We start from the raw sequence: 42,125 nt of genomic DNA on the forward strand, positions 1-42,125 counted from the left end.
CTCGGCCCAGCCCTCGTCGCGCAGCGCCGCCAGCACCCGCTCGGCGGGCGCCCCGATCGCGCCGAAGGCCAGACCCGGCACGGTCACCGCGTCCGGGTCGAAGTCCGCCATGAACGCGTCGACCTCGTCCCCGGAGTACAGCCCGCCCGCCGCCATGGCCGTCCACTCGCCCACGCTGTGCCCGGCCACCGCGTCGGGCACGATCCCCGTCCGGCGCAGCGCGGTGTCGAGGAGGCGTCCCACGGCGACGACACCGAGACCGTGCCGGCCGACGTCGCCCACCCGGTCGTCGGCGGCCGGCAGCGGGGTGAGCCCGAAGTGGGCGGCGACGTCGTCGACCCGCGGGGTGAACTCGCCCTCCAGCCCGGGGAAGAGGAACGCCAGCTTTCCGTGGCCGTCGCCGAGCAGGGGGCCCGGCCGGAACCAGACGTCGCTGCGACCGTGCCAGGGGCGCCGTTTGCCGACCGCGCGCCGGGCCAGGGCGAGCCGCTTGGCGGTCGGGTCGACGATGCCCAGCCGGGCGCCGCCGGCGTCCGGATGCGGGCGGGCGGGGTCGAGCCCGGCGGCGCGTACCGCGGCGTCGTCGGCGTCCAGCAGGGCGGCGAGGCCGTCGGGTGAGCCGGCGGCGAGGAGGAGGACCGGCTCGGGCTCGGCGACCCGGGCGGACGCGCGGGGCGGGGCCGTCGCGCGGCGGGGACCTCCGCGTCCCCCGGCGGATCCGCCGGCGCGGACCCCGGGTGCCTCCTCCAGCACCACGTGGGCGTTGATCCCGCCGAACCCGAACGCGTTGACCGCCGCCCGCCGCACCGGCTGGTCGGGGGTGGTCTCCCAGCAGGCCGCCTTCTCCAGTGCGCGGAAGCGGGTGCGGGCCAGCGCGGGGTGCGGGTCGTCGCAGTGCAGGGTCGGCAGCAGCGTCCCGTGGTGGACGGCGAGCGCGGCCTTGACCAGGCCGGCCACCCCGGCGGCGGGCATGGTGTGCCCGATCATCGACTTGACCGAGCCCAGCACGGCCTCGCCGTCCCCCGGACCGAACACCTCGGTCAGCGTGGCCAGTTCGGCGCCGTCACCGGCCGGGGTCGCCGTCCCGTGGGCCTCCAGCAGGCCGATGGAGCCGGGCGCGGCCGGGTCGAGCCCGGCGGCCCGCCAGGCCTGCCGTACGGCCTGTGCCTGGCCGCCCGGGTCGGGGTTGACCAGGCCGGCCGCACGCCCGTCGCTCGCCACGCCGGTGCCCCGGATGACGGCGTAGACGCGGTCGCCGTCGCGTTCGGCGTCGGCGAGCCGCTTGAGGACGACGACGCCCGTGCCCTCGCCGATCAGGATCCCGTCGGCGTCCCGGTGGAAGGGGCGGATGCGCTGGCTGGGGGAGAGGGCGCGCAGCTGGGAGAAGACGCTCCACAGGGTGATGTCGTGGCAGTGGTGGACACCCCCGGCGAGCATCAGGTCGCAGCGGCCGGTGGCCAGTTCGCCCACCGCCTGGTCGACGGCGACGAGGGAGGAGGCGCAGGCGGCGTCCACGGTGTACGCGGGGCCGCGCAGGTCGAGCCGGTTGGCGACCCGGGAGGCGGCGAGGTTGGGCACCAGGCCGATGGCCGACTCGGGGCGGTCCGGCCCGAGCCGCTCGGTGAACGCCTCCCGCACCCGGTCGAGTTGGCCCGTGGTCAGGTCCGGCAGCAGCTCGCCCAGGGTGTGCACGAGCTGGGCCGCCGTCCGCACCCGCTGGTCGAGCCGGACCAGACCGGGGGTGAGGTAGCCGCCCCGGCCGAGGACCACGCCGACCCGCCCTCGGTCGGGGAGGCGGCCGGCGCCGCCCGCGTCGTCGAGGGCGGCGGCGGCCACGTGCAGGGCGATGAGCTGGTCGGGCTCGGTCCCGGCCACCGAGTTCGGCATGATCCCGAACCGGGTCGGCTCGACCTGCGCCAGCCCGTCCACGAACCCGCCCCGCCGCGCGTACACCCGGTCCGCGACGGCCGGGTCGGAGGCGGTGCCGGGACGGTAGTAGGCGGCGTCCCACCGTCCGTCCGGCACCTCGCCGATCGCGTCCACACCGTCCCGCAGGTTCCGCCAGTACGCGTCCAGGCCGGCGGCGCCCGGCAGCAGCACCGCCATCCCCACGACGGCGACCGGGACCTGACGAGCGGTCACCGTGGTGGACACCGCGGCCGTCACCAGCCCGAGGCGGTGTAGACGACGGCGGTCGCGGACGTCTCGCCCCAGGCGAGCTCCCGCAGCAGGGCGGCGGTTCCCTCCTCCGGGTCGATCAGCCGGACGCCGCGCCGGGCGTACTCACGGGCCAGTTCCACCCCGACCATGCCGGCGTGACCGGCCGCGGGCGCCCACGGGCCCCAGTGCACGGTCAGCGCACGGTGCCCGGTGCGGGCGGCGAAGGCCGCGCCCAGGGTCTCCAGGGCGTCGTTGGCGGCCGCGTAGTCCACCTGGCCGCGGTTGCCCAGGACCGCGGCGATGCTGCCGAACAGCACCGTGAAGGCGGGCGCGGCGGGCAGCTCCTCCAGCGCCGTGAGCAGGGCGTGGGCACCGGTCGCCTTCGTGCCGTAGACACGCTGGAAGGACTCGGCGGTCTTCTCGCCGACGAGCCGGTCCTCGATCACGCCGGCCGCGTGGACCACGCCGTCGAGCCGCCCGTGCTCGGCGTGGATCTCCTTCACCGCCTGGCGCACCGCCTCCGGTTCGCGGAAGTCGACGCAGCGGTAGCGGACCCGGCTGCCGAGCGCGGTGAGCTCCGCCAGCGTCGCCCTGATCTCCCGCTGGGCCAGCAGGAGCCCGGTGGCGCGGTTGATCTCGGCCGGCGTCAGCCCGCCCCGGGCGGCGAGGACCGCGCGCAACTCGGCCGGGGTGCGCGCGGCGGCGGTGTCCGCGTCCTCGGGGCCGTCCGGCGCCGGGGTGCGGCCGAGCAGTTCCAGCCGGCAGCGGGCGGCACCGGCGAGCGCGGCGGCGAACTGCGCGGTGATGCCGCGTGCCCCGCCCGCCAGCACCACCACCGCGTCCCGGTCCAGGCCCAGAGCGGCGGCCTCGGCGGCGCCGTCCCCGGCCGGTCCGGCCCCCGTGCTGCCCAGTGTGCCGAGCGGCTCCTCCACCAGCTCGAACCCGTGCCGTCCGGCCGCCGTCCGCAGCACGACCGGCGTACGGTCCGGCGCGACGGCCTCCGCGACCACCGCGTCCGCGACGGCGGAGGGGGAGACGTCGGCGAGGCAGACCACCCGCGCCACCGTCTCGGGGTACTCCCGCGCCACCGTGCGGAACAGCCCGTGCAGCCCCGCCGAGCGGGGGTCCGGTGCCGGCCCGTCGGCGGGCCGCACGGCCAGCAGCCACCGCGGGGAGCGGGCCAGGGCCGCCTTCAGGACGGGGAACGCGTCCGGCAGCACCGGGTCGTCACCCTCCGCGAGCGCCCCCAGGTACAACACGCCGTCCACCGGCCCGTCGGCGTCGGCCGGCTCGTGGTCCCGGCCGCGCACGACGACGTGGGCGCCCGACTCCCGCAGTCGCGCGACGACGTCGGGACCCTCGCCGAGGACGGTCCAGTGGGTGCCGGCGAGGAGGGAGGACGCGTCGGCGGGGAGGTCCTGCGGGCCGTCGAGGGGAACGGGGCGCAGGACGTGGCGTCGGGGTGGTTCGCCGGTGACGTCCTCGAGAGCCGGGGCCTGGGCCGGGGCGTCGGGCCGGGGTGGGGTCAGGGCCGGTGCCGTGACGAGGGCCGGTGCGACCGGGGAGGCCGCTCCGGCCGGCCGCTCGGGTCCGGCGAGCCCGTCCGGCCCGGCCGTCCCCTCCCGTGCGGCCGGCTCGCCGAGCCGTGCCGTCAGCCAGTCGGTCACCGCGGCGGCCGTGCGCGCCTTCGCGAGGTCCTCCAGCTCGGCGTCGTCCATGGCGGCCAGGTCCGTGCCCTCCCCGGCCCCCAGCCGCCTGGCCAGCTCACCGGCGATCTCGGCGCGCTTGATGGAGTCGATGCTGAGGTCGGCCTCCAGGTCGAGGTCGGGCTCGATCATGTCGACGGGATAGCCGGTGCGCTCGCTGATGATGTCCAGCACCATCCGCCCGACGTCGACGGGGCCGGCCGGAGCGCTCACGGGCGCGGGCGCGGGCTGCAACTCCCTTTCCGGCGGGACCGGTCGACTCGTCACCGCCACCGGAGACACCTGCACCGCGGGCACTTCCGCGGGGACGGGCGGCAGGGCCGTCGCCCCGGGCGCCGCCCCGAAGTAGGTCAGCAGTACGTCCCGCTGGGCGGCGATCATCTCCCGGCTGGTGCGCAGGAACTCGGAGATGAGCGCGTCCCGGTCGGAGGGGACGCCGTGCGGGGGGTTGGTCGTCACAGTCGTCACAGTCCTTTCGCCGGGGTCCACGACTCGTCGGGCCGGTGCGAGCGCACCGGGCAGAAGGGCGCCGGAGGCGGTGCGGACGAGCTGTCCGTCCACCGTCCAGCCGGGCCGCCTCGGCGCGGGCGTGCGCACCGCGTCGACGGCGTCCCGTCCGCGCAGCAGCCGGCCGGTGCGCACCGCGAGCCCCGCGACGGCGAGCCGGGCCAGGGCGTCGAGCCAGCCGCGCAGGCCGCCGCCGGGGCGGGACTCGCAGGCCACCGCGGTGTGCGGGCGGTCCCCGAGGATCTGCCCGACCAGCCGGGTCAGCACGGACCCCGGGCCGGCCTCGACGAAGACGCGCGCACCCGCCTCGTACATCGCCTCGATCTGCTCGGCGAAGGCGACCGGGGCGCCGATCTGGGCGGCGAGCTCGGCCCGTACCGCCTCCGCGTCGGGGGCGTACGGGGCGGCCTTGCGGTTGGCCCACACCGGGAACTCGGGTGCGTGGACCGGGCGGTCCGCGAGCGCCCGCGCGAACCGGTCGCCGGCGGCGGCGACCAGCGGGCTGTGGAAGGCGCAGGCCACGGGGATGCGCTTGGCGCCGAGACCCGCCTCGCGCAGCAGCCGTACGGCCTCGACGACCGCCTCGGTCGGTCCCGAGATCACCGTCTGGGCGGGCGCGTTGCGGTTGGCGACGACGACGGAGTCCGGCGCGCCCGCCTCCTCGAGTGCCCGTACGACGTCCTCGGCGCCGGCCGCGACCGCCGCCATGGTCCCCGGGTCCTCCCCGGCGGCTTCGAGGACCGCCGCCGCCCGCTCGGAACTCAGCTCCAGCAGCGTCTCGGGGGCGAGGGCGCCGGCCGCGCAGAGGGCGACCAGCTCGCCGTAGCTGTGCCCGGCGGCCATGTCGGGCCGGACCCCGGCGGCGGTCAGCACGGCGTGCGCGGCGAGCCCGGCGATCCCGAGGGCCGGCTGCGCCACCCGGGTGTCGGTCAGCGCGGCCTGCTGCCGGTCACGCACGGCGTCGTCGAAGGCGGCCGGCGGATACAACGCGCCGGCGTGGGCCCGCCCGAGTTCCAGATAGCCCCGCAGCTCGGGCAGGGCGACGAACAGCTCGGCGAGCATCCCGGTGCGCTGACTGCCCTGCCCGGGGAAGAGGAAGGCGACCTTGCCGGGGGCCGCGCCACCGGGCGCACCCGGGCCGAAGTCCGTGGCCACCGGCGTGTCCCGGCCCGCCAGGTGGATCCCGCGGGCCGGATCGTGCGCGTCCGGGCCCGCGAGGACCCGCCGCAGCTTCTCCACCAGGTCGTCCACATCGCTCGCCACGATCGCGACCCGCGCCGGATCCGCACTCGCGTCGGACCGGTGGGCCGCGCCCAGGGCGAGGTCACGCAGGCGCCACGGCCGTCCCTCCGCCTCGGCGGTCCTCAGCAGTTCCTCCACCGCGCGGTGGGCCGCCTTCTCGTCCCGTCCGCGGAAGACGAACAGCTCGGCCGGCCAGGCGTCCAGGCCGTGCACGGGCGGCACGCCGCCGGCGTACGCGCCCAGCACGACGTGGAAGTTGGTGCCGCCGAAGCCGAACGCGCTGACCCCGGCGAGGCGTTCCCCGGCGGGCGCCGCCCACGGCCTGGCCTCGGTGTGGAAGGCGAACGGGCTGCTGTCCGCGTCCCAGGCCGGGTTGGGCGCCTCGACGTGCAGCGTCGGCGGGCGCACCCCCGTGTACAGGGCGAGGACCGCCTTGATCAGGCCCGCCAGACCGGCGGCGCACTTGGTGTGGCCGATCTGCGACTTCACCGAACCGATCACACAGCCGCCCGCCTCGGCGCCGGCGGCGCCGAACACCTCGCTGAGGACCCGCAGTTCGGTGCGGTCGCCCACCACGGTGCCGGTGCCGTGCGCCTCGACGAGCCCGACGCCGGCCGGGGAGACGCCCGCGTTGCGGTAGGCCCGTTCCAGGGCCGCCCGCTGCCCTTCGGGGCGGGGCGCGGTCAGACCCAGGGAGCGGCCGTCGCTGGAGGAGCCGAGGCCCTTGATGACGCCGTAGATCCGGTCGCCGTCGCGTTCGGCGTCCGCCAGCCGTTTGAGGACGACGCAGGCCACGCCCTCACCGAGGGCGATGCCGTCGGCCGAGCCGTCGAAGGCGCGGGAGCGGCCGGTGGGGGAGAGGGCGTGCACGGAGGAGAACAGGACGTAGTCGTTGATGCCGTTGTGCAGGTCGGCGCCGCCGCACAGCACCACGTCGCTGGTGCCGCCGACGAGCTCCTTGCAGGCGACGTCGACCGCGGCGAGCGAGGAGGCGCAGGCGGCGTCGACGGTGTAGTTGGCGCCGCCGAGGTCGAGCCGGTTGGCGATCCGGCCGGAGATCACGTTGGCGAGCATGCCGGGGAAGGAGTCCTCGGTGAGCCGCGGGAGCTGGTCGTCCAGGCCGCTCGGGACCCTGCCGTAGTACGAGGGCAGCACGGCCCGCAGCGTGGCCGCGTTGGACAGGTCGCTGCCCGCCTCCGCGCCGAACACCACGGAGGTGCGGGAACGGTCGAACTCCCGTCCCCCGTCGCCGTATCCGGCGTCCTCCAGGGCGCGCCGGGCGGCCTCCAGGGACAGCAGCTGGACCGGCTCGACGGAGCCGAGGGACGCGGGCGGGATGCCGTAGCGCAGCGGGTCGAACGGGATGGGCGGCAGGAAGCCGCCCCACTTCGACGGGGTGGACTCGCCGTGGTGGACGGCCGGGTCCCAGCGCTCCGGCGGCACCTCGGTGACGGCGTCGTGGCCGCCGACGACGTTCGCCCAGAAGGTGGCCAGGTCGGGGGCGTGCGGGAACATGCAGGCCATGCCGACGACGGCGATGTCGAGCGGCGCGGGCGCCTGCGGCGTCGTGGCCGGCGTCTCCTCGCCGAGTTCGGCCGCGCGCCGGGCCAGGAACGCGGCCGCTCCCGTCGTCACCGAGGTGTGCAGCGCGGCGACCGTCGTGGTCGCCGAGCGCAGCACGGCCACCTCCCCGGCCATGAACATCCCCTCGGCGAGCTGGCGCCGCTCGTCGACGGGAGTGAGCGTCCCGTCGGCCCCGCGGGTCACGCCCTTGCTGGCGATGCGCAGCCGGCCGACGTTGAGCCGCTCCAGTTCCTCCCAGATCCGCCGGTCGGGCACGCCCCGCGCGCGCAGCCGGGCCTCCTCCTCGCGGTACCCGGCGGCGAACGGACTGGGCACGCAACGCGTGGCGTGCCCCGGCGCCGACTCCAGCAGGGTGGTGCGCTCCGCGGCCAGCACCTGCCGCTGGAAGAGGGGCTGGATCGCGCCCCGCGCCACCGCCTCCTCGGTGAACAGGTAGGCGGTGCCCATCAGGACGCCGACGGCCGCCCCGCGCGCGGTGAGCGGCGCGGCGAGGGCGGCGACCATCGCCGCCGACCGCTCGTCGTGCACCCCGCCCGCGAAGAACACCTCCAGGTCACCCGCGTCGGCATCACCCAGGCAGTCCTCCAGCACGGCGAGTTGGGCCTCCCACAGCGGGAAGCTGCCGCGCGGTCCGACGTGCCCGCCGCACTCGCTGCCCTCGAACACGAACCGGCGCGCCCCGGTCTCGAGGAACTGCCGCAGCAGCCCCGGTGAGGGCACGTGCAGGAAGGTCCGGATGCCGTCCCGCTCCAGCGCCTGCGCCTGGGAGGGGCGCCCGCCCGCGATGATCGCGTGCGTGGGCCGCAGCTCCCGTACGGCCTCCAGCTGGGCGGCCCGTACGTCCTCCGGCGCGAAACCGAGCACGCCCACGCCCCAGGGCCGGCCGGCCACCGCGTCCCGGGTCTCCGCCAGCATCGTCCGCGTCCGCGCGCCGTCCGCCAGCGCCAGCGCGAGGAACGGCAGCGCCCCGTCCTCGGCGACCGCCGCCGCGAAGGCGGCCCCGTCGCTGACCCGCGTCATCGGCCCCTGCGCCACGGGCAGCCGTGTCCCGAGCGCCCGGCTCATCGGCGAGCCGGCCACCAGCGCCCGCCCGGGCCCGTCCTCCCCGTGCTCGGCGTCCTCCCGTACGGCGTCCCGCACCGCGTCCCGCAGGGCCCGCACCGTCCGCCGTACGTCGCCCCAGCGGTCGGCGAACCGGGCGGCGAGGAAGCCGTCCTGGCCCACCGGCAGGAGCTGGGCGCGTGGATCCTGCGCGCCCAGCAGCGCCGCGACCGCCTCCGGTCCGGCGTCGTCGGGGAGCCGCGGCGCGTCCGGGCCGCGGCGCAGCAGGACCCGGTGACCGGCCAGGACGACGGTCTCCGAGCCGTCCAGGGTGCGCAGCGCGGCGGCCGCCGGCTCGGGCAGCGCGGACTCCGCCAGCAGGGCGAGCTGGGTGTCGAGGACGACGCCGGCCGCCCCGCCGGCCACCGCGGCGGCGGCCGTGCGCGGACCGATGCCGCCGCAGGCCCACACCGGCAGCTCCAGGCCGGGCGCCGCCAGGAGCCGCTGGAGCAGTACGAAGGTGCTCAGTTCGCCGATCCGGCCGCCGCACTCGCCGCCCCGGGCGACCAACCCGTGCGCGCCGGCCCGGGCGGCCTCCCGGGCCCCCGCCGGATCGGTGACCTCCACCAGCACCCGGTGGCGCGCGGCGAGCTCGGCCATCGGCCAGGGCGCGTCCGCGGCCAGCACCACCGTGTGCGGGCCGTCGGCGGCGAGGTCGGCGGGGGACAGCCGGCAGCGGGGGCCGACTCTGACCCCGAACGCGCCCGGGGACTCCCGGCGCAGCCGGGACAGCGCCTCGCGCGCTCTTCGGTCGCCGTCACCCAGATCGAGCACGCCCAGCCCGCCGGCCCGGCCGACCGCCAGGGCGAGCCCGGCGTCGGGCTCGCCGAAAGGAGTGATGCCGATGATCATGTCCTCGGAACGCACAGTGAACGTCATGATTCTCCGAATCAAGGGTGAAACTGCACGGTGGGGGGTTCGGGACAGCAAAGGCGGCACAGTGGATTCCGGCGGGCAGGGATCACCGCGGAACACCGGTCTGAGCGCGTGCTCGAAACGCGCTTGAAAGGTAGTGCTGTGGTTACTCGCTGGTCAACGTTTGAACGGACGGCTGGTATGCGGCCGTATCGATCCGGTCAGTCGGCGGCCGACGGCCAGGTCGGAGGAAAGCGGATCAAATACTTCCCGCGAATGATCGAATTCACCGCCGGCTCATTTTGTTGAAACATGCATGACCGCTGGAAATGGGTTTTTTCGAACCGCATGTCCGTAACGGAGGTTCGCATTCCAGGCGCCGCGTGGCCTCGGGGAAAATTCTGCGTGTCGGACCCGGAGTGACCGGAAGGGGCGCGAGGGCGTGCGGGCCGTGGGGTCTTGACGTGGCCGGATCAGCCCCCAAGACTGGCCTGACTACGTAGTCAGGCCTGGTCCTCGGGAGGTCGTCGACCGGCTTGACTGCGTGGTCCGGAGGCGGCACGCACCGCCGGACACCTGGGCGGAGTGCTCGGACGGGGCCCGCCGGCGCGGCCCACGACCGACGGGAGCGCCTCATGGCGACGGCCGGACCCCGGCGTGGTCCGGGGATGACGGAGGTCGCCCGCGCCGCCGGCGTCTCGCAGAAGACGGTGTCGCGCGTCGTCAACGGCGAGCCGCACGTCAGCCCCGAGGTGCGCGAGCGCGTGCTGCGGGCCATCCGGGACCTGGACTACCGCCCCAACACCGCCGCCCGCGCCCTGCTCCTCGGCCGCTACCGCAGGATCGGCGTCGTCGCCCTCGGTTCCCCGCTGTACGGCCCGACCTCCCTGCTGTTCGGCCTGGAGCAGGCCGTGCGGCGGGCGGGTTACACCTTCGCCCTGGCGAGCACCGCGCGGAGCCGGCGCGTGACCGTCGCCGTGGAGTCGCTCCTGGAACACGGTGTCGACGGCCTGGCCCTCGTCGAACCGGTCGACGAGGGCGCCCCCCTGCGTCTGCACACCGACCTGCCGGTCGTCAGTCTCTGCGCCCCGGTGGACACGGCCGGCGGCCGCAGCGCCGTCGTCCGGGCCGACGGCGTCACCGCCGCCCGGCTCGCCACCGAGCACCTGCTCGCCCTGGGCCACCGCACCGTCTGGCACGTCCCCGGCCCGCAGGACTGGTTCAGCGCCCGCGAACGCGTCCAGGGCTGGCGCGAGGCGCTCGCCGCCGCCGGCGCACCGGAGCCGCCGCTGCCCGCCGGGGGCGACTGGACCCCGGCCTCGGGCTACGCGGCCGGCCGTCACCTGGCCCGGCTGCCCGACGTCACCGCCGTGTTCGCCGCCAACGACGACATGGCGATCGGCCTGGTCCGCGCCTTCGCCGAGGTCGGCCTGACCGTGCCGCACGACGTGAGCGTGGTCGGCTTCGACGACGTCCCCGTCGCCCCCTACCTCTCCCCGCCCCTGACCACCCTCCGCCAGGACTTCACCGCCGTCGCCGACCGGGCCGTCGGCGCCCTCACCGCGGCCATCGAGGGCCGCCCCCTGCCGACCGAACCCACCGACGTGGCCGTGGAGTTGCAGATCCGCAACTCCACGGCACCCGTGCGCGCCCGAGGGCCCAGACCCGGCTGACGATCCGTCATCCCCCGGGTAGCCGTCGGGCCTTGTCTCCCTGACCGATCCCTGCCCGGCGACCTCGACGGGCCCCCGGACGAGCACGGCACCCGCAACCGCCCCGGGCCACCGCCGCCCGCGCCGCTGCGGCTCCGCCCGGGTCACCCATGGCGGGACATCACCTGACGTGCCCTCTCCAGGGCGCCCTTTCGGACGGGTCGTGCCCGTCGATCCCGGCGGCCCCCCCTCCGGGCGTCACTGTCACCCCGGCCGACGGATGCGGTTCCCGCACCACTGGTCGTGGAAGCCGGTACGGCTCCCGGCCCCCGCGCCCGTCCTGCCCGGGGCCGTCGACGCGGAGGGCCTGTGACTCGGCACCGTCGACACGGAGGGCACGCGACGCGGTCCACGAACGGGCGGGGCGCGGACCCCACCCGGGGCGCGGACCCCACCGGCGACCGCGCGCGGGCCGAGGGTGCCGTCGGGGCCGACCCCGAGGCCCTGGCGGCGCGGGCTGAAGGGGCCGATGGGACCGACCCCGCGGCCCCGTCGGGCGCGACCGCCGCACCCGCACCCGTACGGTAGGGTTTACCTGCGCGTTCCCACGGTTCACCCGGCGCGGAGCGCGGCGGGACGTGGCGCAGCTTGGTAGCGCACTTGACTGGGGGTCAAGGGGTCGCAGGTTCAAATCCTGTCGTCCCGACCAGCTTCACGCGGTCGGAGGCCGCCTTCTCGAACGAGGAGGCGGCCTTGTTCGTACCGGTCGCGCGACCTTCGGCGCCGAGCGGGAGTCTGAGCGCGGGCGGCACCGAGGACGGAGGCGGTGAAGCCGACTCCGGTGTGGCGGCCGGCAGTTCGGCGGGCCCGCCGTCCCTCTGCACCTCGGCGGCCCCGAGCCGACCGGCGCCGACGAGTTCGGGGCGAGCGGGAAGCCCCGCACGTGAGACGAGGCGGCGCCTGCGGACGCCGCCGCCTGCGGGCCCACGCAAGGTCCTCGGGCGGTTCCGCCGTCTTCGGGTCCGCCCCCGAGGACCTCGCCCGGGCCGGCCAGGACATCTCCCCGCGCTCCACTCCGTGGACGCCCCCTTGACGGCGCCCGGTGGCCGATCGACACTCGGAGCGGGAATCCTAGTGAACAGGTAGGGAAACATGGGGCGCCTTGAGCCGGTCACCAGCCGAGCGAGCCGCACGGCGTGGTCGTCGCCCCTTCTCACCTCCCGCCGTCACATCGATCTGCTGCGCGTCTGCAGCGCGATCGACGTCCAGGGCTGAACCGGCCCGTTCCCGCGCCGAGCCGCACCGAAGGTGCCCCGCGCACCGTCCCTTCCGGCGCGCGGACCAGGGCCGCGCCCTCCCGTCAGACGCCGCATCCGCCGCGCGTCCCTCCGCGCGACCGCCCCCGGGGAGAGTCATGTCCGCCACACCGCCGGCCACCCACCCGTCCGTCCGTTCCGCCCCCGCCTTCCGCGGCCGCATCGGCCGTGACGCGCGCAGCGGCCACTACGCCGTCCCGCGCCGCTACCGCCTCCACCTGTCACCCGCCGACCCCGACGGCCTGCGCATCGCCGTCACCCACACGCTGCTCGGCCTGGACCGGGCCTGTCCGGTGACCTTCCTGCCCGCCGTCCCCGACTGTCCCGACGGCGGCCACTCGGCGCTGCGCCCGCTCTACGACGCCAGCGCCCACCGCTACACCGGCCCCGCCCTCGCGCCGGTGCTCAGCGACGACTGGTCGGGGCGCATCGTCTCCACCCACGGCCCCGACATCGCCCGGGACCTCGCCCGCCGTTTCGGCGGCGGCCGGATCGCGCTCCACCCGCGCGGCGCCGAGTCGGAGATCGAGGCCGTCGAGCGGATGTGCGCGCAGGGCATCGAGGAGGCCGCGCAGCGCGCCGGGGCGGCCGGGGCCGGGGAGGCGGAGCGCACCGCCGCCCTCGACGCCCTGCTCGCCACGCTCGGCGTGCTGGAGCGGGGACTCGCGGTCCAGCCGTACCTGATCGGCGGTCAGCTCACCGCCGCCGACGTGGAGTTGTGGGTGACGCTCGTCCAGCTCGACACCGTGCACCGGCACCACCTCGACGCCGCCGCCGTGCACCGCGTCGCCGGTCATCCGGCCCTGTGGGCCTACGCCCGCCGCCTGGCCGGGCACCCGGCCTTCGGCGGCCACCTCGACCTCGACGGCATCAACCGCCGCCACCACGCCCGCTGTCAGGGCCTGGAGGCCGCCGGGGCCGCCGTCCAGATCCTGGACTGGGAGGCCCACGCGACCCCCGGCACGGGCACGCGACCGCAGGTCAACCGGCCCTGACCCGGTCCACGCACTGGACGCACGTTGACATCCGTTCGGGTGAATGGCTTAACTTACGGCCCAGAACGGTCATGAGCGTCAGCGACAAGCCCTGGCTTGCTGACCGGCAACCCTCGCACCGCGGTGGGGTGCCCCAGGTGACGACCGGACCGGATGACGTTCGGTAAGCGCGAGGGCCCCACCGGGGCCGGACAGTGACGGTGACGGACATGTACGCAGCTCTCAGGACGGCGCCCCGCCGCCCCCGGGGCCGCGTACGCCCGTCACACGATCCGCTCGTCGCCGACCGCGCCGTCGATCTGCTCCGCGTGAACAGCGCACTGTGTACCGCACCGGGCCGTGCCCGCTGTCGGGGCTGAACCCCTCACACCCTTCGCCCCGCATCCGCGTTCCTGACGAACACCGCCCGAGCGGTGTGCCGTTGTCCGCCCCACCCCGGTTTCCGTACGCATCCGTGCGCCCCGCCGGCGCCGTGCGCCGCAGAGCGGTCCCCACCCCTCTGCCGCCGCACCGCCGCCGCCCGCGGCCGCCGTGACCCGGGGTGTCCGACTCCCGCCGGAGCCCCTCATGAGTGAACCCCCAGGCGCCGTGTCCCTCGCCGAGGCACCCGCCGCCGACACCCCGCCGACGAGGCTCACCGCACAGCGGGTTCAGCCGCTGCGCCGGCCCGGCCGCTGGATCGCCACCGCCGTCGTGCTGGTCCTGGTCGCCCAGTTCGTCCACGGCCTGGTGGCGAACCCCTTCTACCAGTGGGACCGCTTCGGCTACTGGTTCCTTCGGCCGACGATCCTCGACGGACTGCTCATCACCCTCGAAGTCACCGTCTACAGCGCGGTGCTGGGCCTCATCGGCGGCATCCTGCTCGCCCTCGCCCGGCTGTCGAGGAGTCCGGTGCTGCGCGCGGTCAGCTGGACCTACGTCTGGGCGCTGCGCTCCATCCCGCTCATCGTCGTCCTGCTCTTCCTCTACAACTTCAGCGCCCTGTACGAGACGCTGAGCCTGGGCGTCCCCTTCGGACCCGCGTTCGTCACCTTCGACGAGTCCCGGCTCGCCACCGACATGGCGGTCGCCGTCATCGGCCTCAGCCTCAACGAGGCCGCCTACGCCGCCGAAGTGGTCCGCGGCGGCATCCTCTCCGTCGACCAGGGCCAGCACGAGGCGGCCTCCGCCCTGGGGCTGCCGAAGGGCTACCAGTTCCGCCGGATCGTCTTCCCGCAGGCCCTGCGCTCGATCACCCCCAACTACGTCAACCAGCTGATCGGCCTGGTCAAGAGCACCTCGCTGGTCTTCTACGTGTCACTGCTCGACCTGTTCGGCACCGCCCAGGCCATGGGCTCCACCTACCCCGGCGACATCGTCCCGCTGCTGCTGGTCGTCACCGTCTGGTACCTGATCCTCACCAGCCTCGTGTCCGTGATCCAGTTCTACGTCGAGCGGCACTACGCCCGGGGCGCCACGCGCTCCCTGCCGCCGACCCCGCTGCAGAAGCTGCGCACCGGCCTGCGGGACCTCAGGGAACGCGCGCGCAGGGAGGCCGCCGTATGACCAGCGCCGAGATCACCCCGGTCGCGCTCGAAGTGCACGGAGTCCACAAGTGGTACGGCGCCCACCGCGTCCTGGACGGCGTCGACCTGACCGTACGGCCCGGCGAGGTCACGGTCGTCATCGGCCCGTCGGGATCCGGCAAGTCGACGCTGCTGCGGGTCATCAACCACCTGGAGAAGCCAGAGGTCGGTTACGTCAGTGTCGGCGGCGAGCCGATCGGTGTGCAGCGGAACGGGGAGCGGCTGAAGGAGCTCAGCGAGCGCGCCATCCTCGCCCAGCGCAGCCGGATCGGCTTCGTCTTCCAGAACTTCAACCTCTTCCCGCACCTGACCGTGCTGGACAACGTGGCCGCCGCCCCGGTGGCGACCGGAAAGCTCGGCAGGGCCGAGGCCCGGGAACTGGCCCGCGAACTCCTGGACCGGGTCGGACTCGGCGACAGGACGGGCGCCTACCCGCGGCAGCTGTCCGGCGGCCAGCAGCAGCGCGTGGCGATCGCCCGGGCCCTCGCCCTGCGCCCCGGCGTCATCCTCTTCGACGAACCGACCTCCGCCCTCGACCCCGAGCTCGTCGGCGAGGTCCTCGCCGTCATCGAGGACCTGGCGACCAGCGGCACCACCCTCGTCATCGTCACCCACGAGGTGGGCTTCGCCCGGGAGATCGCCGACCGGATCGTCTTCATCGACGGCGGAAGGATCGTCGAACAGGGCCCGCCGGCCGAGATCCTCGACCACCCCCGGCACGAACGGACGCGGGACTTCCTGAGCAAGGTGCTCTGACCGGCGGCCGACGGGACCCCGGCCCCGTGCCGCCCCTCCGCCTCCCCACCACTTCCCCCCACCGCTTTCCCTCACCCCTTCACCCCCCTCTCATCGCCTCTCACGACAAGGACGGCCATGCCTGCCCACTTCTCCCGACGCAGCCTGATACGCGGCATCACCGCGGCGACCGCCGTCGCCACCCTCGCCACCGGGCTCGCCGCCTGCGGTGGCGAGAGCGACGCCGCCACCACCACCGACAACGCCGCCTCCGGGAGCGTGACCGTCGCCCGGCTGTCCAACGGCGCCGGCAAGGAGACCACCCTCAAGGTCTCCGAGGTGAAGTCAATCAGCGCCCGTCTGCCCGAGTCCGTCCGCAAGAGCGGCACGCTGAGGATCGGCGTCGGCGCCCTGCCCGCCGGCTTCGCGCCGCTCGCCTTCGTGGGCAGCGACCAGAAGACCCTCACCGGCGCCGAACCGGACCTCGCCCGACTCGTGGCCGCGGTCCTGGGCCTGAAGCCCGAGGTGAAGAACTCCACCTGGGAGAACCTCTTCGTCGGCATCGACAGCGGCAAGGTCGACGTCGGCTTCTCGAACATCACCGACACCGAGGAGCGCAAGCAGAAGTACGAGTTCGCGTCCTACCGGCAGGACAACCTCGGCTGGGAGGTGCAGAAGGACAGCAAGTGGAACTTCGACGGGAACTACGAGAACCTCGCCGGCCTGACCGTCTCCGTCAGCAACGGAACCAACCAGGAGAAGATCCTCCTGGAGTGGAAGAAGAAGCTGGAGAGCGAGGGCAAGAAGCTCACCGTCAAGTACTTCCAGGACCGCAACAGCACCTACCTGGCGCTGAACAGCGGCAAGATCGACGCCTACTTCGGTCCCAACCCCGGCATCGCCTACAACATCGCCAAGACCGCGGGCACCCCGCAGGCCACCCGCAGCGCGGGCACCTACTCCGGCGCCGGTGAGACGCTCCAGGGCCTGATCGCCGCCACCGCCAAGAAGGACAGCGGACTCGCCGAGCCGATCGCCGCGGCCATCAACCACCTGATCGAGAACGGCACCTACGCCAAGTGGCTCGCCGCCTGGAACCTCTCCAACGAGGCCGTCACCACCTCGGAGATCAACCCGCCCGGGCTGCCGCTGGACAACTCCTGACCCCTCGTCACCATCGCCCGTCCCCACACCCGTCGCGTCAGAAGGGACTCCGCCTCCGTGGCCCACCCGATCGGCCTCCGCGGAGGCGGAGCCCCGTCCGCGGCCCCACCGAACCCCCTCGACAACGCCGTCGTGCGCACACCGGGAACATCCGGCGGGACCGGGAGGTTGTGACCCATGACGAGATGTGCGAGGCGCCGTCGCGCGCCCGGAAGAGGGAGGTGACGGACGTGGCCGCCCTGTCCCACGCCGTGCACCTGCACTCCCGGCCCCACATCGACCTCCAGCGCGTGGCCGGCGCGCTCTGTTGCTCCTGACCCGTTCCTTCGCCGTGCCCCCGTCCCGGGTGTGGCCGGCTTTCTCGTACGGACCTCCAGGAAGGCACCCTCGTGTCCCCGACCTCCGCTTCACCCCTGCACCTCGCCGTCGCCCTGGACGGCACCGGCTGGCATCCCGCCTCCTGGCGCGAGCCGGTCGCCCGCCCCCGTGAACTGTTCACCGCCGGATACTGGGCCGACCTGGTCGGCGAGGCCGAGCGCGGCCTGCTCGACTTCGTCACGATCGAGGACGGCCTCGGCCCGCAGTCCTCCCACTTCCTGGACCCGGACGACCGCACCGACCAGGTCCGCGGCCGGCTGGACGCCGTTCTGATCGCCTCCCGCGTTGCCCCGCTGACCCGCCACATAGGCCTGGTCCCGACGGTGGTGGCCACCCACACGGAGCCGTTCCACATCTCCAAGGCGATCGCCACCCTCGACTACGTCAGCACCGGCCGTGCGGGCCTGCGCGTCCAGGTCTCCGCCCGCCCGGCCGAGGCCGCCCACTTCGGCCGCCGCACCATCCCCCGCATCACGGCCTACGACGACCCGGCCACCCGGGACGTGGTGGCCGGCCTCTTCGACGAGGCCGCCGACTACGTGGACGTCGTACGCCGCCTCTGGGACAGCTGGGAGGACGACGCCGAGATCCGGGACGTGGCCACCGGCCGGTTCATCGACCGCGACAAGCTCCACTACATCGACTTCGAGGGCCCCCACTTCAGCGTCAAGGGCCCCTCCATCACCCCGCGCCCGCCCCAGGGTCAGCCCCTGGTCACCGCCCTCGCCCACGCCACCGTCCCCTACCGCCTGGTGGCGCGCGCCGCCGACGTCGGGTACGTCACCCCGCACGACACCGACCAGGCCCGGGCGGTCGTCGCCGAGATCCGCGCCGAGCAGGAGGCCGCCGGCCGCGCCGCCGAACCGCTGCACGTCTTCGCCGACCTGGTCGTCCTCCTCGCCGACGACCCCGCCGAGGCCGCCGCCCGCCGCGACCGGCTCGACACCCTCGCCGGCGAGGAGTACACCAGCGACGCCCGCGTCTTCACCGGCACCCCCGCCCAACTCGCCGACCTGCTCCAGGAGTGGCAGACGGCCGGACTGACCGGGTTCCGGCTGCGCCCCGCCGTCGCCGGCCACGACCTGCCGGCCATCACCCGGGGCCTCGTTCCCGAACTCCAGCGCCGCGCCGCCTTCCGCCGCGCCTACGAGGCCGACACCCTGCGCGGGCTCCTCGGCCTGGCCCGCCCCGCCAACCGCTACGCCGCCGCCTGAGCCGAGGGGAACCACGACCATGAGCAAGCCGCTGAAGCAGATCCACCTGGCCGCCCACTTCCCCGGCGTCAACAACACCACCGTGTGGAGCGACCCGAAGGCCGGCAGCCACATCGAGTTCAGCTCCTTCGTCCACTTCGCGCGCACCGCCGAACGCGCCAAGTTCGACTTCCTCTTCCTCGCCGAGGGGCTCAGGCTCCGCGAACAGGGCGGCAAGATCTACGACCTGGACGTCGTCGGCCGCCCCGACACCTTCACCGTGCTGGCCGCGCTCGCCGCCGTCACCGACCACCTCGGACTGACCGGCACCATCAACTCCACCTTCAACGAGCCCTACGAGGTGGCCCGCCAGTTCGCCAGCCTCGACCACCTCTCCGGCGGCCGCTCCGCGTGGAACGTCGTCACCTCCTGGGACGCCTTCACCGGCGAGAACTTCCGCCGGGGCGGCTTCCTCCCCCAGGAGGAGCGCTACTCCCGCGCCCAGGAGTTCCTCGCCACGGCGCGCGAGCTCTTCGACTCCTGGCGGGGCGACGAGATCGTCGCCGATCAGGCCACCGGCACCTTCCTCAGCGACGCCAAGGCGGGCGCCTTCGTGCACGAGGGCCGGCACTTCGACATCCACGGCCGGTTCAACGTCCCCCGCAGCCCCCAGGGCCGCCCGGTGATCTTCCAGGCCGGCGACTCCGACGAGGGCCGTGAGTTCGCCGCCTCCGGCGCCGACGCGATCTTCAGCCGGTACGCCGCCCTGGACACCGGCCAGGCCTTCTACACCGACGTGAAGTCCCGCCTCGCCCGGTACGGCCGCCGCCCCGACCAGTTGCTCATCCTGCCCGCCGCCAGCTTCGTCCTCGGCGACACCGACGCCGAGGCCGAGGAGATCGCCAAGGAGGTCCGCCGCCGGCAGGTCAGCGGCGCCACCGCCCTCAAGCACCTGGAGTTCGTCTGGAACCGGGACCTGTCCGCCTACGACCCGGACGGCCCCCTCCCCGACATCGACCCCGACCCGGGCGAGCACCACATCGCCCGCGGCCGGGCCCAGGTCCGCATGTACCGCGACCCGCTGGCCACGGCCCGCGCATGGCGCGAGCTGGCCGAGGCCAACAACTGGTCCATCCGCGACCTGGTCATCGAGACCGGCAACCGGCAGAACTTCGTCGGCTCCCCGGCCACCGTCGCGCGGACCATCAACGAGTACGTGCAGGCCGACGCCGCCGACGGCTTCATCCTCGTCCCCCACATCACCCCGGGCGGCCTCGACGAGTTCGCCGACAAGGTCGTCCCCCTCCTCCAGGAACAGGGCGTCTTCCGCGCCGACTACGAGGGCACGACCCTGCGCGACCACCTCGGCCTGGCCCACCCGGACGCGACGGGCGGCATCGGGCGGGCGGCGTCGTAACCCCTCGCCGTCAAGTGACCGGCGGGCGCGGGACCGGCTCGCGCCCGAGCGGGCGTTCCCGCCGGGCACGCGCGGTGCGGCCGGGGACGTCACCCTCCCCCGAGTGATGACGTCCCCGGCCTTTCCCCCGGCGCCGGACTGCGGTCTGTGCGCCCGCGCGGCGCTTCCCCCCGGGGCCGTCACCAGCACATGACGGCCGTCTCACCCGACCCCCAGCCGGAGTACAGGCGGACGCGGACGAAGTAGCGGCGGCCCCTCACGAGCCGGGCCGTGATCGTGGCGTTGTGCGGGGTTCCCCCGTCGTCCCGCCCCGCGAGGAAGCGGGGTTCCCCGTCCCGCTCCTCGAAGACCACGACGACCGCGTCGCTCGCGCCGAAGGTGCCGACGGTGTACTCGCGGGTCTCCCGCGGTTCGACGGTGAAGTCGGCCTGCTCGCCGGACCCCAGGGACAGCGGCACCGAACGGAAGGGGACCAGCCCGGGCGGCCGCGCCGCGTCGAGCGGCGGGTACCAGCGCAGCGCGAACTCCTTGTCCAGCGGCGACAGTCCGCCGGGCGGGTGCACGCCCCCGCGGAACTGCTCGGGCTCCAGGATCAGCCCCGCCGCGAACGGGTACTCCATCACGGACTGCGGATCCCACACCGAGCCGTTGACCTCGGCGGGGTCCAGCTTGCGCAGGACGTTGAAGAAGGTGCGGTCCCGGCTCCAGAAGTTCGGCGGGCCCGCCAGGTCGGCGTACACGGCCTCGTCGTCCCAGTGGATGCCGGCGAACGGGCTCTGGTGCTCGTGCTGCATGCCGAGCGCGTGCCCGATCTCGTGCAGGGCCGTCGCGCGCTCCCCGGGCGCGGTCAGGTCCCAGCCGAAGTTCATGGTGCGCTCGTTGAGGCCCGCCCGCAGCGCGTCCCGGCCCACCGCCGACCAGGAGCCGTCGCCCCGCTGGAAGCCGATGCGCAGCTCGGCCTCCGAGCGGTCGCCGACCTCGGTGAACGTGACCCCGATACCGAGGTCCTGCCACGCGCGGAAGCCGTCGCGCACCACGTCCCGCTGGTCCTCGCCGCCGACCCAGGACACCCACCGGGTGCCCGCGGAGGCCGGGGGCGCGATGACCGACCCGTCGTTCTCGCCGTCGAAGAAGCAGTAGTGCAGAACGGTGCCGTTGACCCACATCCGGTGTCCGCTCATGAGCGCGCCGAGCCGCTCGGCGGCCAGCCCCGGGGCGAACGCGGGGGCCGACTGCTGCGCGAGCGAGCAGTAGCGGGCGGTCATGGGCTCCAGACTGCCGTGCGGGACCGCCCCGCGACCTGAGTCGGGAGCTACTCAAGTCGCCCTGTATCAGGAGTGAGTAGGCCGACTCCTGTTGATGTGACGACTTCTGTACGCGACGCCCTGACCCCTCGGCCGCCCCGCTCACGGCCCGTACGGCAGCCTGTGCCGGAAGCCGTGCGGCGGCCCGCGCCGGACGCTGTACGCCACCCTGCGCAGGAAGCCGTGCGGCAGCCTGTGCCACGGCCCGCGCCGGAAGCCGTGCGACCTCCCGTGCCCCAGTCCGTGCCGTATCCCCTGTCGTCGCCGCTGTCGGTGCCCTGGCCGTTCACCGGCCGGGAGGAGGAACTGGAGCTGGTCCGCCGTTCGCTGGCGGCCGGCCGGCCCGGCATCGTGGTGACGGGACCGGCGGGCTGCGGCCGCACCCGCCTGGCCACGGAGGCGGTCCGTGGCACGGACCGCGTGAGGGTGGCCGGCACCCCCGAGACCCGGAACACCCCCTTCGCCGCGTTCGCCCCTCTGCTTCCCGAGGACGTCACCCTGCACCGCGCGGTCCGGCTCCTCGCCGGGGTACGCCTGTTGCTGGTCGACGACGCCCAGCTGCTGGACGACACCTCCGCCGCCCTGCTCCACCAGCTGGCCGTCCAGGGCCGCACCCGCCTGCTGGTGCTGGTCACGGACGACGTACCGGCGCCCGGCGCCGTGACCCGCCTCCGGACGGGCGAACTGCTTCCTCGCCTGCCGCTGGAACCCCTGCCCCGCGAGGAGACGGCCCACCTGCTGACGGCCGCCGCCGGCGTTCCCCTCGAGGCGCTGACCCTCGACCGTCTGCACCGCCTGTCCGGAGGCGACCTGCGCCTCCTGCGCGATCTGCTGGACGCACTGCGCGAGCAGGACCTGCTCACCCGGGTACCGGACGGCGACGAGTGGAGGTGGCGCGGCCCGGTCCCGCCGACCCCCGCCCTGCGCGAACGTGCCGCCCCCGTCCTGGCCCGCACCGCCCCCGACGAACGCGAGATCCTCGACCGCCTCGCCTTCGCCGAGCCCCTGCCGCTCCCCGTCGGCACCCTCGACCTGCGCATCCTCGAACGCCTGGAGGCGGACGGCCTGATCCACGCCGTCGACGACGCCACCGTCCGCCTCGCCCACCCGCTGCACGGCCCGATGCTGCGCGCGGCGGCGGGCCGGCTGCGGGCCCGGCGCCTGACCGGCATCCGGGCGCCGTACGCACCGGCCCTCGTCGCGGAGTCGACCGAGCTGGCCGACCGCATCGCACGCCAGGACGTCCGCGCGACGCCCACACCGGTGGGGGAGTGGCTGGTGGCGGAGGGGAAACCGGTGCCACCGGCCTACGCGGCCGTCCGCGCCCGGTTCTCCCGGCTGCGGGGAGAACTGCGCGAGGCGGCGGCCTGGGCGCGGGAGGGTCTGGCCTCCGCCCCGGACCACGCCGCCTGCCGCCGCGAACGCGCCCTGTCCGCCGCCCAGTCGGGCGAGGCGGGCGGCGACCCCGACCGGCACACCGCGAACACCGCGAACACCGCCCAGGGTCCGTACGCGACCCAGGATCCGTACGCCGCCCACGACCCGTACGCCGCCTACGACGCCGTACGCCTCGGCGTCCCGGAGCGGGCCGCGGGCCTCCTCCCGCCCGACGGCGTCCTCGCCCGCCACGCCGAAGCGCTCGCGCGGGGCGACGGACCCGCCCTCGACCGGGTCGCCGAAGAGCTGGCGGACCGTGGCTTCCTGCTGTTCGCGGCGGAGGCGCACGCCCAGGCCGTACGAGCCCACCGCGACCCCCGCGCGGCCCGCACCGCCCGTACCCGCGCGGTCGCCCTGGCCCGCCGCTGCCAGGGCGCCCGCACCCCGGCCCTGTCCGGGCTCGTCCTGGGCGAACTCACCGCCCGCCAGCGGCAGATCGTCACCCTGGCCGCGGCCGGACTGAGCAACCGTCAGATCGCCGAGCGCCTCACCCTCTCCGTCCGCACCGTCGGCAACCACCTCTACAGCGCCTACACCCGCCTCGGCGCGAGCGACCGGGGAGCCCTGCCGTGGCTGGTGGAGCTGCCCGAGCCACAGCCGGCCTGACCGGGAGCCGGCGCTCCGCGGAGCCGGGCGTGGGGGACGTGCGCCACCGCCCGAACGCCGTGAACTCCACCTGGTGGGGCGCGCGCCGCCGCCCGAGGCCCTGAACTTAACCGGGTGGGGTGCGCGCCGCCCGAACGCCGTGCGGGGCGCCGGGGGAGACGATCACGTCGGCCGCATGCCGCGGAGCCCGCCGGGAAGGGCGTTCACGCCGCTCCGAACGCCGTGAACGCCCATCCCGTCGCCTGGTGCACCGCGTCCCCCGGCAGCGCCGCCCGCGCGTCGCGCAGTGCCTCCGCCAGGGACAGGCCGCTGCTCAGGCCCTTGTGCAGGGCGAGCATCAGCGCGACCACCGCCTCGTCGTTCACCGGCGCGCTGCTCGCCACCACGCCCGCCGTGCCCAGCGGCAGCAAGGCCGTGACCAGGCCGAGGAGTTCGTCGGCGCCGACCGAGGCGAGGCGGGCGGTGTCGCAGCTGGAGAGGATGATCCGGTACGGGCTGCGGTCGAGGCGTTCGAAGTCGTGGACGATCAACGGGCCGTCGGCCATCCGCAGGGACGAGAACATCGGGCTGTCGGCCCGGAAGGTGCCGTGCGCGGCGATGTGGGCGAGGGCGGCACCGTCCAGCTCCTCCAGCACGCGGGGCACGCGCGCGTCCTCCTGCTCCAGCACCGTCGGCCTGCCGTACCGCCCGGCGACCTCCGGCACCTCCGCCCCGCCGGTCGCCAGACCCGGCCCCCGCACCAGGACGTGCCGTCCGCCCGGCGGCGGCTCGGTCTCCCGGGCGCGCAGCCAGCTGCTCGCCGACGGCGACACGCACAGCACCCGCTCCCGCAGCGAGGGCAGCAGGGCCCACGGCACGCGGTGCAGCCGGGCCGGCGGCACCACCACGACCGGCCCCCGGCCCAGCTGCCCGGCCGCCTCGCCCAGCAGCAGCTCTTCCAGCCGCCGCCCCGCCGCCTCCACCACCGGCAGCCGGCCGTCCGCGCCGGGGTGGGCGAGCCGCCGCAGCCCCGCCTGGACGTGCTCGGCCTCCCGCTCCGCCTCGGCGATCAGCCCGCCCGCGAACCGCCGTACCCGTCCGCCTCCGCACAACAGGACCTGCACCCGCCCGTCCAGCACGGCCAGTTCGACCAGCCGTCCCTCGCCGAGCCGCTCCAGCAGCCGGCCGACGTCGAACCGGTGGCCGTCGCCGGGAGCGTCCCCGCGGATGTGCAGGGTGCGGGAGCGGATCTCCCGCTCCAGACGGCGCTGCTCCCGCTCCAGGGTCGGTACCGGACGGCCGTCCATCCGCGCGCTCTCCGCGCGGGCCGCGATCTCGCGGAACGCCGTCAGTCCGCTCAGCAGCGCCGGATCGGCCGGCGGCCGGGTGGGCGGCGCCGACAGCACCGTGGCCCGCCACCGTTCGCTCCACACCAGCAGCTGCCGTGGCCCGCCCCGCTCCAGGCTCACCTGCTGGGCGAGCGCGGCGAGTTCGGCGCCCTGCGCGGTGGCCCGGGCCCGCAGCTCCGAGGCACCCAGCGTCGTGCGGTGGTCGTCCAGCACGTCCAGGCCGCGCCGACAGGCTTCCAGGACGCCCCGCCCGGACCCGGTCGCCCGCGCCCACAGCGCCTGTGCCGCCCAGCCCGTCATCCGCGCCAGCGGCGGCCCGCTGCGCCGGCTGCGGGCGGCGACCGCCAGATACCGTTCGGCGTCGGCCGTCCAGTTCAGCTCCAGCGCGATCCGGCCCGCCAGCAGCCACGCCTCCGGCGCGGCGGGCGCCCCGAACCCGGACAGCCGCTCCGCCACCCGGACCGCGTCCGCCACCAGCCGTCCCGACCCGCGTCCGGTGGCGACCCGCGCCTCGATCAGCACCAGCTGGGCGTGCGCCTCCCACCAGGTGCGCCGCTGCCCCGCGAAGAGCCGTACCGCCAGCGCGGCGCGCGCCGTCGCCGTCCCCGGATCGCCCGCCAGCCGGGCCGCCCGCGCCGCCGCCAGCAGCAGCTCCGCCTTGCGGGTGGACTGCCCGCCGATGCCGTCCAGGACCGCTATCGCCGCGTCCGCCTCGGCCAGCGCCTCCGGCGCGAGACCGGCGGCCATCAGGACCTCGCAGCGCCGGATGTCGAGCATGAACGTGGGCGTGCCGAGCTTGGCGTACCGCTCCTCGGCCTCGTCCAGCAGCCGCAGCGCCGCCGGGACGTCCCCCGACCGGAACGCGGCCAGGCCCCGGCTCTCCACCGCGTCGGCCTTGTCGTGCTCCTGGCCGGTGGTGTCCCAGAGCGCCTCGGCCGCCGTGAAGTCCGCGTCGGCCTGCTTGATCGCCCCGAGGGCCAGGTGCACGGTGGCGCGCAGGGTGAGGGCACGCGCCGTCCAGATGACGTCGTCCGCCTGCCGCAGGACGGGGATCGCCCGGCGCACGTCCTCGAGCGCCTCGCGATGGTGGCCGAGGACCCACCAGGAGTAGGCCCGCCGGTACAGCACGCGCGCGCGGGTGTGCCCGGTTCCGCGCCCGACGCCCCGCTCGAACGCGGCGAGTCCCTGCCGGGTGCGGCCCGCGTGCACCAGCGCCACTCCGAGCGTGGCCAGCACGTCCGCCTCCCGTTCGGCGGAGTCCGCGCGGGCCGCGAGTTCACGGGCGCGCCGCAGGTGGTCCAGGGCGAGGCGCATGTCGCCCCAGTCCCGCTGCCAGATACCGATCACCTGGTGGGCGACGGAGGCGTGCAACGGTGTCGGATCGGTGTCGAGCACTCCCTCCGCCCGCGCCAACGCGTCGTTGGGGGCGGCGAACACCATCGGCAGCAGTTCGAGAACCGTGTCGTTTCCCGCTGTCACTCCACGGATGGTAGTGGGCCCGCTCGTATGTCACACGGGGTTGGCGGCGTATCAGGTCCAGTCAATGGGACATCGCGTCCATACCGTCGGCGCGCAGGTAGGGCGCATACGGACGGCGCGCGACCGCAACCGCACCACCCTGCCCTGTCGTCGCACCACCTGTATCAGACGACGGCCTCGCCGCTCTGACTGACGACCACCGGTCTCAGGGGAGGACACGCCATGGCACCACAGCGATTCCACGAGCAGTTCCACCAGATCCAACGCGCCCTGCCGGACGTCCCGCTGGCGATGGGCCCCGACGACTCCGCCGAGTTCATCTACGAGAAGGGCGTCGTCCTCGCCCGCGACGGCGAGGAGGCCCAGGTGGTCGAGGACGCCGTCCGCACGCACTTCACCGAGGCACCCGACCTGGTCCCCGACCAGGTGCGCCGGGCCGGCCCGCAGGCCAACCGCTCGGGCATCACCCGCATCCGGGTCGCCGACCCCGGCGAGGGAGCGCCCGGCGCCGACCGCGCCGTCGCCGGCGCCCTGCGCGCCCTTCGGGGAGCCGAGAACCGCACGGGCCGCCGGCTCGTCAGCCGCAACCACGTGGTGTCCATCGCCGTCAACGCCTGCCCCGGCGACGAACCGGTCCCCGCCTCCGAACCTCCCAACCCGGCCCCGGCCCAGGCGGACCACGACCCGGAGGGGGCCGTCGGCGTCCTCGTCGTCGACACCGGCCTGATGCACGACTACCGCTCGTACCCGCTGCTCGCCCACACCGAGGGTGACGCACAGCTGCGGGAGACGGACGAGCACGGCATCCTCCAGCAGTACGTCGGCCACGGCACGTTCATCGCCGGACTCGTCGCCGCCGTCGCCCCCAACACCGACATCACCGTGCGGGGCACGCTCAACGACGCCGGCGCGATCCTGGAGTACGACTTCGGCGACCGGCTCTTCGAGGCCGTCGAGCAGGACGGCTGGCCCGACATCATCAGCCTCTCCGCCGGCACCTCCAACGGCCGCGTCGACGGCCTGCTCGGCGTGGCCGCCTTCATGGAGGAACTGCGCACTCGCCACACCCTGTTGGTCGCGGCCGCCGGCAACAACGCCAGCGCCACGCCGTTCTGGCCCGCGGCCTACGCCGCCCGGCCGGAGTACGCCGACGCCGTCCTGTCGGTCGGAGCGCTGCGCGGCGACGGCGAGTTCGGCGCCTGCTTCAGCAACCACGGCCCGTGGGTGCGGGTCTACGCCCCCGGCGAGCGCCTCACGAGCGCCCTCACCGGCTTCGACACCCCCGTCCCGTACGTCTACCAGCACTCCACGTACGACGACTGCCGCTACGGCTTCACCTACCCCTGCACCTGCCGGTCGCCGCGCCACACCGGTGTGCTGAGCGAGCCGCGGGCGGCCGGCGCGGGCAAGCCGGACCAGGTGATGTTCGAGGGGCTCGCGTCCTGGAGCGGCACGTCGTTCGCGACGCCCGTGGTGGCGGGGATGGTCGCGGCGTACATGACGGCGCACCAGGAGACCGACCCGCGCGCGGCGGCGCGTCAACTGCTGCACGCCGGCGCGGAGTTCGCCGAGGTGCGCGGTTCCCACGTGGCCGCGCTGCACCCGCCGACCTGGCGTCCCGCCCCCGTCGCGCAGCTCGCCCCCTCGCTGTGAGGCCCGCATGAGGTCCGAAGCCGCACCCGCCACGGCGTACGATGACAGGCCGTACACGAGGGGTGGGACCGTGGACCGTAGTGAAGTCGGCGCGCTCGTCCAGTCCGCCGTCGACGGTGACACGGCGGCCTGGAAGGCGCTCGTCGAGGGGCTGAGCCCCCTGGTGTGGTCCGTCGTGCGCGCGCACCGGCTCTCCGAGGCCGACGGGCACGAGGTGTACCAGACCGTGTGGTTCCGCTTCGCTCAGAACCTCGGGCGGATCCGTGAACCGGACAAGACGGGCTCCTGGCTGGCGAGCACCGCGCGCAACGAGTGCCTGAAAGTGATCAAGAGCCTGCGCCGGCTGACCCCGACGGACGACCCTCAGCTGCTCGACCGCGTCAGTGAGGACCGTACGCCGGAGCAGTCGGTGCTGGACTCGGAGGAGGCGGCGGCGCAGAGCGAACGCGTCCGCCGTCTCTGGCAGGAGTTCGAGGCGCTCGGTGAGCGCTGCCGGCAGTTGCTGCGGGTGCTGATCTCCTCGCCGCCGCCCAGTTACCAGGAGGTGTCGGCCGCGCTGGGGATCGCGGTCGGCAGCATCGGGCCGATGCGCCAGCGATGTCTGCGCCGCCTGCGCGCCCGACTCGACGCACGGGGAGCACTGTGAACAGCATGGACGACAGTCACGACCGGCACGAGCGCCACGACGGGGACGACATCGACGGCGTCCTCGGCGACGGGGGCGAACTCGGCGACGAAGCCTTCGACGACGAGGAGTTCGACCACGGCAGCCTGGAAGAGGAGTTGCGCGAGGCCGCCGCCATCCTGGACCCGGTACCGGCCGAGCTGCGGCAGCTCGCCGTCGAGGCGTACGCGCTGCACGACCTCGACGCGAGGATCGCCGAGCTGACCTTCGACTCGCTGGTGGACGCCATCCCGGTCAGGGGAGCCGTGGACGTGCCGCGGATGCTCACCTTCCACTCCGGCGGTCTGACGGTCGACGTCGAGGTGACCGCCCAGGGACTGATGGGCCAGCTGCTGCCGCCCCAGCCGGCCTCGATCGAGGTCCTCCACGGCCCCCGGGCCGGCGCGGCGCTCACCGCGGACGACATGGGCCGCTTCACCAGCGAGGCCCCGCCCGCCGGTCCCTTCGCGCTGCGCCTGCGCACCGGCGGCGAGGTGGTCGTCACGGAGTGGCTGCGCGCCTGAGCCACCCCGCCGGAGACGGCCTCAGCCGGAGACGGCGTCGACCAGTTCCGCCAGCGCCGAGGCGAGCCGGGACACCCCGGGTCCCGCGGGCCCGCCCGGCTCGCTCATGTACGTGTCCCGCCGGATCTCCACCATCAGCGCGGACACCCGCGGCTCCCTCCCGTAGTACTCCAGCGGTACGTACGTCCCGGCGAACGGGCTGTCCAGCCCCGTCTCCCCGACCGCGGCGAACGCCTTCCGCGCGGCGGCCAGCAGTCCGGACGGGGTGTGGAAGGAGTCGGTGCCCAGGCACACCGGCGGCCGCGGGCCCCCGCCGTGCAGCTCGTACGGCAGCGGCTCGGTGGGGTAGGAGTGCACGTCGATGACGACGGCCCGCCCGACGGCCGCCAGCCGGTCGGCGACGGCGTCCGTCATGGCCCGCGCGTACGGCCGGAAGTACCGCGCGACCAGCGGCTCGGGGTCGACGTCCTCGCCCCGCAGCACCTCCCGGTGCGTGGTCCGCGTGTACACGGCTCCCATCCCGACGGCCCGCATCTCCTCCCGCTCGTCGGGGAACCGCTCCGGGTCCACGACCAGCCGCGACAGCCGGTTGACGAACCGCCACGGCGCGACCGCCGACAGCTCGGCCGCCTCCCGCGCGATCCGCTCGGTGTGCGCGTCGGTGATGTGGTCCAGCTCCCGCTCCAGCGCCCCGTCGTCCAGCACGATGCCGGCGCGTACCTGAGCCGGTATCCCGCGCGCCGAGTGCGGCACGTGCAGGATCACCGGGGAGTGGGCGGCCCCGGGCAGGAGGGAGAAGGAGGGTTGGTCAGGGGTCACAGGGGCTCCCGGGGGGTGTTCTGCGTCGTCAGGGACATGAGGGGCGCCCCGGAGGAGGCATGAGGGCCTGCTTGCGGAAGGGGCATGAGGGGTCGCCCCGAAGGGGCATGGCGTCCGCCCCCGGAAGGGACATGACGTCCTCCCGGAAGGCGGACGGTCCTCACCCCGGACACACCTCCGCCCCGACCGGGCGGTGCACCGGTCGGGGCGGAGGGGGACAGGGCGGGAAACCGGAACCGGCTTCTCAGCCCTCCGGCGTCAGCTCAGCGAGGCCAGCGTCTCGTTCCACGTGGCCGACGGGCGCATGACCGCCGCGGCCTTCGCCGGGTCGGGCTGGTAGTAGCCGCCGATGTCGGCCGGCTTGCCCTGGGCGGCGATCAGCTCGTCGACGATCTTCTGCTCGTTCGCCGCGAGCGTCTCGGCGAGCGGGGCGAAGACCTTGGCCAGGTCCGCGTCGTCGGTCTGCCGCGCCAGCTCCTGCGCCCAGTACAGGGACAGGTAGAAGTGGCTGCCCCGGTTGTCGATGCCGCCGACGCGACGGGTCGGGGACTTGTCCTCGTTGAGGAAGGTCGCCGTGGCGCGGTCGAGGGTGTCGGCGAGGACCTTGGCGCGGGTGTTGCCCGTGGCCGTGGCGTACTGCTCGAAGGAGGGGACGAGCGCGAAGAACTCACCGAGGGAGTCCCAGCGCAGGTAGTTCTCCTTGACCAGCTGCTGGACGTGCTTCGGCGCGGAACCGCCGGCGCCCGTCTCGAACAGGCCGCCGCCCGCCATCAGCGGGACCACCGACAGCATCTTGGCGCTGGTGCCCAGCTCCAGGATCGGGAAGAGGTCGGTGAGGTAGTCGCGCAGCACGTTGCCGGTGACGGAGATGGTGTTCTCGCCGCGGCGGATGCGCTCCACCGACAGCTTGGTGGCCTCGACCGGGGCGAGGATGCGGATGTCCAGGCCCTCGGTGTCGTGCTCCGGCAGGTAGGCGTTGACCTTGGCGATCAGGTTGGCGTCGTGGGCGCGGGTCTCGTCCAGCCAGAACACCGCCGGGTCGCCAGTGGCGCGGGCGCGGGTGACGGCCAGCTTGACCCAGTCACGGATCGGCGCGTCCTTGGTCTGGCAGGCGCGGAAGATGTCGCCCGCGGAGACCGGCTGCTCGATCAGGACGTTGCCGGCCTGGTCGACCAGGCGGACCGTGCCGGCGGCCGGGATCTCGAAGGTCTTGTCGTGGGAGCCGTACTCCTCGGCCTTCTGCGCCATCAGACCGACGTTCGGGACGGAGCCCATGGTCGACGGGTCGTAGGCGCCGTTGGCGCGGCAGTCGTCGAGGACGGCCTGGTAGACGCCGGAGTAGGAGGAGTCCGGCAGCACCGCGAGGGTGTCGGCCTCCTGGCCGTCCGGGCCCCACATGTGGCCGGAGGTGCGGATCATGGCCGGCATCGAGGCGTCGACGATGACGTCGGACGGCACGTGCAGGTTGGTGATGCCCTTGTCGGAGTCGACCATCGCCAGGGCGGGGCCCTCGGCCAGCTCGGCGTCGAAGGAGGCCTTGATGGCGTCGCCCTCGGGCAGCGACTCCAGGCCCTTGAGGATGCCGCCGAGACCGTCGTTCGGGGAGAGGCCGGCCGCGGCCAGCGTCCGGCCGTACTGCTCGAAGGTCTTCGGGAAGAACGCGCGCACCACGTGACCGAAGATGATCGGGTCGGAGACCTTCATCATCGTCGCCTTCAGGTGCACGGAGAACAGCACGCCCTCCGCCTTCGCCTTGGCGACCTGGGCGGCCAGGAACTCGCGCAGCGCGGCGACGCGCATCACGGAGGCGTCGACGACCTCGCCCTCGAGGACCGGTACCGACTCGCGCAGGACGGTGGTGGAGCCGTCCTCGGCGACCAGCTCGATCTTCACGGAGCCCGCCTCGGAGATGACGACGGACTTCTCGGTGGAGCGGAAGTCGTTCTCGCCCATGGTCGCCACGTTGGTCTTGGAGTCCGAGGACCAGGCGCCCATGCGGTGCGGGTGGGTCTTGGCGTAGTTCTTGACCGACGCGGGCGCGCGGCGGTCGGAGTTGCCCTCACGCAGGACCGGGTTCACGGCGGAACCCTTGACCTTGTCGTAGCGGGCGCGGATCTCGCGCTCCTCGTCGGTCTTCGGCTCGTCCGGGTAGTCCGGCAGCGCGTAGCCCTGCGCCTGGAGCTCGGCGACCGCGGCCTTGAGCTGCGGGATCGACGCCGAGATGTTCGGCAGCTTGATGATGTTCGCCGCGGGCGTCTTGGCCAGCTCGCCCAGCTCGGACAGCGCGTCCGGGATGCGCTGCTCCTCGGTCAGGTACTCCGGGAACACGGCGATGATGCGCCCGGCCAGCGAGATGTCCCGCGTCTCCACGGAGACACCGGCCTGCGAGGCGTACGCCTGGACCACCGGCAGGAAGGAATACGTCGCCAGGGCCGGGGCCTCGTCAGTGTGCGTATAGATGATGGTCGAGTCAGTCACCGGGTGCTCCGCTCCACGTCTGCAACATTGCTCGACATCAAGATATCTCGTGATCGACCTCGACTCGACAGCGGACCGCACACACGTGCAGGAGTCGTACGGAAGAACCGGTTCCGGGCAACCGGACGGGCCGGTCCCGCGGTCATGAAGGGTGATCGCCCACTGATCCGGCGGCCGGCCCGACCATCCGGCCGCCCGAGCGAAAGCGGACCATGAGACATCGCACCAGAGTGACGGCCCCGGCGGCCGCGCTGTTCGGCACGGCGGCGGCGCTGACCGCGGGCGCCACGGCGTACGCGGCCCCGGGGAACAGCGCCGCCCCGGACACGAAGGAGCCGCGGGCCGGCGCGCCGGGCACCGCGGACCACTCGGCGGGCCCGGCCCCCGAAACCCTCGGCGACCCCGTCTTCCCCTCCCTCGGCAACGACGGTTACCGCGTCCTCGCCTACCACCTCGACCTCTGCTACGACGCCACGACCGCCCTCGTGGACGCCACCGCCACCCTCACCCTGCGCACCACCCGGGCCCTCACCCGCCTCTCCCTCGACGCCCTCGGCCTGGACGTCCGGGACGTCCGCGTCGCCGGGCGCAGAGCTGTCTTCGAGCAGGCGGAGGAGAAGCTGCGGCTCACACCCGCCCGCCCGCTCCCGGCGAAGGCCGTGACCACCGTCCGCGTCACGTACACGGCGGACCCGCGCCGCACGCTCGCGCACACCGCCTGGGTGCCCACCCCGGACGGCTTCGCGGTCTGCCCCCAGCCGAACTCGGCGCACACCGTCTTCCCGTGCAACGATGACCCGTCGGACAAGGCCGGCTTCACCTTCCGGATCACCGTCCCGGCCACCCTGCGCGCCGTCGCGAGCGGCTCGCTCGTCCGCACCGAGCACCTGGCCGGCGACCGCGTCGCGTACACCTACCGCTCGCGCGCGCCCATCGCGACGGAACTGGTGCAGATCACGGTCGGCGACTACGTGATCAGGAACCGGCGGGGCCCGCACGGGCTGCCGCTGCGGGACGTCGTGCCGACCGCCCGCGCCGAGGCGCTGGAACCCGCCCTCGCCCTCACCCCGGGCCTCGTCGAATGGATCGAGGCGCGCCTGGGCGCCTACCCCTTCGAGACGTACGGACTGCTGCCCTGCAACTCCGACGACCCGAAGGCCTTCGACTTCACGGGCCTGGAGACGCAGACCCTCACCCTCTACAAGCCGAACTACCTCCTCCAGGAGGAGCAGAAGATCGGCTCGCACATGATGCACGAGCTGGTCCACTCCTACTTCGGCAACAGCGTCAGCCCCGCCACCTGGGCCGACCTGTGGCTGAACGAGGGCCACGCCGACTTCTACGGGCTGCTGTACCGCTACGAGCGGGGCTGGGCCGACTCCCTCGGCCTGACCAGCCTGGAGGCCCGTATGAAGGACACGTACGCGCGCGGCGACCAGTGGCGGAAGACCTCGGGCCCGGTCGCCGCGCCGAACGCGGCCAACCTCTTCGACAACCAGCGCTACCTGGGCGGCGTCCTCGTCCTGTACGCGCTGCGCCGACTCGTCGGCGAGGACGTCTTCCGCGCCGTCGAGCGGACCTTCCTGGCCAGGTTCCGCGACGCGTCCGCGTCGACGGACGACTACATCGCCGTCGCCTCGCACGTCAGCGGCCAGGACCTGACCGGCTTCCTGCGCGAATGGCTGTACGGGACGACGACCCCGCGGATGCCCGGCCACCCGGACTGGACGGTCGCCCCGGTGCCGCCGTCGCTCGTCGCCCCGAACCACCGAAGCGACGGGCAGCACTGGCACGAGAACTCGGCGACGCTCTGAGCGCTCCGGACAGCGGGGTCACCCCTCGAGCCGGGCGGAGGGCACTTCGCCCGGCTCGCTGCGCTGCTGCGGAATCACCACCGTCCCCTGCTGGAGCGACACGTTGCGGGCGGGGGCCGGGATGCGGATGCCCTCCTCGCGGAAGCGGCGGTGCAGGCGCTTGATGAACTCGTGCTTGATCCGGTACTGGTCGCTGAACTCGCCGACGCCGAGGATCACGGTGAAGTTGATGCGGGAGTCGGCGAAGGTGTGGAAGCGCACCGCGGGCTCGTGCTCCGGGACCGCGCCGGTGATCCCGGTCATCACCTCGGCGACGACCTCCGTCGTGACCCGCTCGACGTGCTCCAGGTCGCTGTCGTAGGCGACGCCCACCTGCACGAGGATCGTCAACTGCTGCTCGGGGCGCATGAAGTTGGTCATGTTCGTCTTGGCGAGCTGCCCGTTGGGGATGACGACCAGGTTGTTGGAGAGGTTGCGGACCGTCGTCTGACGCCAGTTGATGTCCTCGACGTACCCCTCCTCGCCGCTGCTCAGCTTGATGTAGTCGCCCGGCTGGACGGTCTTGGAGGCGAGGATGTGGATGCCCGCGAAGAGGTTGGCGAGGGTGTCCTGGAGGGCGAGCGCGACGGCCAGACCGCCGACGCCGAGAGCGGTGAGCATCGGCGCTATGGAGATGCCCAGGGTCTGCAGCACCACCAGGAAGCCGATGGCCAGGACCAGGACCCGGGTGATGTTGACGAAGATCGTCGCGGATCCGGCGACGCCGGAGCGGGAGGTGGTCACCGTCTGCACCAGCCCGGCGACCACCCGGGCCGCCGACACCGTCACCACGAAGATGAGCAGCACCGTCAGACACTGGTTGACGGTGTGCTGGACGGCCCGGGTCAGCGGCAGCACCGCGGCCGCGGCCGCCCCGCCGCCCACGATCGCCGCCCACGGCACCACCGTGCGCAGCGCGTCCACGATGACGTCGTCGCCGCTCCAGCGGGTGCGCTTGGCGTGCTTGGCCAGCCAGCGCAGCATCGTGCGCGAGAGGAAGGCCACCAGCAGCCCCGTCGCCAGGGCGATGCCGGCGAGGACGCAGTCGTCCAGGGTCAGCGCGCGGTTCACCGGTCACCTCCGGGACGTCGTTCCGCGGCGAAGGCGGCCGCCGGCGGCCGGATGTGAAGTCTCGTCACGTTGTCACCTGCTCGAAGTGCGGGAAGTGCGGTCGTGTCCGTCCGAGGACGGACGCGACCGCTCATCCTGCCGTATCCGGAACGGCAGTTCGCACCCGGCGGCCGGCCGGGAGCACTCCTTCGGCCACGGACACGGCGGCACCGCACCACGGGCTGGGGCACCGGACCGTGGATCTCGACCTCCGCAGGGCCCGGTGCTCCGGCCCGGACTCGCTCCGGAGCGGCTGCGGCGCCTGAGGCCACACGTGCCTCACACCTGAACCGAGTCGGTGATCCCGTCCTTCCGGGGCGGTCCTCGAACCGGTCGGCCGGGTACTCCCGGGCCGGCCCTCGAATCGGTCAGCCGGGTACGCCCGCCCGGTCCAGCAGCGCCGTCATCTCGCCGACCGGGAGGGTGGGGTTGGCGGCCGCGGCACTGCCCACCCATGGGTCGTCCAGCAGTTCCAGCAGCCGGGGCAGGGGCAGGCGCGGGTCGAAGGCGGCAGCCGACCGCACGCTCGCCGACTCGTCCCGGCTCAGCCGTTCGACGAGTTCGGGCATCGTCTCCGGATCGCGCAGCGCGAGGGCCCGTTCCCGCGGATCGGCCGCGTCGGCACATCGCCGTGCGAGCCCGGCCGAGGGGAACTGCGGCCTCGCGGTCAGCATGCCCACGGCCCGGTGCGTGCCGTGCAGAAAGAGGTCGAGCAGCAGCTCCGGCGGCGCCTCGGGGTGCCGCTCGGCGAGCAGCAGGCGTACGCCGAAGTCCTCGTCGTCGGCGAGGAGTCGCACACAGTCGTCCGGCAGAGCGGGGCACACGGCGGCGCTGCGCCGCAGCCAGGTGTGCGCCGACCGCGCACACCGGCGCAGCACCTCCTCGTCCTCACGGGCCCGCCACACCCACAGCAGGGTGTCCAGCCGGTCCTCGGGCCGCACCTCCCAGTCGATCGCCGCCCGTTCCTCCTCCGAGAGCTCGGGGCGGGCGGAGACCGCGAGACGTACGGCGGGGTCCTCGTGACGGGCGAGCGGGGCCGCGAGGTCCGCGGGGAACGTCGGGTTGCCCACGAGCCGCTCGAGGTGCGTCCCCTCGGTCAGCAGGCGCTCGGCGAGACCACGCTCCAGCTTGCCGTACGCGAGGATGTCCCACCGCCACAGGTTGGCCGTGGAGGCTCCGACGAGCCAGGCGGTGCGTTCCTCGTCGTGCTCCATGACCTGCAGCGCGGCGTACGTACGTACCTCCGGGTCCGGGTCGTCGAGGAGTGCCTCGCGCACCTCCCGCGTCAGCTCGCCCCAGCCGCGGCGGCAGGCCGCCAGCCGGAACAGCCGGTCCTCGTGCGTGGCGAGCGGCAGCAGCACGTGGGCGGGCGTGGAAGGCGCGGCGACCGTCTCGTACCGCACGTTGCTGTTGGCGTGGTTCAGCAGCCGATCGTAGGCCCGGTCGGGCAGCGGCGGCGCCGTCGTGCCGTACGGATGCGGGCCGACGGCGACCAGGATGGCGTCCGACTCCGGCCCGTCCAGCAGACGGGCCCGCAGCCCGGGATCGGCGTTCGCGCTCTCCGCCAGCGCCGAGCGCACCCGGCGGTCCGGGTGGGCGAGCATGGCCTCGGCCACCTCGTCCGGCACCGACGTGCGCCAGGACAGCCGGGTCACGACGTCCGCGTCGTACTCCAGCTTCAGCAGCCGCAGCAGAACCTCGGCCGGCGCCGCCGCGTTGGCGGCCAGGCCGGGTATCGCGTCGCGTGCCGTCATGTCCGCCCCTTCGCCGACGTTCCGCATACGCCAGAGGCTACGGGTCAGATCACTCTCAGCCGCACCAGGGTCCCCAGCGTCAGCGCCCCCGGGAGCAGGGGCAGCCACACGGTGATGACGCGGTAGGCGAGGACCACGGCCGTGGCGACCGCGGGCGGGCCGCCGGCCGCCACCAGCGCCACGGTCAGCGCCGCCTCCACCGAGCCGATCCCGCCCGGCGTGGGCACCAACGCGACCGCCACGGTCGCCGCCAGGTACGCCACCGCCATGTGCGCCGGCGGCACCGGCAGGCCCAGCGCCCGCCCCACCGCGGCGAGGGAGGCCGCCTGCAGCGCCGGGAACGCGAGGGAACCGCCCCACAGGGCCAGCGCCCGCGCCGGGCGCGTGTGCACCGAGCGCGCCTCGTCCAGCGCGGTGCGCAGGAACCCGCACACGGCCGACCGCAGCCGCCGTACGCACACCAGGGTGCCCGCCGCCACCAGGACGGCCGCGCCGAGCACCCCGAGGAGCGGGCCGAGCGCCCCCTCGGGCAGCAGGGCGCCGAGCCGCAGCGCGCCGGGGAAGGCCAGGAGCAGCGCGGCCAGCAGGCCCACCCGGGCGATGCCCTCCGCCAGGAGGTACAGGGCGAGCGCGGCCGAGGAGCGGGCCGGCGGCACCCCGCACACGGCCATGAACCGCAGGTTGACCGCGCTCGCGCCCAGGCCCGTCGGCAGCAGGTGGTTGGCGGCGCCCGCCGCGAACTGTGCGGCCAGCAGCCGCAGCCGGGGCAGCCGCTGCACGACGGCGCCCTGCCGGGTGACGGCCGCCGCGACCCACGTCAGACAGGTCGCCCCGGCCGCGGCCAGCAGCCAGGGCCACCGGGCCGTGCGCAGATGACCGAAGCCCTCGGCGAGGACGGACCAGTGGCGCGCGGCGACGTACCCGACGAGCACCAGCGGGAGCAGACACAGCGCCCGGCGGACGGGCGGACGCCGACGGGACCGCACGCGGGGGAGCGGGTCCGGGGGGAGCGGGCCCTGGGGAGGAGGCCCTGGGGGAAGGTGAACCGCGGTCACACCGGAAGAGTCTTTCCGCGCCACGTCAACGACGGGTGACCGCGGTGTGGACGGCGGCCGGGGAGGAGACGTCGCCGTCTTGACCTCAACCTTCCTCGAGGTCCTAGCGTCGCTTGCATGAGTATGGAGACCACCGCCTGGACGCAGCTCTACAGCGTCATGAACGCCCAGCACGAACGCCGCCCCTTCGACCGCGCGACCCTGCGCCGCATCGGCGCCTTCGCCCGCCCGCACCGCCGCCGTATCGCCCTGTTCGTCCTGCTCGGGGTGGCGACCGCGCTGCTCGCCGTCGCCACGCCCGTCCTCGCCGGGCGGGTCGTCGACGCGATCGTGTCGCACGGCGACGCCGCCACCGTCGTCCGGCTGGCGCTGCTCATCGCGCTGATCGCGCTGCTGGAGGCGGCGCTCTCCATCCTCGCCAGGAGACTCTCGGCGACGCTGGGGGAGGGGCTCATCCTGGATCTGCGCACGGCCGTGTTCGACCATGTGCAGCGGATGCCGGTCGCCTTCTTCACCCGCACCCGTACGGGCGCGCTCGTCTCCCGGCTGAACAACGACGTGATCGGTGCCCAGCGCGCCTTCAGCAACACGCTCTCCGGAGTGGTCAGCAACCTCGTCACCCTGCTGCTCACCCTCGCCGTCATGCTCACCCTGTCCTGGCAGGTCACCCTGCTCGCGCTGGTCCTGCTGCCGGTGTTCGTGGTGCCCGCCCGCCGCGTGGGCCGGCGGATGGCCGGCATGCAGCGGGAGGCGGCCGCGCTCAACGCGGCGATGGGCACGCGCATGACCGAGCGCTTCTCCGCGCCCGGCGCCACCCTGGTCAAACTCTTCGGCCGCCCCGAGCAGGAGTCGGCGGAGTTCGCGGCCCGCGCCGCCCTCGTCCGGGACATCGGCGTGCGCACCGCCACCGCCCAGTCCGTGTTCATCACCTCCCTCACCCTCGTCTCCGCCCTGGCCCTCGCGCTGGTCTACGGCCTCGGCGGCCGTCTCGCGCTGAACGGCACCCTCGACCCCGGCGCCGTCGTCGCCCTCGCGCTGCTGCTGACCCGCCTGTACGCGCCGCTCACCGCGCTCGCCGGGGCGCGCGTGGAGGTGATGAGCGCCCTGGTCAGCTTCGAGCGCGTCTTCGAGGTGCTCGACCTGAGGCCGCTCATCGAGGAGAAGCCGGACGCCCGGGACGTGCCCGAGGGACCGGTCTCGGTCGAGTTCGACGACGTCCGCTTCGGCTACCCGTCCGCCGACAAGGTCTCCCTCGCCTCCCTGGAGGAGGTCGCCACCCTCGACACCCGCGGTGGCGCCGAGGTCCTGCACGGCGTCTCCTTCCGCGCCGAACCCGGTCACACGGTCGCCCTCGTCGGCTCCTCCGGCGCCGGCAAGTCGACCATCGCCCAACTGCTGCCCCGCCTCTACGACGTCGACGCCGGCGCGGTCCGCATCGGCGGGGTCGACGTCCGCGACCTGAGCGCGCGGTCCATGCGCCGGACGCTCGGCATGGTCACCCAGGACGGTCACCTCTTCCACGACACCGTCCGCGCCAACCTCCTCCTCGCCAGGCCCGAGGCCGGGGAGGACGAACTCTGGGACGCCCTGCGCCGGGCCCGCCTCGACGACCTGGTCCGCTCCCTGCCCGACGGCCTCGACACGGTGGTCGGGGAGCGCGGTTACCGCCTCTCCGGCGGCGAACGGCAGCGCATGACGATCGCCCGGCTGCTGCTCGCCCGCCAGCGCGTCGTCATCCTCGACGAGGCCACCGCCCACCTCGACAACACCTCCGAGGCGGCCGTCCAGGAGGCGCTCGCCGAGGCCCTGGCGGGCCGCACCGCGGTCGTCATCGCGCACCGCCTGTCCACCGTGCGCTCCGCCGACCTGATCCTGGTCGTCGAGTCCGGCCGGATCGTCGAACGCGGCACGCACGAGGAACTCCTGGCGGCCGGCGGTCGCTACGCCGAGCTGTACCGGACGCAGTTCGAGCAGCCGGAGGCGGTGGCCGGGGTGGTCGCCTGAGGGGGAGCGCGGGCGCCCGGGGCGTGTGGTCCGGCTGACCGGGCTGTGCGGGCGCCCGGGAGGTGGGGCCCGGAGCGTGGGGCCCGGCGCCCCTCGGCGTGGCCGGGCCCCAAGACACGCCGCCGGATGGTCCATCCCGCCTGCCCGCGGACCATCCGGTCCTATGGTACGGAATATGACGAAATGCCACATTGTGTACCTCGCGTGCACCGCAGCCATCGTCGGGACGGGGCTCGGTGCAGCCCCGACCGCCGCCGCCCACACGACCCATGTGGTCCACCCGGGACAGTCGATCCAGAAGGCCGTGGACGCCGCCAAGCCGGGCGACACCGTTCTCGTGGCCGCCGGCACCTACCGTGAGAGCGTCAAGGTGACCACGCCGGACCTCACCCTGCGCGGGGCGGGCGCCGACACGGTGATCCGGCCGAGCGTCAAGAAGGCCGGCGCCGGCACGGCCGTCAACAGCTGTGCCCAGGCCGGCAACGGCATCTGTGTGGAGGGCACCAAGGACCGCCGCCTCAAGGGCGTCACCGTCGCCTCCCTCACCGTCACCGGCTTCACCAAGTCCGGAGTCTCCGCCGTGTGGACCGACCGGCTCAGCGTGCGGAACGTGACCGCGGTGAAGAACGGCGTCTGGGGCATCGCGCAGGAGCGCTCGCTGCGCGGCGAGTTCCGCAGGAACACCGCCCGGGAGAACGGCGACGCGGGCCTGTTCCTCGCCAACACGATCACCGCCGAGGAAGGCGCCATCGACACCAAGGGCGCGGTGGTCGCCCGCAACCACCTGGAGGGCAACCGGATCGGCCTCACCGTCCGGCGCCTGCGCAACCTCACCGTCAAGAAGAACCACCTCACCGGCAACTGCGCCGCGGTCTTCGTCGTCGGCGACGAGAACAAGCCCAGGGCCGGCGCCCTGACCGTCCGCGACAACCGCATCGTGCGCAACAACAAGTCCTGCCCGAAGACCCCGCGGCTGCCTGCCCTGCAGGGCTCCGGCATCGTCCTGACCGGCGCCGAGGACACCGTGGTGACGCGGAACGTGATCACGGACCACGCGGGCACCTCGCCGCTGTCGGGCGGCATCGTCCTGTTCAAGAGCATGGTCGGGGCGACCAGCGAGCGGAACCGCATCAGCGACAACACGCTGCGGCGCAACTCGCCGGCGGACCTCGTCAACACGGACACCGGCAAGGGCAACACCTTCGAGCGCAACTCCTGCCGGGTGTCCAAGCCCGCCGGACTGTGCTGACCGGCCTCCCGGAACCTCCGTATCCGTAGTCCCGAGAAAGAAGGAAGGCGGCACATGACGACCGCTGAGACTGCTCCACCGCCGTCCATGCGACTGAGGGAGCTGGCGTTCGGGGCGGCGTGTGCCGCCGCCCTGCGCGCCACCGCCCGGCTGGGGGTCGCCGACGCCCTCGGCGACAGCCCCATGTCCGTGGAGGACCTCGCCGCGGCGGTGAAGACCGAACCCCGGCCGCTCAGACGGCTGTTGCGGGCCGTGTCCTGCTACGGCGTCTTCACCGAACGCCGGGACGGCACGTTCGCGCACACCGACATGTCCCGGCTGCTGCGCGAGGACGACCCGCACAGCCTGCGCTACATCACCCTGTGGTGCACCGAACCGTGGACCTGGGACGCCTGGCCGCAGCTCGACGAGGCCGTGCGCACCGGCCGCAACGTCGTCGAGGACCTGTACGGCAAGGAGTTCTTCACCTACCTCAACGAGGACGCCCCCGAGTCCGCCGAGGTCTTCAACCGGGCCATGACGACCTCCAGCAGGCAGTCCGCCCGGGACGTCGCCCAGTTCCTCGACCTGTCGGGGAGCTCGTCGGTCGCCGACATCGGCGGCGGCCAGGGGCACGTGGTGGCGAGCCTGCTGGAGAAGTACCCGTCGCTGCACGGAACCCTGCTCGACCTGCCGCGCGTGGTCGAGAACGCCGACCCACGGCTGCGGGCCGGAGGCGCGCTCGCGGACCGGGTGCGCATCGTGCCCGGTGACTGCCGCGCGGCCATCCCGGTCAAGGCCGATGTGTACGTCATCAAGAACATCCTGGAGTGGGACGACGACAGCACCGCCCGGACCCTGCGCAACGTCATCGAGGCGGGCGGGCCCGGGACGCGGGTCGTCGTCATCGAGAACCTCGTCGACGACACACCGTCCATGCGGTTCAGCACCGCCATGGACCTGCTGCTGCTCCTCAACGTCGGTGGCGCGAAGCACACCACCGAGAGCATGGTCCGCCGGCTGACCGACGCCGGGCTGGTCATCGGCGACGTCCGCCCGGTCAACCCCTACCTGCACGCGTTCGACTGCACCGTCCCCCGCTGACCGCCCGGGGCCCGCACCCCGCGCAACCACCCGTCGCCGGGGGGGCGCCCCCCCCCGGCCCCCCCCCCCCGGGGGGGGGGCGGGCGGCCGCCCCCCGGGGGGGGGGGGGCCCCCCCGGGGGCCCCCGTGGCCCAAGCCGGCGAGGGGGCACCCCC

26 protein-coding genes, 1 tRNA gene and 1 riboswitch (1 of these 28 running past the window's edge) are annotated in these 42,125 nt (G+C 74.3%); of the genes, 18 read left to right on the forward strand and 9 right to left on the reverse strand.

What is annotated here, in order from left to right:
- Nucleotides 1-2,106: the beginning of a beta-ketoacyl synthase N-terminal-like domain-containing protein gene (locus ACIBBD_RS11275; protein WP_399419111.1), read on the reverse strand. Its footprint begins 2,568 nt before the window's first position; only the first 2,106 of its 4,674 coding nucleotides appear in the window; it begins with the start codon at nt 2,104-2,106; its stop codon lies beyond the left edge, outside the window.
- A gap of 56 nt (nt 2,107-2,162) precedes the next feature.
- A complete protein-coding gene (locus tag ACIBBD_RS11280) occupies nt 2,163-9,179 on the reverse strand; it encodes an SDR family oxidoreductase (RefSeq protein ID WP_399419064.1) in 7,017 nt (2,338 codons plus the stop codon).
- 611 nt (nt 9,180-9,790) lie between these two features.
- On the opposite strand from ACIBBD_RS11280, the gene ACIBBD_RS11285 reads away from it, so the two are divergent.
- The 10 genes from ACIBBD_RS11285 to ACIBBD_RS11330 all read left to right on the forward strand — a co-directional run bounded on the left by ACIBBD_RS11285 (nt 9,791) and on the right by ACIBBD_RS11330 (nt 19,570).
- Nucleotides 9,791-10,828: a LacI family DNA-binding transcriptional regulator gene (locus tag ACIBBD_RS11285; protein WP_399419065.1), complete on the forward strand. Its 1,038-nt coding sequence runs from the start codon at nt 9,791-9,793 to the stop codon at nt 10,826-10,828.
- A gap of 611 nt (nt 10,829-11,439) precedes the next feature.
- Nucleotides 11,440-11,516: transfer RNA gene (locus ACIBBD_RS11290), tRNA-Pro, on the forward strand.
- A 443-nt stretch (nt 11,517-11,959) separates the two neighbouring features.
- Entirely contained in the window at nt 11,960-12,082 is a 123-nt protein-coding gene (locus tag ACIBBD_RS11295; RefSeq protein WP_399419066.1) for a putative leader peptide, read from the forward strand.
- Between the two features lie 139 nt (nt 12,083-12,221).
- Nucleotides 12,222-13,118, forward strand: coding sequence for a glutathione S-transferase C-terminal domain-containing protein (locus ACIBBD_RS11300; protein WP_399419067.1), 897 nt, complete (start codon nt 12,222-12,224; stop codon nt 13,116-13,118).
- A gap of 67 nt (nt 13,119-13,185) precedes the next feature.
- Nucleotides 13,186-13,294: riboswitch (SAM riboswitch) on the forward strand.
- A gap of 391 nt (nt 13,295-13,685) precedes the next feature.
- Nucleotides 13,686-14,663, forward strand: a complete 978-nt coding sequence (locus ACIBBD_RS11305) for an amino acid ABC transporter permease (RefSeq protein ID WP_399419068.1) — start codon at nt 13,686-13,688, stop codon at nt 14,661-14,663.
- On the forward strand, nt 14,660-15,439 hold the full coding sequence (locus ACIBBD_RS11310; RefSeq protein WP_399419069.1) for an amino acid ABC transporter ATP-binding protein: 780 nt from the start codon (nt 14,660-14,662) through the stop codon (nt 15,437-15,439). Before ACIBBD_RS11305 ends, ACIBBD_RS11310 begins: the two co-directional genes overlap by 4 nt.
- A gap of 117 nt (nt 15,440-15,556) precedes the next feature.
- Complete coding sequence (locus ACIBBD_RS11315) at nt 15,557-16,582, forward strand: ABC transporter substrate-binding protein (protein WP_399419070.1); 1,026 nt, start codon at nt 15,557-15,559, stop codon at nt 16,580-16,582.
- A 170-nt stretch (nt 16,583-16,752) separates the two neighbouring features.
- The gene (locus ACIBBD_RS11320) at nt 16,753-16,899 is read left to right on the forward strand and encodes a putative leader peptide (protein ID WP_399419071.1); all 147 of its coding nucleotides are present in this window, start codon (nt 16,753-16,755) and stop codon (nt 16,897-16,899) included.
- A 72-nt stretch (nt 16,900-16,971) separates the two neighbouring features.
- On the forward strand, nt 16,972-18,174 hold the full coding sequence (locus ACIBBD_RS11325; RefSeq protein WP_399419072.1) for an LLM class flavin-dependent oxidoreductase: 1,203 nt from the start codon (nt 16,972-16,974) through the stop codon (nt 18,172-18,174).
- Nucleotides 18,175-18,193: 19 nt separating this feature from the next.
- Nucleotides 18,194-19,570, forward strand: coding sequence for an NtaA/DmoA family FMN-dependent monooxygenase (locus ACIBBD_RS11330; RefSeq protein WP_399419073.1), 1,377 nt, complete (start codon nt 18,194-18,196; stop codon nt 19,568-19,570).
- Nucleotides 19,571-19,749: 179 nt separating this feature from the next.
- Here ACIBBD_RS11330 and ACIBBD_RS11335 read toward each other — a convergent pair whose 3' ends face one another.
- Nucleotides 19,750-20,835 (reverse strand): M12 family metallopeptidase, encoded by a 1,086-nt coding sequence (locus tag ACIBBD_RS11335; RefSeq protein ID WP_399419074.1) that lies wholly within the window; start codon nt 20,833-20,835, stop codon nt 19,750-19,752.
- A 282-nt stretch (nt 20,836-21,117) separates the two neighbouring features.
- Between ACIBBD_RS11335 and ACIBBD_RS11340 the strand changes: the two genes are divergently transcribed.
- Nucleotides 21,118-22,917 carry a LuxR C-terminal-related transcriptional regulator gene (locus ACIBBD_RS11340; protein WP_399419075.1) on the forward strand — a complete coding sequence of 600 codons (1,800 nt, stop codon included), beginning with the start codon at nt 21,118-21,120 and terminating at the stop codon, nt 22,915-22,917.
- 203 nt (nt 22,918-23,120) lie between these two features.
- Here the strand turns inward: ACIBBD_RS11340 and ACIBBD_RS11345 are convergent, their stop codons facing one another.
- Nucleotides 23,121-25,685 carry a CHAT domain-containing protein gene (locus ACIBBD_RS11345; RefSeq protein ID WP_399419112.1) on the reverse strand — a complete coding sequence of 855 codons (2,565 nt, stop codon included), beginning with the start codon at nt 25,683-25,685 and terminating at the stop codon, nt 23,121-23,123.
- A gap of 261 nt (nt 25,686-25,946) precedes the next feature.
- Between ACIBBD_RS11345 and ACIBBD_RS11350 the strand changes: the two genes are divergently transcribed.
- The 3 genes from ACIBBD_RS11350 to ACIBBD_RS11360 are packed head-to-tail and all read left to right on the forward strand — an operon-like array spanning nt 25,947 to nt 28,565.
- Nucleotides 25,947-27,377, forward strand: coding sequence for a S8/S53 family peptidase (locus ACIBBD_RS11350; RefSeq protein WP_399419076.1), 1,431 nt, complete (start codon nt 25,947-25,949; stop codon nt 27,375-27,377).
- A 7-nt stretch (nt 27,378-27,384) separates the two neighbouring features.
- A complete protein-coding gene (locus tag ACIBBD_RS11355; protein ID WP_399419077.1) occupies nt 27,385-28,023 on the forward strand; it encodes an RNA polymerase sigma factor in 639 nt (212 codons plus the stop codon).
- Between the two features lie 5 nt (nt 28,024-28,028).
- A complete protein-coding gene (locus ACIBBD_RS11360; protein ID WP_399419078.1) occupies nt 28,029-28,565 on the forward strand; it encodes a hypothetical protein in 537 nt (178 codons plus the stop codon).
- 21 nt (nt 28,566-28,586) lie between these two features.
- On the opposite strand, the gene ACIBBD_RS11365 is transcribed toward ACIBBD_RS11360, so the two are convergent.
- Nucleotides 28,587-29,384, reverse strand: a complete 798-nt coding sequence (locus ACIBBD_RS11365) for an N-formylglutamate amidohydrolase (RefSeq protein WP_399419079.1) — start codon at nt 29,382-29,384, stop codon at nt 28,587-28,589.
- A gap of 258 nt (nt 29,385-29,642) precedes the next feature.
- Nucleotides 29,643-31,862 carry an NADP-dependent isocitrate dehydrogenase gene (locus ACIBBD_RS11370; RefSeq protein ID WP_399419080.1) on the reverse strand — a complete coding sequence of 740 codons (2,220 nt, stop codon included), beginning with the start codon at nt 31,860-31,862 and terminating at the stop codon, nt 29,643-29,645.
- Nucleotides 31,863-32,074: 212 nt separating this feature from the next.
- On the opposite strand from ACIBBD_RS11370, the gene ACIBBD_RS11375 reads away from it, so the two are divergent.
- Complete coding sequence (locus tag ACIBBD_RS11375) at nt 32,075-33,676, forward strand: M1 family metallopeptidase (protein ID WP_399419081.1); 1,602 nt, start codon at nt 32,075-32,077, stop codon at nt 33,674-33,676.
- 18 nt (nt 33,677-33,694) lie between these two features.
- Here the strand turns inward: ACIBBD_RS11375 and ACIBBD_RS11380 are convergent, their stop codons facing one another.
- From ACIBBD_RS11380 to ACIBBD_RS11390, 3 genes are all read right to left on the reverse strand, one after another.
- A complete protein-coding gene (locus tag ACIBBD_RS11380) occupies nt 33,695-34,786 on the reverse strand; it encodes a mechanosensitive ion channel family protein (RefSeq protein WP_399419082.1) in 1,092 nt (363 codons plus the stop codon).
- A gap of 407 nt (nt 34,787-35,193) precedes the next feature.
- Nucleotides 35,194-36,579 (reverse strand): hypothetical protein, encoded by a 1,386-nt coding sequence (locus ACIBBD_RS11385; protein ID WP_399419083.1) that lies wholly within the window; start codon nt 36,577-36,579, stop codon nt 35,194-35,196.
- A gap of 44 nt (nt 36,580-36,623) precedes the next feature.
- Complete coding sequence (locus tag ACIBBD_RS11390) at nt 36,624-37,565, reverse strand: YbhN family protein (RefSeq protein ID WP_399419084.1); 942 nt, start codon at nt 37,563-37,565, stop codon at nt 36,624-36,626.
- A 186-nt stretch (nt 37,566-37,751) separates the two neighbouring features.
- On the opposite strand from ACIBBD_RS11390, the gene ACIBBD_RS11395 reads away from it, so the two are divergent.
- From ACIBBD_RS11395 to ACIBBD_RS11405, 3 genes are all read left to right on the forward strand, one after another.
- Nucleotides 37,752-39,638, forward strand: coding sequence for an ABC transporter ATP-binding protein (locus ACIBBD_RS11395; protein ID WP_399419085.1), 1,887 nt, complete (start codon nt 37,752-37,754; stop codon nt 39,636-39,638).
- Between the two features lie 175 nt (nt 39,639-39,813).
- On the forward strand, nt 39,814-40,887 hold the full coding sequence (locus ACIBBD_RS11400) for a nitrous oxide reductase family maturation protein NosD (RefSeq protein ID WP_399419086.1): 1,074 nt from the start codon (nt 39,814-39,816) through the stop codon (nt 40,885-40,887).
- A 54-nt stretch (nt 40,888-40,941) separates the two neighbouring features.
- Entirely contained in the window at nt 40,942-41,970 is a 1,029-nt protein-coding gene (locus ACIBBD_RS11405) for a methyltransferase (protein ID WP_399419087.1), read from the forward strand.
- Nucleotides 41,971-42,125: the final 155 nt, after the last annotated feature.

It is taken from the genome of Streptomyces sp. NPDC051315 (assembly GCF_044455165.1).
Taxonomy (GTDB): domain Bacteria; phylum Actinomycetota; class Actinomycetes; order Streptomycetales; family Streptomycetaceae; genus Streptomyces.

Coding starts and splice junctions, on each gene's coding strand:
- ACIBBD_RS11280 (WP_399419064.1), bottom strand. CDS start 9,179: ATGACGTTCACTGTGCGTTCCGAGGACATGATCATCGGCATCACTCCT.
- ACIBBD_RS11285 (WP_399419065.1), top strand. CDS start 9,791: ATGGCGACGGCCGGACCCCGGCGTGGTCCGGGGATGACGGAGGTCGCC.
- ACIBBD_RS11295 (WP_399419066.1), top strand. CDS start 11,960: ATGGGGCGCCTTGAGCCGGTCACCAGCCGAGCGAGCCGCACGGCGTGG.
- ACIBBD_RS11300 (WP_399419067.1), top strand. CDS start 12,222: ATGTCCGCCACACCGCCGGCCACCCACCCGTCCGTCCGTTCCGCCCCC.
- ACIBBD_RS11305 (WP_399419068.1), top strand. CDS start 13,686: ATGAGTGAACCCCCAGGCGCCGTGTCCCTCGCCGAGGCACCCGCCGCC.
- ACIBBD_RS11310 (WP_399419069.1), top strand. CDS start 14,660: ATGACCAGCGCCGAGATCACCCCGGTCGCGCTCGAAGTGCACGGAGTC.
- ACIBBD_RS11315 (WP_399419070.1), top strand. CDS start 15,557: ATGCCTGCCCACTTCTCCCGACGCAGCCTGATACGCGGCATCACCGCG.
- ACIBBD_RS11330 (WP_399419073.1), top strand. CDS start 18,194: ATGAGCAAGCCGCTGAAGCAGATCCACCTGGCCGCCCACTTCCCCGGC.
- ACIBBD_RS11335 (WP_399419074.1), bottom strand. CDS start 20,835: ATGACCGCCCGCTACTGCTCGCTCGCGCAGCAGTCGGCCCCCGCGTTC.
- ACIBBD_RS11345 (WP_399419112.1), bottom strand. CDS start 25,685: ATGGTGTTCGCCGCCCCCAACGACGCGTTGGCGCGGGCGGAGGGAGTG.
- ACIBBD_RS11350 (WP_399419076.1), top strand. CDS start 25,947: ATGGCACCACAGCGATTCCACGAGCAGTTCCACCAGATCCAACGCGCC.
- ACIBBD_RS11355 (WP_399419077.1), top strand. CDS start 27,385: ATGAGGTCCGAAGCCGCACCCGCCACGGCGTACGATGACAGGCCGTAC.
- ACIBBD_RS11360 (WP_399419078.1), top strand. CDS start 28,029: ATGGACGACAGTCACGACCGGCACGAGCGCCACGACGGGGACGACATC.
- ACIBBD_RS11375 (WP_399419081.1), top strand. CDS start 32,075: ATGAGACATCGCACCAGAGTGACGGCCCCGGCGGCCGCGCTGTTCGGC.
- ACIBBD_RS11385 (WP_399419083.1), bottom strand. CDS start 36,579: ATGACGGCACGCGACGCGATACCCGGCCTGGCCGCCAACGCGGCGGCG.
- ACIBBD_RS11395 (WP_399419085.1), top strand. CDS start 37,752: ATGAGTATGGAGACCACCGCCTGGACGCAGCTCTACAGCGTCATGAAC.
- ACIBBD_RS11400 (WP_399419086.1), top strand. CDS start 39,814: ATGACGAAATGCCACATTGTGTACCTCGCGTGCACCGCAGCCATCGTC.
- ACIBBD_RS11405 (WP_399419087.1), top strand. CDS start 40,942: ATGACGACCGCTGAGACTGCTCCACCGCCGTCCATGCGACTGAGGGAG.